Genomic DNA, 57671 nt, shown 5'->3' on the forward strand with positions numbered 1-57671 from the left:
GCTTACCTCGGCTCCTTGGAAAGTAGGGCCGCAGTCGCAACATCTGTTCGTCAGTTAGCCAGTAAAGATTACTCATCATACCCCCAAATCATTGGGGTCCGTGAATCATAACCGCAAATCAGCAGCAAGGCATTTTATGGGTCCTGAGCCTAAGTTCTCTCATGCGTTGAAGCCAAATTTTTACGAATGGGATGCGGTTATGAATGAACAAACGTCTTTGTCAGAATGGGAAAGAGACTTGCCAAAGGGCACGACCGTCCTATCCGCTGCTGATACAGTTAAATCCATCGATGAAATCGTCGCTTTGATGCAAGAGAACTTTTCCGGATGGAAATTTGAACGAATCAATAAGGGAGGTCACATGGCGATAATGACCAAACCAGAACAGCTCAATCCAATAGTGATAGATGCGTTGATCTGAACGCTCGTTTGGGCTCACAACCGACTTTCGCTGCAGCTGCACACGAAATCAACGTAAAATCCAAGATTGAGCGGCGGCAATGCGGACGAAGCAGTCCTTGGCTCCGGCTGTATCAATGTCTGTTTTAGGCAGAATGCGCATATCCAGCAAAAAACGTGGGGCGGTGGGCTGCCGTTTAAAACGCACACGAGCGAATTCAATTCAACGCCCTCATGTGCCGCTTGCGGGTTGAGACCAACACCGAACGTATGTCCCCTTCATACGACCAAATCTTTCGGTTCAACAATGCTCACGGCGAGGATTTCATACTGTCCTGCGAAGGTCACCAATTCGACAAACTTGGTGACCTCCGGATGAACTGTCAACTTAAGTCGCAGGTCATGACTTAAAAGATGACGCTCGGAAGCCAAGTTGCAAGAAATGGCAGACTCCAAACGAGCAGAACTCCAATGGCTTGCAGGCCAATGAAAGGAATGACGCCTTGGTAAATTTGTCCTGTCGTGACCTCCTTTGGCGCGGCCGCACGCAGGTAGAATAGCGAGAAGCCAAACGGCGGAGTGAGGAAGCTGGTTTGCAAATTAATCGCCAGCAGAATGCCGAGCCAGATTGGGTCGTGGCCCATCAGTATCAATGACGGCGCGACCAGTGGCAGCACAATGACCGAGATTTCCACGAAGTCTAAAAAGAACCCCAACACAAAGACGAAGATCATCACAAAAAGTAGCGCGCCGTTTGGCCCACCGGGCAAATTTTCTAGCAAATGCGCCACCCGCTCTTCGCCGCCCAGACCTATGAACACCAGCGAGAAGAAGCCCGCAGCAAGGATGGTCGCAAAGATCATCGCGGTCATGGTGAGAGTGGAATCCAGCGCCTCTTGAACGATCTTTCCGCGGATACCCGCACGCAAGGCAAGAAACACGGCATATGCGCCGATTAAGGACATCACGGCATAAGCCGCGCCAATCGCCCAATGCAGAACACTGGCATCTGCCCGTTGCAGACGCACAGGAAAGACGCCAGACAAGACGCCCAAGAGGACAAGCGCCCCGGCACCCAAAAGGATCATCTTCGGGTTAATCCCAATCTTGCGACCCGCCATCAAAAGCGCACCAATAGCACCCACACTCGCGGCTTCGGTCGGCGTCGCAATACCTCCCAAGATCGCGCCGAGGACAGAAAAAATCAGCAAAACAGGTGGTAAAATCGCCCCCAGCACTTCCGCGCGCGTCGGCTTTTCTAGGCCCAAATCAGCAGCAGGCATGTCCTGCGGGCGTAGGTAGCCACGGATCAGGATATACAGCAAATAAAGCACCACAAGCATCAGACCCGGGATGATCGCAGCCGCGAAAAACTGACCGACTGAAAGAGCCTCTACAGAGAACTTTCCCTGCTCGTATTGCGCTTGTTGGTAGGAGTTTGACATCACATCAGCCAAGATAATCAGCAAGGTCGAAGGCGGAATAATCTGCCCCAATGTACCCGCCGTGCAGACGATCCCAGCGGCGAGGCTTGGTTTATATCCAGCCTTCAACATTGTCGGCAGGGCGATCAGGCCCATGGCGACAACGGTCGCACCCACGATACCTGTAGAGGCCGCGAGCAGCGCGCCGACGAGCACCACTGAAATGCCCAAACCGCCGCGCAACTGACCAAAGGATCGGCCCATAGTATCGAGCAGTACTTCGGCGATGCGGCTTTTCTCAAGGATCGCTCCCATCAAAACAAACACTGGGATTGCGATGAGAACTTGGTTGCCGATCAGACCGTAAGCGCGCTGGCCCAACGCTCCTAAAAGGCTTACATCCATTACCCCGTTCATCCAGCCCAAGTAGGCAAAGGCAACCGCCACACCCGCAATACTGAACGAGACAGGGAAGCCTGAGAGAATAGCGACCATCAAGGCTCCAAACATGAGGATATCAAGATATTCGGTCATGATGTGGCCTTTCCATAAAGCAGGCGAATGAGAAGGGAAACTGACTGCAAGAGCACCAAAACGCAGAAAGCAGGAATGAGGGATTTCAACAGAAACACTGCCTCTATCCCGCCCACGGAAATCGGGCCTTCAAGAATTTTCCAGGAGTTGCGAACCGACGGCCACGACCAATAAAGCAGGGCGGTCATCGACGGTATGAGCAAGAAGATGTGTCCGAAAATATCGATTTGGCGTTGCCGCTTTGGCGTCGCCTTGGCGTAAAACACATCAACGCGAACGTGTTTATCGACGAGCAACGTAAACCCAGCGGCAAGCATAAAGAGGGTCGCGTGCATATAAAGTACGCTTTCTTGGGCTGCGATGGAGTTCACCCCGAACACATAGCGCCCAATCACAATCGAGAATTGCACCAACACCATAATCAACGCTAACCATTTGATAATGTGGGCTATATTGATGTTGAGGCTGTCTATTAAATCAGCAATTCGAAGCATCGTCCCCTCCCAAGGTTCATGTCGAAGCGGTGCGCAGATAATCCGCGCACCGCATTTGCTTTTAGTAGCCGAAGATGCCTGCACGTGCGTTCATCTGGCCGTTGTCGGCGTAGGTCATATAGCCGCCGACCAGATCGCGGTAGGCAATAAAGCTTGCCGTGATGCGTTGCACCAACTCGTCTTCGTCAGCCAGAAGTTCAGCGATGATTTCTTCTGCTGCAACGCCCATGGCCGCGATCACGTCGTCTGGCAGTTTGCGCACTTGCACGCCGTGCTCTTCGACCAAAGCCTTGAGAGACTGTGCGTGTTTGGTGGTGTATTCCGTCCAAACTGGGTTGTAGAGGCCCGCACAGGCTTGGCTCACAACTTCCTTGAGATCGTCAGGCAAAGCCGCGAACACTTCTGCGTTCACGCCGCACTCTTCTGCGGATGAAGGCTCACCAACGCCGGGCCAGTAGTAGTAAGGCGCCACTTGGTAATACCCGAGCGCGGAGTCAGTCCAAGGACCGATAAACTCGCCCGCATCCAATGCGCCAGTTTGTAGGGCTTGGAACATCGCAGGGCCGCTCATGGCTTCGGCCGCCATACCGAGCTTTGTCGCCATCTCGGACGCGAGGCCTGTGGTGCGGAATTTCAAACCCTTGAGGTCTTCGACCGAGTTGATTTCCTTTTTGAACCAACCTGCCCACTGCGGGCCAGAGTTGCCGCAAAGGAATGGCTTGATGCCAAAACGACCATACATTTCGTCGTACAGCTCTTGACCACCGCCGTGGATCATCCAGCCTGCTTGCTCGTCTGCACGCAGGCCAAAAGGTTGCGAACCAAACAGCAAAATACCCTTAGACTTGGAACCCCAATAGGCAGGAACCGCGTGGTAAAGCTCGGCTGTACCCTCGGATACCGCGTCAAACACGCCGTTACCCGGAACGATTTCACCAGCCGCATAAAGCGTCACTTTGATCCGGCCACCCGAAAGCGTGGTGATGCGATCTGCAAGCGTTTGGGCCGCCACACCTGGTCCAGGCAGGTTCTTTGGCCATGCAGAAACGAGTTTCCACTCGCGCACGTCTTGTGCAACCGCTGGGGCTGCAAGGGTCGTTGCTGCGGCGCCGACGGTGCCTACTGTTAGAAACTTACGTCTGTCCATTTGTCTTCTCCTTGTTGAATGATGTGAGTGGTGGTCAGGTGGGGCCATCTTGCGCGGCCTTCACCAGTTGTTTGTTTAGTTGCCCAAAATACGGGGCAGGCGCAGTTTGTTCGCCCGCGCACAGTCGAGTGCTTCTTCGTAGCCCGCGTCGGCATGACGCCAGACACCGCTGGCTGGGTCATTCCAAAGCACGCGCTCAATCCGCTTGGCAGCCTCTGGCGTTCCGTCCGCACAGATCACAACGCCAGAGTGCTGGCTAAAGCCCATGCCCACGCCGCCGCCGTGGTGGATCGAGACCCAAGTCGCACCCGACGCCGTGTTGACCAAGGCATTCAAAAGCGGCCAATCGCTGACAGCATCAGAGCCGTCTTTCATCGCTTCTGTCTCGCGGTTTGGCGAGGCAACGGACCCTGAATCGAGGTGGTCACGACCGATGACAATTGGGGCTTTCAACTCGCCATTTGCGACCATTTCGTTGAACGCAAGACCCGCACGGTGACGATCCCCAAGCCCGATCCACGCGATACGTGCAGGCAATCCTTGAAACGCAATGCGGTCTCGCGCCATATCTAGCCAGTTATGCAAGTGTTTGTTATCAGGGAACAATTCCTTCATCTTCTGGTCGGTTTTGTAGATATCCTCCGGATCACCCGACAGGGCCACCCAACGGAACGGGCCAATGCCGCGGCAGAACAGCGGACGGATATAAGCAGGCACAAAACCGGGGAAGGCGAAGGCATCTTCCAGCCCTTCTTCCAGCGCTATCTGACGAATGTTATTGCCGTAATCCACCGTCGGCACGCCAGCGTTATGGAAATCCACCATCGCGGCAACTTGCGTACGCATACTTGCACGGGCAGCTTTTTCGACGGCCTTTGGATCGCTCTCGCGCTTTTCCTTCCACTGGCCCATGGTCCAGCCCTGCGGCAGATAGCCGTTGACAGGGTCATGCGCAGACGTCTGGTCGGTCACGATGTCTGGACGCACGCCGCGCTTATAAAGCTCGGGGAAAATGTCGGCAGCGTTACCAAGCAAAGCCACCGATTTCGCTTCGCCCGCCGCCGTCCACTTCTCGATCAACGCCAAAGCTTCATCAAGGCTATCGGTCTTTTCATCCACGTAACGGGTGCGCAGACGGAAATCGATACTGTCAGGATTACACTCAACCGCGAGGCAGCAAGCACCGGCCATCACAGCCGCCAAAGGCTGCGCGCCGCCCATCCCGCCAAGGCCACCCGTCAGGATCCATTTACCCTTGAGGCTGCCGTCGTAATGCTGACGACCTGCCTCGACGAATGTCTCATAAGTCCCCTGCACAATGCCTTGGGAGCCGATGTAAATCCACGAACCCGCAGTCATCTGGCCGTACATCGCCAGACCCTTTTTATCGAGTTCGTTAAAGTGGTCCCATGTCGCCCAATGCGGCACGAGGTTGGAGTTCGCGATCAACACGCGCGGCGCATCTTTATGGGTCTTCACAATCGCAATCGGCTTGCCCGATTGCACCACCAGCGTCTCATCTTCCTCAAGGTCCTTGAGGCTGGAGACGATCACATCGAAATCCTCCCATGTCCGCGCAGCACGGCCAATGCCACCATAAACCACCAATTCATGCGGGTTCTCGGCCACGTCGGGGTGCAGGTTGTTCATCAGCATCCGCAGCGGTGCTTCTGTCATCCAGCTTTTCGCGTTTAATTTGGGTCCCGTCGGTGGGTAGATGTCGCGGGCATTTTTGCGCGGATCGCTCATGATGGCCTCCAGTTGGATAGGGTTTCTAGGATTGATTTCAGATGTTTGCGAAGTGCATCGGCCTTGTGGGGCACATAGTCCCAGGGCGGGCTTTCGATCATATAAGTCGACTGTGCGAGCTCCATTTGGATCGCGTGTAGCCCCTCATCGGGCCGCCCATAATGGCGCGTCGTCCAGCCGCCCTTAAAGCGCCCGTTAAGGATGGACGTATACCCTTCGGCCCCCAAACAAATCTCGCGGACAGCGCTCTCAAGCGCAGGCGCACAGGTCGTCCCTTCATTCGTGCCGATGTTAAAATCAGGCAGAACCCCATCAAAAAGGAACGGGATTTGGCCACGGATCGAATGGCAATCATACAAAATCGCGAAGCCATGGATCGCTTTCACCCGCGCCAGTTCCGCCTTAATCGCGGCATGGTAGGGCGCATGGTAAGTATCGCGGCGACGGACGATTTCGCGCTCATCAGGCTCTTGTCCCTCAAGGTAAATCGGCAACCCGTCAAAATCGGTCAGCGGGCAAAGCGTCGTGGTATTCTGCCCCGGATACAGGCTCAGACCTGAAGGATCACGATTGGCATCAATCACATAGCGATGGACCCGCGTGCGCACCGTCGAAACACCCGTAACCAGCCCCGCATAAAGCCCATCAATATGCCAATCCGTATCTGCCATCGCGCGCCCTGTTTCGTTCAATCGGGCCAAACAATCGACAGGAATATCCGTGCCCGTATGCGGCAGGCCCAGGACGAGCGGGTTATTACCTTGGGTGATCTCAACGTGGCTCATTTTGCGCCTCCAAAGATGCGGGCATGAAGCGGCGTGATCCCGATCCCGTAAGAAAGCTCGGCAGGCGTTCCGACATCCCAAATCGCCAAGTCGGCACGCAGACCTACCCGGATTTCACCACAATCGGCGAGGCCTAAGGCCTTGGCCGCGTTGCGTGTAGTACCCGCCAACGCCTCGGCGGGCGTCATCCGGAACAAGGTGCAAGCCATGTTCATCGCGAGCAGAATGGACCCCAATGGGGAAGACCCCGGGTTCCAATCTGTGGCGACGGCCATCGGCACGCCTTGATCGCGGAAGGCTTGCACGGGCGGGGCTTGAGTTTCGTGGATGGTGTAGAAAGCGCCCGGTAGGATCACAGCGATAGTGCCTGATTGGGCAAGCGCTTTTGCATCATCGGCGGTGGCATATTCAACGTGATCGGCAGAAATCGCCCCATATTTCGCAGCCAAAGCTGTGCCGCCAATATGGCTCAACTGCTCGGCATGCAGTTTAACGGGCAAGCCTAGCGCCTTGGCCTCATCAAACACACGGGCTATTTGGGCCGTATTAAATGCTATCCCCTCGCAGAAGCCGTCCACCGCATCCACCAGCCCTTCGGCATGGGCAGCATGCAGCGCGGGAATGCACACCCTATCGATATAGGTGTCGGCATCGGTGCCCGCAGGCACGGCATGAGCGGCAAGGAAGCTGGTCTTCACACGGATGGGGCGTTGGGTTTCAATTGCCCGAGCAACCCGCAGCATTTTCAATTCGGCCTCAAGGTTCAAGCCGTAGCCTGACTTGACCTCAATACAAGCGGCGCCTTGCGCGATGAGAGCGTCAACGCGGGGCAAAGCATCCGCAAGAAGTTGGGCCTCGCCCGCGGCGCGGGTAGCCGTCACAGTTGAAACAATACCACCACCAGCCCGTGCGATTTCCTCGTAGCTCTTACCATTCAGGCGCATCTCGAATTCATTTGCGCGATTGCCGCCGTGCACGATGTGGGTGTGGCAGTCAATCAATGCAGGGGTGACGAGGCGACCGTCATAGTCCTGCGTCGGAAGGTCTTGGTATGCGGCAGGCAAGTCGATGCTAGGTCCGACCCACGCAATCAAACCGCGCTCAATGACAATCGCGGCATCAGCGATCAGACCGTATCCATCAGGTGACGATACCATCGTGGCAGCTGTGACACCGGTTATGATCTGCGATGCGGTCATGATGCCTCCTCTTGCATTTTAACCTACTTAATATTAATATGTACATACATAATAAAGTCAATGGAGTTGTTGAATTGAAAATAATTCATGCAAAACAAGCGCTTATTGGTGGTAAGTGGATGTCAGACGTCCAAGTCAACATCTCTGATGACGGGCGAATCGCGCAAATCGGGAATCAGACCCAATCAGCAACCGATAAGGTCGCGGTGTTGTTGCCCGCCCCATTGAACCTGCACAGCCATACATTTCAACGCGCCATGGCGGGATTGACCGAAGCGCGAGGGTACGATCCGCATGATAGCTTTTGGAGTTGGCGGCGGTTGATGTATCGATTTCTTGACCAGCTCACACCTGACCACGTCGAGGCGATTGCATCACTTGCGTTTATGGAGATGGTCGAAGCGGGATATGGAGCGGTGGCTGAGTTTCACTACCTCCACCACGACGTTGGCGGCGTAGCTTACGGTAATCTCGCGGAGATGTCAGACCGGATTGTGGCGGCCGCGACCAATGTCGGCATTGGCCTGACACTTTTGCCGGTTCTATATCAATACGGTGGTTGTGACCTGCGTCCTCTTGCAGGTGGGCAGCGCCGCTTTGGCAATAACCCCGAGCAGTTCCTGCGCTTGCACGACGGGGCAACCAAATCCGTCAAAACAGCGGCAGCAGACTTCAATATTGGCACAGCGCCTCATTCTTTGCGGGCGGTCGATCCTCGCGGGTTAAAGACTGTTGTTGATGCCGCGACCAGTGGCCCCATTCATATGCACCTAGCCGAGCAAGTCGCGGAAGTCGAAGAAGTCCAAGCCCATTGGAGCGCTCGACCTACGGAATGGTTGCTTGCAAACCACGACGTTGATGCGCGTTGGTGCCTGATCCACGCAACACAGCTCAACGACCAAGAAGCCCACGACCTTGCAAAATCTGGTGCCGTGGCGGGGCTATGCCCGATTACGGAATCCAATTTGGGCGACGGGATATTCAGAGGCACTGACTATCTGGGCCATGGCGGTGTCATTGGTTTTGGATCCGACTCTGACGTGCATATTTCATTGTTTGAAGAGCTGAAAACGCTAGAGTATTCACAACGGCTCCGTGACAAATCGCGGGCTGCGCTGGCAACAAGTGCGAAGTCGACAGGGCGTGTTTTGCTGGACGCTGCCAACGCAGGTGGTGCACAAGCGGGCGGGCGCAATTCCGGTGAGATAGCAATTGGCAAATGGGCCGATCTCATTGGGTTGGATGATGACAACCAATGGCTCTGCAATCGTAGCGGCGACGCGCTGCTCGATAGCATGGTCTTTGGCGGCTGGGGGCAGGCCTGCATCACGGATGTTTGGAGCGCAGGACGACACTGCGTGAAAGAGGGTCGTCATTTTGCGCGCGAGGCGATAGTCAGGAACTACAAAACCACGATGCAACAACTGGAAACTTCAATTTGAACCGAGACCTTCGCCTTTCATGGACTGACGTTCGAGATCGGATACAGGCGCGCATTTTTGATCGCACCTATGCGCCCGGCGATAAGCTGCCCAAAGACGACGAGATTGCGGAGGACTTTGGCTGTGCGCGCAGCACCGTGCAACGCGCAATGCAGGATTTATCGCAAAGCGGCATCGTTGAGCGTAGGCGCAAGGGAGGCACCACCGTCCGCGCAGATCCAGTTACACGTGCCACCGTCGATATTCCGATTACGCGTCGTGAAGTTGAAGAGCGCGGCTGCAAATATGACTATCAATTAATCCGACGTGAAATGGAGATCGCTCCAAAATCTGTTTTGGCGCGCTTTGGGATGAAAGTTCCAATCAGTTTACTGCATATCGAGGCGCTTCATCTCGCAGACAATCGGCCTTACATTTTGGAAGATAGATGGGTGTGCACGACAACGGTGCCGGAAATCATGAACGTCGATCTTGCGCAAAAAAGTGCAAACGAGTGGCTTGTGAGGAATAAACCGTTTAGCCGCTGTGATATGAGTTTTTACGCGACTAAGGCATCTCATGATGTCGCGGCGCAGTTGGACACTGAGTTGGGAGACGCCCTCTTAGTAATTGAGCGCACCACATGGATTGGCAGCGAACCGATAACGACGGTACAAGCGGTGACATCCCCAGGATATCAGCTTTTCACCCAAGGTTAGCGATCTGCATGGCTCTTTTGAGTGACGGCAGTCCAAAGTCGTTGGGCTCCAACAGACTTTGAAGCTTAAGCTCTTTTGTAACTGAAACTAAGTCTTTCGTCTCGCGAGCATCTGCACAAAGCCTTGCGACTTTCGTCCGCTTTCAATCCGCCACTTTAGGATTTGGTTGTGTTGAATTTCGCGGGAATTTGACCCAGTTTTCCGCAACGCCGTGACCCACTGGTTTCAATATTACCGCCGACTTTTCATGAGATTAACAAATTCCAAACGGGTCAGCGCCAAATGGAAAAGTGGGCCAATCTAAGACGAAAATCAACAGTTGAGTACCGACATTGGTGCGAGCTGACAATTTTGCAGAATGTTTAAGTGTGGAAATAGGTTGAAGTGCTGAAATACCATCCCAACGTGACGCCGCACGGCATCCGCCGAACGCTCGCCACCATCCAACTCGATCTTATCGACGACAATTTGACCACTCTGATGTTTCTCGAGTCCGTTTAAGCAGCGGATTAGAGTGGACTTTCCCGATCCGGAAGGTCCACAGATCACGATGCGTTCGCCTTTTTGTACTGCGAGGTCAATATCAGTAAGAACTTGGAATGCGCCGTACCATTTATTGAGTTCGTGTATGTTGACAATAGGTTCGACCATCACGCGTTTATCTCCCCAAGTGGAACAATTGGCAGCGCATCTTGCAAAGCCATCCGTAGGGGATTGAGGATGTCCGCAATTTTTGTAGGATCAAGCCCATGCCGAACGGCAACTTCTGCCACAGAGCTGCCGCTAGTAAGCGCCTCTTTGGCTATGCGGGAAGCCTCTGCATAGCCGACGACCGGAACAAGAGCCGTAGCCAAAGCAATAGTTGAATGAGCCCCAGCCTCACAGCGCGCGTCGTCAGCAACAATACCAGACACGCACTTCTGAGCCAAAATTTTCATCGCATGGGTCAACAGCCTCATTGAGGTTAGGATATTGTAAATGATCACTGGCTCGAAAGCATTAAGTTGCAGCTGTCCATGCTCCGCTGCAAATGTGACAACAAGATCATTGCCTATAACTTGAAAACAAACTTGGTTCACAGCTTCAGGTATGACTGGGTTTACTTTGCCCGGCATAATGGAAGAACCAGGTTGAACAGCAGGCAAAGCAATTTCACCAATGCCACTGCGCGGACCGCTCGCTAACAGTCGAAGATCGTTGCATATCTTGGAAAGCTTCACAGCAATCCGCCGTAGGGTTCCCGAGAATGTAACGAAGCCACCTGTATCCCAGCTGGCTTCAAACAAATTAACAGACGATACGAAGGGCTCTCCAGAAATCTGCGCGAGCTCTTTTACCGCGTGCTGGATGTATTCCTGAGATGCGTTAATTCGCGTGCCAACAGCTGTGCCGCCAAGGTTAATCTCCCGAAATAATGCTGCCGACTCGTCTAGTCGGCTCATATCTTCCCGAAGAGTGGCGGCAAATGCGCCAAATTCCTGCCCCAGCGTCATCGGCACTGCATCCTGAAGCTGGGTGCGCCCAACCTTGACCACATGCGAAAATGCGCCAGACCGCTCCTCTAAGGCTGCTATCAAGCCGCGTAAACTGTCTTGCAGCGCAGCTCTGCTAATTAATGCCGAAAGCCGCACTGCCGTAGGATAAACATCATTCGTTGATTGAGAACGATTAACATCGTCGTTTGGATGGAGCTGTCCATATTCACCTCGCGCATAACCCATACTCTCCAACCCCCGATTGGCAATTACCTCATTTGCATTCATGTTGGTTGACGTCCCCGCGCCGCCCTGGAACACATCGACGACGAATTCAGCGTCAAGCTTGCCAGTTATGAGGTCAACGCAAGCCGCTTCGATAGCAATTAGCTTTTTCTCCGAGAGAAAGCCGGTGGCGTGATTGGCGCGGGCGCAGGCCAACTTAACCATTCCCAAAGCACGAACGAGTTCCGGAAAATGTCCAATTGGGATGCCCGAGATATTGAAATTATCAAGAGCACGGGCCGTCTGCCCACCGTAGAGCACATCTTGCGGCACTGCGAGGATACCAAGGGCATCCTCTTCGTTGCGCGTATGTGTTTGAATGTGAGGTGGACTTTGTGGCATAGGATTTGCCCCTTATTTTGCGATAACAGGCGCTGTCACGTTTTGAGTCGCATCAAAATAACCAGCTCGCACCGCCGCTCCGATTAAGTTAACAAAAAACCGTCCCGCGGCGATTGCGGTAAGTTGATTTACATCCTTTGACGGCGTAATTTCGACAATATCCATACCAACGACACGCCCCTTGCGTACCAGGCCGTGCAGAAGCTCGCGCGCTTGCATATAGGTTACACCACCAAATGCAGGACCCGCGACGCCTGGCATGACGGAAGGGTCAATCCCATCGGCATCAATCGTGATGTAATAGCGTCCACCGTCCGGGATCCGATCCAGAACTGCCTTCATGCCGACCTCGTGCAACTCATAGGCGGGAATAATATTTGCACCGTAGGCCACTGCGGCATCGTATTCCTCTGGGCGAGCGGTACCTTGGGCGCGGAGGCCGATCTGATAGATTTCATTTACATGATCCATCTCGGACGCACGGCGGATTGGGCTTGAAAGCCCATCATGGACCCCGTTGATATGATCGCGCCAATCGAGATGAGCATCGATCTGGATCAGCGTAATGGGACCTTGGTCATCGTAGGCTCGCAGCACCGGAATCGGAATCCCGTGATCGCCCCCGATGATCAGAGGCAGCGCCCCTGCAGCAAGAATTTTGCGAACCGCCTCTTCAGCGTTGCGCAAATGCGCTGTCATGTCCTTTGGGTCGCCCACGACATCCCCACAATCGACAGCGCGGATATTTCGGCCATCATAGAGCGTTCCGCCGATGTCAAAATCGTACCGATCAAGCAATCGCACCGCGCGATCAGTCGCTTGCCGAACGGCTGTTGGAGCTCGGCTCTGGTCATTGGCTATCTCATCAATCGTGTAGGCCGAGCCATAAGGAATTCCAAGAAAGGCGATATCCGCTTCAAGCGTGTCGAGATCGGTATGAACGGTAGAGTAGAGCATGCTCGTATGGCCATGTTTCGGAGGCGAGGTAAGTTTGCGTGTCATGGTGGTTCTCTTTCGCTTTGGAGCTTTTGGGTGGGTTAGGCGGAACAGCCCATAACTGGGCTATCAATCTGCGAGAGAAACTCGCGCAGACGGGGATTCTTGGGGTTGGTGAGAAGCTCTTCGGCTGGGCCTTCTTCGGCAACATACCCGCCATCAAGAAATATCACGCGGTCCGCGACATGGCGGGCGAAAGCTATTTCATGCGTAACAATCACCATTGTCACTCCGCTCTCCGCTAACTCACGCATGAAAAGCAGGACTTCTTTGACAATTTCTGGATCTAGCGCCGAAGTCGGCTCATCAAACAACATAAGCTGAGGTTCAAGTGCCAATGCACGCGCGATCGCTACGCGTTGTTTTTGACCACCTGACAGCGCGGCGGGAAATGCAGTCGCTTTATCGGCCAAACCAAAACGGGTGAGGAGTACCATCGCATCAGCCTCGACTTCAGGTCGGGGCCGCCGTTGTACCTTGATGGGCCCCCGCGTGATATTCTCCAGCACGCTGAGATGCGGCCAAAGGTTGAATTGCTGGAAAACAAAGCCCATGCGCGGGCGCAGTTTATCGATCTGGCTATGTGACTGCATGCGGACCTTGCCCCCTGCCATCGGTTCACGCCCGATATAAACATCCCCCAATTCGACGAAGCCGCCGTCGGGAAAGGTCAAATGATTTATGCAACGCAAAAGTGTACTCTTGCCGCAGCCAGACGGGCCTATAATGCAGATCACTTCGCCCGCCATGACCTCTAGACTGATGTCACGCAGGGCCGGAACAGCACCAAAGGATTTGGACAGATTGGTAACTTTGAGCAACGATTTCATTCCTGAACCCTCTTAGTTCCGATCTGGAGATATTTGTCGGCAAGGCTGTGGCGGTTTTGATTGCCACCTTGTGCGATACCCGCACGCCGCTCGATCCCATGCATAAACCGGGCAAAGATCGACGTTATCAGCCAATAAAGCACTGCCGTCGTCATGAAAACTTCGAACGGTGCGAAGGTCGCGCCTTGGACAACAAGTCCCTGATAGGTGATTTCTGCCACGGTTATAGTGCTGAGAATCGAAGTTTCCTTGATCATCGAGATCGAGGTATTGGTCGATGGAGGCAGTAGAAGGCGCAAAGTTTGGGGCGCCACAATCTCCCGCATCCCCATGAAATAGGACATGCCAACGGCCCTCGCAGCTTCCATTTGACCTTTTGGCACAGCCAGAACAGCACCTCGGATCACCTCGGAGAAATATGTGCTGGCGTAGATCGCAAGCGCCAGGGTACCTACGACTGCCTCTGGAAGCCGGACGCCGGCAAAAGGCAAGCCGTAGAAAAAGATGTAAACGACCACAATGAAAGGGACGTTGCGAAACCACTCAACATACGCTCCCGAAACCCAACGCAGCCACCAACGATGCGACAGCGCCATGAGCGCCACAGGGATCGACAACAGAAAACCAATGCCAATTGAAATAAATGCGATGACAAGCGTTAAAACAGCACCCTTGGCAAATAACTGCCAATTATCCACAATGATGGAAAAATCGAGTGTCATAGCTAGCCCCTCCGTGCTGCAAAGCGCGTTTCAAGGTGTTTTCCGGCTTGGCTTATCGCCAGGTTAAGCGCAAAAAGAATTACGGCCGCTGCCAATAGCGGTTCGAGGGGGCGAAATGTGGTGTTTGCGATCTGTTGCGCGGTGCGGAGCACTTCGATCACGGTAATCACTGATAGAAGTGCAGTGCCTTTAACGACGGTGGTTAACTCGTTGACCAGTGGTGGAAGGATGCGGATGTAGAGCTGCGGTAGGATGACTCGACCCCAGATTGCCCGTGGCCGTACGCCAAGCGCAATTGCCGCTTCAACCGGTCCAGTATCCATTCCCGACAGCCCTCCCCGCATGATCTCAGTAATGAAGACTGAACTGTTGACGGCAATTGCCAGGACCCCTGCCTGAATTGGTGTCAAGTCCAGTCCGATCGCCGGCAGCCCATAGTAGAATAGAAAGATTTGTACGAGGATTGGCGTTCCCCTGACAAAGCTGATCAAGGTAGATATTGCGCCATTTACTATAGAAATACCAAAACTGCGCAGGATCGTCAGGGTTGTTCCCCCGAGCATTGCCAACGACATTGCAACGATTGCGATTGTCAGGTTGGTGAAGGCCGCACGAGATAGACTGGGAAACGCCCCGATCATACCCCAAAAATCGAAATCCATTGGCTGTCTCCAGATATTCTACGACTTCAGGCTAACGACGCTGATGCATGATCAGCGCCGCTATTGAAATTAGAGCGCGCCTTCGGGCAAGTATCCCTGCTCAGGTAATTCGATGATCATCCCGAGCCATTTCTCTTGGATCTCTGCGAAACGCCCACTCTTCTTTAAGTCAAGAATGACAGCATTGATCGCATCACGCAGATCCTGATCTTCTGACCGCACAACCCAAGCGTTCAAGCTCTGTGTCTCTGCGGCTTTCCCAATAAGTTCAAAAACGCCGGGCCGTTCGGCCATCAAGGCTTGCAAAACCGGCAGACCTGCCATTGCGACATCTGCAGTGCCATTTGCCACGGCAAGGAAGGAATCATTGAACGTTGGAAACAACTTGAGATCCCCAAATCCCTCGCCGTCCGCTTTTAGCCGCCCGTCAAGGCTTTTCGCAACCGGGTCCACGGCCGAAGCCAACTGCGTCGCAACAACCTTGCCCCGCAGATCCTCGATTGTGGCTATGTCCGTATTTCCCGCGCGCTTGATGGCATAAGCGGTGCTATCGGCGATCGGCAGAGTATAGGCATAGCGAGCAGCACGCTCAGCATTGATGCCGACTGAAGTTGCAACGAAGTCGAACTTCCCCGCGATAAGGCCAGGCAAAATTCCCTGGAACGGAAGATCGAGTTGCTCGATTTGAACCCCCCACGCATTTGCGATCTCGTCCAAGAGATCGCGGCCAAATCCTACGATTTTGCCATCCTTGACGAATTCGAAGGGCGGATAGGCTGCCTCTGTACCTACCACCATCGTTTTTGTCCGTTGGATCTTCTCATAGGTAGTTTCGGCGCTCGCGGGTAGCAGCATAGCAAAGGTTGCGGCAATACCAAGCGACATTGTTACTAAAACTCTGCGGGTGATCATGTTGATTTCCTCCCATGTTTGATCAGCGCCGACAGTAACAACGCCGCAGATTCGCACAACAGAAAATGATAAATACTCATTTAGTTAGACTATCGCGAAAGATCAGCTCCCGAGCATTGAGTGCGCCGATAATCACAAAATTTACTATATAAAACACAAACTTGATTGCAAATTTAGATGTCGTACTTGCGAATTTACATTCTAGACATTTTCCTTTCCATGTGAAATATTCCTGATCATCATTCCTTAGATTCATGAAGGGAGGCCGCAAATTCCTCTTCCTCAACAACCTCTAGATGCTAGGCGCCCTGCAACAGATATCTATTCGTTGCAGATCTATCTGTCGGTCTACAACTCAGGCAGCATGACCGTAGCAGCTCAAGAATTCAGACAGACTCAGTCAGCAGTATCTCGGCACATTGCGCGAATTGAGGCCGATTTGGGCGTCAAGCTATTCGAGCGCCAAAGCCGTCCACTGGTTCCCACTTCCGCAGGGCGCCAACTTGCAAAATTAGCTGGGCAATTCATTGCTCAGGCAGCATTGTTCCGTTCAGAATTTGGCAATTTGGGGGTCAGGATACAGTCCCATTTGCGCTTAGGGGTGGTGGATTCTTTGGCAGACCCTTTGGTGCCAGAATTGATTAAATCAACCCGGCACCTCGTGGACACTGTGTCTGTAATGGCCGGCCATGTTGAGCCCTTGCGGACGAAATTTGTCAAGCGTGAGCTGGACGCCATAATTTCACCAGACCCGCTCGATGATCTAGACGGGTTCGACCGTCACGAAATTCTGTTCGAGAAGTTTGTCGTTTTAGCACCGCGAGGAACCATTCCATTCGTTGACGAAGAAACTTTCCGCCACTTTACTTCGACCATTCCAATGATACGCTCGACAGCATCCACAAGTATCGCCCAACGAATAGAACAGCATTTTCGCCGAATGAGACTGATTGTACCGCAAGGATCCTCCTGTGACACGATCGATTCTATTGTCAATTTCGTAGCGGCCGACTTAGGTTGGTCTATTCTTACCCCGACTTGCTTACGCAAGTGCATTAATCACATGCCATTCATACAGGTTCTTCCTTTGCCAGGGCCCGGATTCTCACGCCGAGTCTATTTGGTAACGCGAAGCGAAGAACTTAAACCCCTCAAACTGCGGCTGTCGGACGCGTGTCGAGATATTTTTTCCAGTAAATACTTACCTGCGCTCCATGCCATTGCCCCTTGGCTCGCCGAGGAAACCACTATTTCCGCCAATAGTACTAAATAGTTTTGGCTTGTATTTTCGAATATTTCGAAAAGCGGACGGGAGCTCCAACGGTGGATAAAAATGCTTTCAATAAATGAACCAGTTTGATCTACGCTGCACACAAATGACTGGAATGAGAGACGCTAGATCCGAGTTCCAGTCACGACGCCCCCCTCGGCATGGTTCTTCCCCGGCCCCTAACGTATACGGGGGGGCGCAGCGCGGCATTTCGCTAGCGACGGGATTCTTCACGGGGAAATCCAGGTGGAATCCACTTCGAAAAGTGCTCGCAATAAAATTGTTTAATAACAGTTTGTTGCGAGACACAATCTGCCCCTCGGGGTGGATTCTTGACAAAAACCCCAAAATCCACCTCGGGAATCCAGGAAGCCACTTTGGAATCCACCCAAGCCAGCAGCATCACCTGAAAATTATGCTTCGCGAGAAGGCCTTAAATCGGCTACGAAATTTCAGCTGGCAAGGCTGTCTGGCACGGCGCGCTGCATGCCATGACCGTCGCCGACAACCTTGTTGCTGCGGGCTCCGCCGTGCGGTCCCAAATCGTCTGGGCCAAGGACCGCCTCGTTCTCAGCCGGGGCGATTACCACTGGCAGCAGTTCACCGGCGCCAATACCGTGTTGACCGAGACGGGCGAAACCTTCGCCGACTTGAAGGCGAAAAGGCTGGCGATATGAATGCGCGCCGTTGCCACGGGTTGTTGACAAAACGGCTCCAAACCTTCGCTCAGTAAACGATGAGAGTGCTGGTTGTATCTTGACCCTCCCGATATCGAATGTGACTGTTTGTCGATCAATTCAATGACAACACCGATGGCAGAGGATGAAGGACATGATGATAGACCTCCAGGTGGTCCCTGCACGGCGCGGGCGGGCAGTCCGAGTTACCAAAGGAAAAGCCATTCAAATCATAAATACCCATGGCAAGCAGGTCGTGGACACCTGGTGTTTCAATGCCGACGACCTGTCCGAATTCATGTCGATGGAGCATCTGCACGCGACGCTTCAGGGCATTTTTCCCGCGAAAGGTGATGCCCTAACCACAAATCGGCGGCGACCTATTCTAATTCTGGAAGAGGACACTTCACCCGGGCGTCATGACACAGTCATCGCAGCGTGCGATGTGTACCGCTACGCCATGTTGGGGTGCCGAGAGTATCACGATAATTGTACTGATAATCTGCATGCCGCGTTGGCGCAGCTCGATCTGCGCGCGCAGGGCTGCCCGGCACCGCTGAACCTGTGGATGAATATTCCCGTAGAGCCTGACGGAAAAATCATATGGGGCGAGCCGCTTAGCAAGCCGGGAGACTATGTGACGCTGCGCGCTGCGATCGACTGCATCGTGGTTATGTCAACCTGCCCTCAAGATATGATCCCGATCAACGGGGCTGACTGCAAACCGACCGAGGTTCATTACCGACTGCTCGACTGACGGGACCGTAAATCATGCAATCTCGCGGATGATCCGGTAAACCCTGCCCCTGCCGTGTTCCTTCGCCGAGGTCACGACCAACCCCAGTTTCTTGCCCAAGGCACCCGACATCGCACCCCTCGCGCTGTGTGCCTGCCAGCCGGTTGCAGCGATGATCGCCTCCATCGTGGCGCCTTCTGGGGCTTGAAGCAACGCGATCAGCATCGCCTGCTTGGTCCCAGCGCGCCGGGTCGGTTGCTTCGCTTCTGGCGTCTCGGCAGTAGGATTGCGGATGGCCGCCACCGTCTTGACCACCACCAGCTCGATTCCGATGGCCAGCAGACACGCGTCGGTCACCACAAGCGTGGTGCCGTGACCATCACCGGTTTCGCGCCAAAGCGGTTCACCCTGCCGCAGGTTGGCGTTGACCTCTAGGAGCCAACCGTGTGCGATCATCCTGCCGACGGCCATCTTCGCCGCCACGCCATGCAGCCCTTTGGGCAGCGGCAGGGCGATGTTGTCAGGGCGCTGGGCCCCAGCGCTGAGGATGATGATCTGAGTCTCAGACAGTTTTGTCATGGTGGGGTCCATGGATCTAGACTCGGATAATTCGCGCACTCATACCGAGCCAAACCCCGCCATTGCGGGGCTGGTCCGGAGTGCGTTCGCCTATCTCAGCGTGCTCGCCTTCTTTGAAAGCGCTTTCAGTGATCTGGCGAAACAAGCTGGCGTAATGGGTCATGGTGCCGACATTGCCCCAGTTGATCTCGTCGGAGTTCGTCCCGAAGTGGCCGTTGCTGAGATTGGTCAGTCGCGCCAGCATGGCATCGATGTCGGCTTTCGCTGCGATAAATGCGTTCTAAGCTTTGTCATTCTGTACTCTGGCGCGGCGAGAAGTCATGGCTGTGGCTCCGTGGCTGAGTTGGATCAATCTGGCACAGTCAGATTCGCTCCATTGCAGAGTGTGATCAACTCAATACCAAGCAATTTCAATGCTTTAATTTGATTATACAGTGCCGTGAAAGGTATGTCTGAGCGTGAGTATTCAGCCCGTTCTGGATGTCGCGCGGAGCAATCCAGAAGCCCGCAAGGCCAGTTGGCTGGTGGTTGACAGCGATGGGCCGATCAATGCCGCCGCATCCGATGTGCGCCACGGTGAGATGACCGAACCGGATCAGCAACGCACAGCACCCGCTGTGATCGCGGGTTCTCCGGGCCAGCAAACAGCTCGTCGTACCTGAAGGCCCGCACTGCACTGACCGTCTACCAGGCGTCCTCGTTACCGAAGTCGGAAGCGAGCAGAAAAGCATCATTTATACCCACTCTGAAATGAAACTAGGGGCGAGTTCAGCCGACCGTATGCAACATTGCCTATACATAATGAATGCAGTTGAGCTATCTTCATTCGGTCATTTCCACCTAGCCCTTCTCCGCCGCCGTGATCTGCGACCATCTCTGTTGCTGACGGCAGTACAACGCTGGCAAGCCAATGTGTGATTTTAAGCATCGGAAACCAAATGCGTTTCGTTCGGTCGCCATGACACGTAAAGTGGTTGCCCCACATCAATAGGAAGCGCGGCGAGTGTGTCGTGGTCCTTTTGTACACGCAATTCAGAACCATCTTCTGCTTCAAGATAAATCGTCGCAGTAGCACCTGTAAATTCTTCGCCGATAATCTTTGCATGCACAAAATCAAACTCTGACCCAGGTTCTTCGACGCTCAAATGTGACCGCGTGTCCAAAACAACCATTGTTGTGCTGCGCCCTTTTTGCGGGCTTGTCCCATCCTGCGGTAAGCGAAATTTACCAACGGGTGTTGCTAGCATTCCATTGCCATCAGATTTGCCAGAAAAGATGTTAGACGAACCAAGGAACTCGGCAACAAACCGCGTTTTTGGGGCCCGATAAATTTCCTGTGCCGTTCCGACTTGCTCTACAATACCTTTGCTCATGATGACGACGCGGTCCGCCATCGAAAACGCCTCGGACTGGCTGTGCGTGACGTAGACAAACGTGATACCGAGTTCGCGTTGCAGGCCTTGAAGCACCGATTGCATACGCACCTTCAAATGGGCATCGAGTGCCGACAGAGGTTCGTCAAGCAAGAGGATTTCAGGCTCTACCACCAAAGACCGCGCAAGAGCGACGCGCTGCCGCTGACCGCCAGAAAGCTGTGCAATATTGCGGGTGGCAAATTCGGAAATTTGCATCCGCTCAAGCCAATTTTCCGCGCGTGTGCGGCGTTCTTTGGCACCGACACCGCGCATTTTAAGCGCGAATTCGACGTTCTCGATGACGTTCAGAAAAGGAAAAAGCGCAAGGCTTTGCCATACCATCGGCGTGTCACGCTGCCATGTTGGTAGATCGTTGATCGGCTTGCCGCTCAGCCTAATCTCACCTTCAGTCGGCGCGTCAAGGCCAGCAAGCATCCGCAGAGTCGTGGTCTTGCCGCAACCGCTTGACCCCATAATCGCAAGGAACTCACCCTTGTGGATTTCCAGATCCAGCTTCTGAACAGCGACAAAGGCACCAAACTTTTTGATAACCCCGTTGAACGTGACCAATGGTTCACTTTGCATTTAAAATAGCTCCTAGTCTTTGGCAGGGGTTTCGCGTGTCTGCCGAGTCAGCAAAATCTGCGCGATAATAACGAGGGTCATTGATGTGACGAATACGAACGTGCCGATGACGTTGATGCGGGGGCTGACCTGTCCCTGCAAAAAGCCCAAAACTTTTACGGGCAACGTTTCATTCAGCCCGGATACAAACCACGCGATGGCGAATTCATCGAAGGAAACCGCCATTGTGATGAACAACGCCCCAAAGATCGCGGGGAGGCAAAAAGGCACAATGACATAGCGCATCGCGGCCCATTCTGATGCCCCAAGATTCCACGCGGCGGCCTCAAGATCTGGATCCATTTGCGACAGGCGCAGTCGGCTGATGGCCATCGCAAAGGGAGAGCAGATCACGATATGCGCGATGATCACAGACACGCTTTGGCCTGACAGATTAATGCGGGACAGATAGGCCAGCATCGCCAAACCAAGGATAACAACCGGAATGGTCGGCGGTAACAAAGCGAGTGCCATATAAACGGGCTTGCCGAAAAACCTATAACGAAAATCGGTATAGGCTGCACCAAATCCCAACGCTGTGGACACGACGGAAACAATAATCCCGACGAAAAGCGTATTCCCCAATCCATCCCAGACAAGCGGGTCATTCGCCACCGCGCGGTACCATTCGGTTGAAAAAGCGCCGAGCGGAATGGAGGGGAAACGGTCTGAGTTGAACGAAAAGATAAAGCTGGCCGCGATCGGCGCAAAGACAAAGGCAAAGCTGAGGACAACATAAAACCGTAGTCCAATCTCGATGAACCTGCTGCGGTTGAAGTCATTCATTGTTCGCGCCCCTTATAGGCAAAGCGTATGGCTGCAAAAGCAACAGCGAGCAGCGTTCCAATCATCGTAAGGGCAATGACAGCCGCCCGCGGCCATTGTTGACCCGATTTCGTGGTATCTGTGATAAGGATTGAAAGCGTCGTTGGATCGCCTCCGCCCAGATAGATCGGGCTGACAAAATCACCAAAGCTGAGGATGAAACAGAACAGTGCTGCGATGACCAAACCCACCCGTGCCGACGGGATGACAACCTCAAACACTGTGCGCAACCGACCACAGCGCAGGTTATGGGCCGCTTCGATCAGGGTCCGGTCAATAAACATCAGGCTAAAGAGTTGCAACAGCACGACGAGCGGAAAGCACAGTGTCAGATAGCCAATCATCGTGGCAAAGACGGTGTTCAGCATCGCGATCTTTTCCAAGCCGACCAGCGCCAAAAAGCCGTTTATAATACCGTTGTCGGATAGGAAAATTTGCCAAGAATAGACCCTGACGAGATAACTCGTGAAAAACGGGATAACCATCATGAAAATCGCAAGCTGTCGGGCCTTTGGACCCAGCTTGAACGCTATGGCAAAGGAGCAGGGAAAAGCCAGAATGCTGGTGATCACCGACGCCGCAGCGGCCATCGCGAATGTCAGGCCGTAAGATTGCCAAAAGATCGACCGGCCATACATCGTGACCCAATTGATTGTGTCGAAGTCCGGCTGCATCCGAAAATTCTTGACGGTCCAAAAGCTTAGAGCAACGAGAAACGCCAGCGGGAACACAAAGAAGACGACCTGCCAGATGAAAAGCGGCAGCGAAAAAGTCAGACTATATAATGAGATACGCTTTCGCATTTTTGGACACTCTCCGAGCATTTTCCGAGTTGAAGTCTTTTTGAAATAAGGGTCGGCGGGCATTGCCGCCGACCCTCTTAAAATCACGAGCCTTTGTATTCCGACCAGAAGTCGTTCCACTCTTCAAGGCTTTGCTGCACAGGCCATTGCCGGTTCTTGATCCGACCCGCCCGGATCATTTCGATCACGTTGCCTGCGTCCTTGGTCATGCCCTGACGCTTGGCTTCGGCAGGATTTTCGACGTTCAGCACGTCCCAGCCCTTTTGGTTTGGGATAAGCGCAGGATAGGCCGCCATCTGGGCAGATTTAGCCTGACCTTTGGCCGAGGTGATATACTGAATCCACTTCTTTGCCAGTTCGGCCTTGGCCGAGCCTTTGCCGATCGAGAAGCATTCAGACCACTGCAGACCGCCTTCTTCTGGAATCGCCGAACGCACCTTGGCGCCGTTCTTTTCCAGCACGCCTGTAATCCAGTCGCCGATCCCCGCGAAGGCCAGCATCTGACCATCGTTTAGCGACGAGAAGGTGCCACCGTAATCGAAGAAACCGCCGATCTGCGGACGCAGTGACATGGTTTTGTCCTTGACGGCCTGCCATGCGGCCGCGTCGATATCATAGGGATTCGCGTTGCCATTCAACTGGCTGATCTGGCCGAGGTTCGGTAAATGCCAGTCAAAATGCCCGACTTTGCCCTTCAGCTTTTCATCCCAGAACACGTTGTATGTCGACGCTTCCGCCTCTGTCAGCGCATCAGTATTGTACGCGACGCCAAGAAAGCCGAACCGGGTAACGAGCGAGAACAGCTTGCCGTCGCTCCAGTTGCCGGGGAAGTTCTGGAATTCGGGGTAGTAATCGTCAATTTCATAGTCGCTTGCGGTAAGCTCTTCGACATAGCCCGCCTGTTGCAGCGCCTGAACATATTCGGCATCCGACAGAATCACATCAAAGGTGCCCACGGGAGATTGCGAAATCAGCCCCAACATGTTGTCACCGCCAGTATAGTATTTCGGTACAAACTTGACGTTGTTCTCAGCTTCAAACTCGGCAACGATATCAGGCTCTGCGTGACCATACCAAGCCAACATCGTCAGCTCGGTTGGCGCAGCAAAAGCCCGTCTGCTGAACATCGGCGTTGCCAATGTGGCCGCACCTGTTGCGAGGAGGGCTCGCCGTGTAAGGCCCGACTGAAGAATGTTTGATTTTGTCATTGTAAACTCCCTTTTGGTGCAGTTTTTCGACGAATTAGCTTTGAGCGTAGGCTAGGCACTATCATTTGCAAAATCGGAATATTAAATTTATAAATTTACGATACAAATGCAATACGCGAGTGCATTATGCGGATTGGACAGCATCACTTGCCCCAAAGGAATCCAGTCTTCCAACCAGATCACTCACCAAATTGATCCCAGCAGCCGAAAGTCTTGGGTGCTTGTAAAACAGGCCTACCCTAAGGTTTTCAAGCGGCGGCATTCCCTCATCCTCGCCGACGATCCGCATGCCTTTCAATAACGTAGGTCGCGTCAACGCGCTAACGCAGAGCCCGTTCAAAACAGCCGTCTGCAGGCCCGACACCCCTGACCCCGTATAGACGATACGCCAACGCCGCCCAATTGAATCAAGTGATTGGATCATTCTAGCGCGATAGTCACAGCCCTCTGGATGTGCGGCCAAAGGAACCGGCTTGTCCGCATCGAATTTGAATGTCTCTGCCGCCGCCCAAATCGGACGTTCCACCCAGGATCGTGATAGATATGGCATTTGGGTTGTTGGCATCGTTGCGACAATTATATCCAACTCATCCGCTCGCATTTGCCGATGTAGGCCACGGCTAAGGCCACAGTGAACTTCTAAATCCACATCCGGATGGTTACGCACAAACATCGCCAATGTGTCTTGCAAAAACGCCATCGCATAATCGGTTGGAAGTCCGATGCGCAGAACCCCTGACAAGTCGCCCCTGCGAAAATAATGTGCCGCTTCATCATTGATCCGCACGATTTCGCGCGCAAAGGTCAGCAACTTTTCACCTTCTTGCGTTGGAAGAATCGTCCGACCTTCCTTTGTAAGCAGGCTGGCCCCAACCAATTCCTCAAGGCGGCTGATCTGCAATGAGATCGCGGGCTGGCTGCGCCCCAGCGCAATTCCCGCCTTGGTGTGGCCTCCAAGTTCGACAACCGACACAAATGTGCGCAACAGATCGGTTTGAAAGTTGGTGATGCTCGTCATGTATTTACGTTTCCAATCCATACATCTGAATAATCTATTTTCCTTATGGGGCTTTGGCAAACTAAAATTGATAAATATCCATTGCATTACGGAGGCAAAATGCGCCCGACCTCACCCTTTGCAGCAGAATTAACCTGGCCGGTTTACGATGCCGCTGTTCGCGACGGCAAAACGCCGATTCTGATTCCCATTGGCTCAATGGAACAGCATGGCCACCACATGCCGCTTCACGTGGACGTACTGCTGCCAACTGAGTTCGCGCGGCGCGCCGCACTAGAGACCGGCGGCCTTGTGGCGCCCCCGTTCACATACGGTTATAAGTCACATCAAAAATCCGGCGGCGGCAACCATCTGCCGGGAACGACCAGCCTTGACGGGGCGACACTTGTGGCGGCGCTACGCGATGTCATTAAGGAATTCGCGCGCCATGGCGTGCGCAAGATTTGCCTTGTGAACGGGCATTTCGAAAATTCCTGGTTTATCATCGAAGCCATTGATCTTGCCTTGCGTGAATTGCGCTGGGGGGGGGTCGACGATGTAAAGATCGTCGTGCTGTCGTATTGGGATTTCGTCGACAAGGACACAATCACCCGGCTTTACGATGACAATTTTCCAGGGTGGGATCTGGAGCATGGGGGCGTGCTGGAAACATCGCTGATGCTGGCGCTTTATCCCGATCTGGTCACCTTAAGCGCCGCCATTGATGTTGAGCCCGCAAAGTTCCCGCCCTATGACGTTTATCCAGTCAAGCCGGAATGGACACCACCCAGCGGCACGCTATCCTCTCCCAAAGAGGCATCGGCTGAAAAGGGCCAAATCCTTTTGGAGGTCTGTTCGGCGGGTATCGCCGGGGCTCTACGCGCAGAATTCGGATAGGCGCGATCCTCAAAGTTGCTTAGCCGCTTGCAAAACCTCTGGCATCGCAACAAAAAAAATGGGACGGATCGAGCAACCGATCCGTCCTTAATTATAGAGTGCTTGGTATAGCCTGAAACACGGCTCAACATTCTGGTAGATTCACCGCCAACCCGCCTGTCGAGGTTTCCTTGTATTTCACATTCATGTCGATACCGGTCTGGCGCATCGTCTCAATGCAATTGTCCAGCGGCATGAAATGCGTGCCATCGCCGCGCAGAGCAAGGCTGGCGGCAGACACCGCCTTGATCGCACCCAAGCCATTACGCTCGATGCAAGGCACCTGAACAAGGCCCGCTGCGGGGTCGCAGGTCATGCCCAGATGATGCTCAAGCGCGATTTCGGCGGCGTTTTCCACCTGTTCGTTGGTGCCGCCAAGGGCCGCACACAACCCCGCGGCGGCCATGGCCGCTGCACTGCCCACTTCACCCTGACAGCCCACTTCGGCCCCCGATATACTAGCGTTGTGCTTTATCAGCCCGCCAATCGCAGCTGCGGTCAGTAAGAACGTGTGAATGCCGACATGCGTCGCCCCGATGCAATGGTCGCGATAATAACGGATCACCGCAGGCACCACCCCTGCCGCCCCATTGGTCGGCGAGGTGACGACCCGACCACCAGCAGCATTTTCCTCATTCACCGCCATGGCATAGACGGACAACCAGTCATTGGCGACATGTGGTTGGCTTTGGTTCCGCCCGCGTTCGACCATAAGCTGCTCGTGAATTGCCTTAGCGCGACGCTTGACCTTCAACCCGCCGGGCAAAATCCCGTCTTGGCGCAAACCACGGGCAATACAGGCGTCCATCGCCTGCCACAGTGTATCAAGCCGATCCTCCAGACCGGGGCCGGAATGCGCCAACTCATTCGCGCGTTTCATTTCAGCGATGCTTTTGCCGGTGGCTTGGCCCATTGACAGCATTTCCAATGCCGTACCGAATGGATGCGGATAACCGCGCGCCGCCTTTTCCGCATGCAGAGTGCCGGATTTCGACGCCTCCAACTCATCGGCCGTTACGACAAACCCGCCGCCAACCGAGTAATAGGTTTGCGTCAAATAGGGATTGCCGCGTTCGTCATAGGCCCGCAGGATCAACCCATTGGCATGGCCTGGCAGCGGTGGGCCATAGTCGAACACCAGATCACGGTCGGGATCAAAGGCCAAATCGCCGAGACCCGGCGGCGATATGCGACCGCTGCGGCGCACCGCAGCTTCCAGTGTCTCGGCGGCGTCGGGGTTCAGCGTGTCGGGGCGAAACCCAAGCAGGCCTAGCACCACGGCGCGGTCTGTAGCATGGCCTTTGCCGGTAAAGGCAAGGCTGCCGTGCAAGCTGGCACCCAAACCGGACAACCGCCCCGCGCCTGGGATCTTTTCTGCCCCGCCGCGCAAATCATCAAGAAACAGCGCGGCAGCGGTCATCGGCCCCATCGTATGCGACGATGACGGGCCGACGCCAATTTTGAAGATATCAAATACCGACAGGAACATCAGATCAGTCGCCCATGCCATAGATCGGGTGCGCCGCGCATAGCGCACGCACCTTGGCCAGCACCACCGCCTCGACGCGCGCATCGCCTTCAGCGTTTGCTGACAGCGCGTTGATGACCTGCAAAACCAGTTCACCCACCTTGCGGAATTCGGCCACGCCAAAGCCGCGCGTGGTTCCCGCGGAAGTGCCAAGCCGGACACCCGAAGTAACAAACGGCTTCTCCGGATCAAACGGGATCGAGTTCTTGTTGCAGGTCAGCCCGGCTCGTTCCAGCGCCGCTTCGGCGGCCTTGCCCGTCACGCCCTTGGGGCGAAGATCGACCAGAACCATATGGCAATCGGTGCCGCCCGAGACGATGCCAAGGCCACCTTCTACCAGCACTCCAGACAGCGCCTGCGCATTGGCGATCACGGCCTTTGCATAGTCCTTGAACGACGGGTCCAGCGCCTCGCCAAAGGCCACGGCTTTGGCGGCGATCACATGCATCAGGGGGCCGCCCTGATTGCCGGGGAACACGGCCGAGTTGAATTTTTTGCCCAAAGCCTCATCATTGGTCAGGATCATGCCACCGCGCGGGCCGCGCAAGGTTTTGTGGGTAGTCGTCGTCACAACATGGGCATGGGGCATCGGATCGGGGTATTGCCCTGCTGCGATCAGGCCGGCGTAATGCGCCATATCCACCATCAGATAAGCGCCCACCTCATCCGCAATTGCACGGAAGGCGGCAAAGTCGATGTGGCGTGGATAGGCCGAGGCCCCGGCAATAATCAACTTTGGTTTTGTCTCCAACGCGACTTTGCGCACATTGTCCATGTCGATCAACTGATCCTCGACGCGTACCTCATAGCTGACCACGTCGAACCACTTGCCAGACATCGTGACGGGCGAGCCGTGGGTCAGGTGCCCGCCATGCGCAAGATTCAACCCCATGATGCGGTCACCGGGCTGGAGGAGCGCCAAAAATACCGCCTGATTGGCCTGCGCGCCCGAATGCGGTTGCACATTGACAAAGCCCGCACCGAACAACTGCTTGGCGCGGTCGATGGCGATCTGTTCGACCACATCGACATGCTCGCACCCGCCGTAATAGCGTTTGCCCGGATAGCCTTCGGCGTATTTGTTGGTCAGCACCGAGCCTTGGGCGCGCAGCACATCAAGACTGACGATGTTTTCTGAAGCGATCAGTTCGATCTGGTTCATCTGGCGGTCCAGCTCAAGGCCGATTGCCTCGGCGATGGCCGTATCGGTGATCTGGTTTGCGGTCAGGGTTTTTGGCATGACAAGGGGCCTTTCAGGCAAAGGTGGTCGGAGCGCGCCGGAAAGACGCACTATGATTGGCAAGTTGTCGTCAAAGGGTCAAAGACCGCAGGCAAACTCACGCAGGGCGATATCCAACAGATCGGACACATGCGGAAAGAACGACCGCCAGACTTCAATGCGAAAGGCATCGTCAGCATCGCGGATCAACACAACCTGTGCCGTGTCAAACAGCGTGCGCTTGGCGGTGCCGGGGGCCATGCGCGACAGGTCCAGCGGGCAGGCGACCGACAGAAACTCCTGCGCGCGGGGGCCTGTGATGGCAATCGTGAACTCGCGATCCGAGATCACTGTCAGGCTGTGGGGCGCTTTTACACGCGCTGCGGTGAAATCGGCAACAATGGCCGCTTGGTCCGCCTCAGGCGCGTGCAGCAACCATTCGTCGGGGCCAAGGCACCACGCCGCATGGCCTTTCTTGGCCACGCCCTGCCCGATCTTGGTGGGAAGGGTCAAGCCAAAAGCCGCCGAGGCCACCGCCAGATTGGCAGGGGCAATGCGCAGGTTAAGCCGCGCCACGGGGGGCAGGACGGCAACAGATACGGCGTCAAACGATTTTACTGGGGCGTTCATTCTGGCATCCTCCTCATTCAACTTTCAACCGGTCCCCGGCGGGGTCGTAGAACACACACCCCGTGACCTTTGCCGCCTGCGAGCCGCCATCTGCGGTGGGAATGTGCAGCGTGTCGCCCATACGGTCAAACCCACCTTCGACCACCGCCATGGCAATCGACCGCCCCAGCGCTTCGGACCAATAGGAACTGGTCACATGTCCGATCATCTTCATCGGTTTGGGCTGCTTTGGATCCAACACTATCTGCGCACCCTCAATCAGCACGTCTTTGGGATTATCGGTCAAAAGGCCAATGAGTTGCTTGCGCCCCTTGGCCACAATATCAGGCCGCGACAGTGACCGTTTGCCGACGAAATCGGGTTTCGCCTTGCCGATTGCCCAGCCGATGCCTGCATCTTCGGGCGTCACCGTGCCGTCGGTATCCTGACCAATAATAATATAGCCCTTTTCCGCACGCAAAACGTGCATGGTTTCGGTGCCATAAGGGCAGATGTCATAGGGTTTACCCGCCTCCATCAGCTTTTCCCACAGCGCGCGGCCATGGCGGGCGGGCACGTTCACCTCATACCCCAACTCGCCGGTAAAGCTGATGCGGAACAGACGCGACGAAAAGCCTGCGACCTTGCATTCCGCCACCGACATGTGCGGGAAGGCCTCGTCAGACATATCCTGCCCTTCAACCAGTGGTGCCAGCAGCTTGCGCGCATTGGGACCGTTGATCGCAATGGTTGCCCATTCCTCGGTGGTAGAGGTCAGCCAGACTTGCAGGTCAGGCCATTCGGTTTGCAGATAATCTTCCATCATGTTCAGCACGCGGGCCGCACCACCCGTGGTCGTGGTGACATGGAACAGATCATCTCGCATCCGGCCAATCACGCCATCGTCGCGGATAAACCCATCCTCACCAAGCAGAAGGCCATAGCGGCAGCGTCCCACCCCGAGTTTGGTCCACGGGTTGGTGTACATGCGATTCATGAATTCCACCGCATCTGGGCCGGACACTTCGATCTTGCCAAGTGTGGACGCATCAAACATGCCCAGCGACTGGCGTGTGGCCTTGCATTCGCGGTTGACCGCCGCGTGCATATCCTCACCCGCCTTGGGGAAATACCAGGCGCGCCGCCACAGGGCGACAGGTTCAAAGGCCGCGTCATGCTCAGTGGCCCAACTGTCAATTGGCGTCTTGCGGGTCACCTCGAAATGGCTGCCCTTGTGATAACCTGCCAAAGCGCCAAAAGTCGTGGGCGTATAAGGAGGGCGGAAGGTGGTCAAACCAACCTGCGGGATATCTTTGCCAAGCGCATCCGATGCAATCGTCAACCCGTTCATGTTGCTAAGCTTGCCCTGATCCGTGGCCATGCCGTTGGTGGTATAGCGTTTAACGTGCTCGATAGACCGCATGCCTTCGCGCACAGCCAACCGGATATCCTTGGCAGTCACGTCGTTCTGGAAATCGACAAACGCCTTGGCGCTGCCGGGGCTGCGGTCGGTCGGCAACTCCTTTTGCGTAATGCCGGCGCCGGTACGGTCGCCGGTCACGGCATAGGTGGCGGCCCCCGCCTTGCGGCCCAGATCGCGCAGTGCATCCGCGCCTGCTTTGGCCCCATCCTCCAACACGGCGGCGATGCCCCAAAGGCCGCGGCCCGCGCCGGCTATATGCACGGCCTCGGTTTTATGGCCGGGCAGATAGGCCTTGGCCTTTGCATCCCAATCGAGCGAGCCTTTGGTGTGGCTGAACAAATGCAAGGACGGCGTCCAGCCGCCGCACATCAGCACAGCGTCGCAAGGGATTGTGCGCGCTGCCCCCACGGCTCCACCACGCACCGGATTGACGCGAATGGATTTCACCCGCAACCGTCCACTCGTCGCGGTAGCGGTGTGGCCAGTCAGGGTTTCGATGTTCCGAGCCATGGCTGCATGCATCAGCGCAGGCGGAATATCGGTGCGTGTATCAACGATGGCCGCTACCTTGCAGCCTGCATCGGCTAGGTCAAAAGCGGTGTGCCAAGCACTATCATGGCTGGTCAGGATCAGCGGGCGGTCGCCCACTTTAACGCCAAAACGATGCAGGAAGGTCTGCGCCGCCCCCGCCATCATCACGCCGGGGCGATCGTTGCCGTCAAACACCATCGGCCGCTCGATCGCACCTTGCGCCAAAATGACCTGTCCCGCACGGACGCGCCAAAGGCGTTCGCGGGGCGCATCGACGGGAACATCTGACAGATGATCGGTCAGCTTTTGGCACAGGCCCACCATGTTTTGGTGATAATATCCAATCGCCGTGGTGCGGGACATCAGCCGAACATTGGGCAAGCTCGCCAGTTCGTCCAGCGTTGTCGCCAACCACCCCCAAGCATTGTCGCCGTCGATATCAACCGAAGGTTCAGACAGCAACGCACCGCCCATCTCTGATTGCTCATCCACCACAACCACCGACGCACCGCTGCGCGCAGCTGTCAGGGCGGCGGCAAGGCCTGAAGGACCAGAGCCCACGATCAGCACATCACAATGCAGATAGCGGCTTGCGTAGTGATCAGGGTCAAGCTCGGTCGGTGCGCGGCCAAGGCCTGCGGCGCGGCGAATAAAGGGTTCGTACACCTTGTCCCAGAAAGACTTGGGCCACATGAAGGTTTTGTAGTAAAAACCCGCCGAAAACAGCATGTAGAGCCGGTCATTGATCGCGCCCACATCGAACTTCAGAGTCGGCCATTTGTTTTGGCTTTCGGTGCTCAGTTCGTCGTAAATCTCTTGCATTGTCGCGCGAGTGTTCGGTTCAAACCTCCCCGGCCCGCGGGTAGTGCCGATTAGCGCGTTGGGTTCTTCGGACCCGGCAGTCACAACACCACGCGGCCGGTGGTATTTGAAACCACGGCCCATCAAATGCTCGCCATTGGCTAACAACGCCGAGGCGACGGTGTCACCCTCGAAGCCGACAAAGGTCTTACCGTCAAAGGTGAAGCGGACCGGCCGGTCCTGATTGACACGGCCACGGCCCTTGATGCGAAACGGGTTCATTCTGCGGCCTCCAACTTGGTAACGTCAGGGCGTGGGTGCCCGGCGGGATAGGTGGTCAGGAAACGATCCGACACGGTGTCGCGCAGCGCGTTAAAGAACCGCCCGCAACCGTTGATATGGCGCCAGCGCTCGGCATGCAGACCGCGCGGGTTTGACCGGATGAACAGAAAATCACGCCATTCCTCATCGCTCAGTTTGGACGGATCCGCAGGGCGGGCGATATGCGCCTCACCGGCATAGGCGAATTCCAATTCGGGCAGGGTGTCATCGCAATAGGGGCAGTGGATCAAAAGCATGTCAAATTCCTCAATGCGCAACAGCGGCGGCGGCGGCTTCGTCAATCAAGCGCCCGGTGGTGAAGCGTTCCAAAGTAAAGGGCGCGTTGATTTTATGCGGCTCATCCTTTGCCACTGTCCAAGCCAGCAAATGCGCGGCCCCCGGTGTCGCCTTGAACCCACCCGTGCCCCAACCGCAGTTTACATAGAGCCCCTTGACCGGGGTCTTACCCAGAATAGCCGAACGGTCTGGCGTTACATCCACGATGCCGCCCCATTTGCGCAGCATCCGCATCCGGTTGAAGATCGGAAACACCTCGCAGATCGCAGCGACAGTATGTTCAATCAGCGGCAAACCGCCGCGCTGAGAATAGCTGACATATTGGTCAGTACCTGACCCGATCACCAACTCACCCTTATCAGACTGGCTGATATAGGCGTGGACAGTGTTCGACATCACGACACAAGGGAAGATCGGCTTGATCGGTTCGGAAACCAGCGCCTGTAACGGATAGCTTTCGAGCGGCATCTTCACACCCGCCGTTTGCATGATCACAGAGGTGTGGCCCGCAGCCGACACCGCGACCTTTTTGGCGCGGATAAATCCCTTTGCGGTTTCCACCCCTTCAACCGACCCATCTGCCCCACGGCGGATCGAAATCACGGGGCAGTTCTGGATGATATCGACGCCTCGCTTGGCCGCAGCGCGTGCATAACCCCAGGCCACCGCATCGTGCCTCGCGGTGCCTGCACGCATCTGCAAGGCCGCCCCCATCACCGGATACCGTGCATCAGGCGATACATTCAGCGGGGGGCAAAACGCCTTTGCCTCGGCAGTGTTCAGCCAGCGATTATCAACGCCGTTCAACCGATTGGAATGGATATGTCGCTGAAACGACTGCACGTCATGCACATTATGCGCCAGCATCATCACGCCACGCTTTGAAAACATGACGTTATAGTTCAGCTCGGTCGACAGGTTGTCCCATAGATCGAGCGCATGATCATAAAGCTTAGCGCTTTCGTCATAAAGGTAGTTGCTGCGGATAATCGTGGTGTTCCGTCCCGTGTTGCCACCGCCCAGCCAGCCCTTTTCAATTACCGCAACATTGGTAATTCCGTGTTCCTTAGCCAGATAATAGGCCGCCCCCAACCCATGCCCGCCCGCGCCGACGATGATGACATCATATTCTTTCTTGGGCTGGGCATCGGGCCATTGCTCGGTCCAGTTCTTGTTGCCCGTCAGGGCATTCTTCAGCAAGGATAGGGCAGAAAAATGGGTCATCACGGAGCCTTTCGGGGGCTGATTTCGGAAAGATGAAGCATCATTACATGAATGGCGATTTTTCACTGTATGAATGCGTCATATTGACGTTATAATTGCGCCACCCGTGAAAGGATACACCATGACCAAACCCACCCTCTCTCCTTCTGTACCGCGCCTGAGGGTTGGCTTTATCCTGACGCGGCGCTTCACGCTCTGCGCCTTTGCAAATTTTGTAGATGTACTGCGATTAGCGGCGGATGAGGGTGACGGTTCACGCCCGATTCTGTGCGGCTGGCGTGTGCTATCAACCACCACAGACCCACTATTCTCCAGCAGCGGCATCGCGGTTCAACCCGAAGAACGACTGGGCGATCCGGCGCGATTTGACTACATCGTCGTCATTGGCGGCCTGATGCAAGAACTTGAGTATCTCGATCCAGCCCATGCAGATTTTCTTCGGCGAGCCGCGGTGGCAGGGGTGCCTTTAATCGGCGTCTGCACAGGCGCATTTGTTCTGCACCGCGCAGGGCTGTTACAAGGCTATCGCTGTTGCGTCAGCTGGTTTCACCATAATGATTTTTTAGAACAGTTCGACGGCATTTCCCCGGTGTCAGATCAAATCTTTGTCGTGGATCGCGATCGGTTGACCTGTTCTGGCGGCACCAGCTCGGCGCATTTGGCGGCGTTCTTGGTTGATCGGCATATTGGCCGCGCCGCAGCAAAGAAAAGCCTGGCCATCATGATGATAGATGAAGCTATGGCCGCCGAGCGCCCGCAACCCGGACTGCCGCTAGAACTTTCCACTGCTGACCCCTTGGTCAAACGCGCGCTTTTGGCGATGCAACAGATGCTGGACACCCCACCGACGGTGACTGCGCTGGCCGAACGGCTAAAGGTCAGCCGCCGCAAACTGGAACGGCATTTTGCTGATGCGCTACGGCTTACCCCTTCCGAGGCGAGTAAAAAAATCCGCCTTGCCCATGTACAACTCTTGCTCGACCGCAGCGACAGATCTATCACGCATATCGCGCAAGAAACCGGCTTTGCCGATGTTTCGCATTTGATACGGGTTTTTCGGGCGTCACATGGTACGACGCCCGATGCGTGGCGTAGGTCGCGCCTGCCGATGGCTGTGCCTTGATGGAAAGTGTGAACAGCGCAGCAAAAAGCCCCGACCGAAGATCGGCCGAGGCTGGCTTATTGGCGGCGTGCTATCAGTTCTTGACGATCAGATGATCGGGACCGTAGGCGAAACCGGTAATGTTGGTGTTGCCCTTGTTGTTTTCCTTGGTAATGACAAGGATGTCGTGCTCGCGGTAGCCACCCGCGCCCGGCAGATGATTTGGCACGGTGATCATTGGCTCCATTGAAACAACCATGCCCTCTTCCAGAACGGTATCGCAATCTTCGCGCAGCTCCAAACCGGCTTCGCGGCCATAGTAATGGCACAGAACGCCGAACGAATGGCCATAACCAAAGCTGCGATATTGCAGCAAGTTTTCCGCCGCATACATATCGTTCAATTCTTTGGCGATGTCGCTGCACTTGGCACCTGGAACCAGAAGTTCCTTACCGCGATCATGTACGGCGCAGTTGATGTTCCACAGGCGGGTATGCTCGTCCGATGCCTCTTCCGAAAACAGCGTGCGCTCCAAAGCCACATAGTACCCTGCAACCATAGGGAAGCAGTTCAGTGATAGGATATCGCCCTTTTCGATCTTGCGGCTGGTCACAGGGTTATGCGCGCCATCGGTGTTGATGCCCGACTGGAACCATGTCCAAGTGTCCAAAAGCTCGCCATGTGGCCAAACCTTAGCAATCTCACGAACCATCGTCGCGGTCGAATGGAGGGCCACTTCATGCTCTGGAACACCCACTCCAATTGCCTCGACGCAAGCCGCGCCACCGATGTCGGCAATGCGGGTCATCTTGGTGATGTGGGCAATTTCTTCGGCCGATTTGATCATCCGCAACCGCATAGAGGCCGCACCAATATCAACAAACTCCATCGTCGGGAATTCGGATTTCAACAGGTTCAGCGTGTCGATGTTGATGTGATCGAATTCGATCCCCAACCGTTTGACGCCGCCGGTCAACCCGCGAATGGCATGAAAATAATTATCTTTCTGCCAGTCAGTGTAGGTGACGTTCTTGCCGCCAAAGGTCCGGCGCCACGGCTGGCCACCGTCAATCCCTGCGCTAATCGACGTAGCAATATTGTGATCGACCAAAAAGCCATAGCGGCGGCCAAAATAACAGAACATGAAATCAGAATAGTAGTTGATGCAGTGATAGCTGGTGAACAGAGCTGCATCGATTCCGGCCTGTGCCATATAGCCTCGAATTGCGGTCATGCGGCGGGTCATTTCAGCGTCGGAAAACGTTGGGACTGCTTTTTCGCCATTGTCTACATAGTTTTGTAACCGTTCGCGTTCCATCTTGACCTCCAAAGATTCGGTGGGTCGACATTGACCCGATTACGGACAATCAGGCCTTTATTCAACGACCTTGTCAAAAGACCATTTTTCACGATAGGATCAATTTTTCTCATGCTAAGGCCATCCATGACGACTCCTCCACTCAATGCTTTACGCACCTTTGAGGCGGTCGCCCGTCTGGGCTCATTTCGTGCGGCGGCGGATGTGCTTTGCGTCACGCAATCAGCCGTCAGCCACCAAATTCGTAATCTTGAGGGCTGGCTGGGCAAACCGCTGTTTGAGCGCGAGGGCAACCGGACCCAATTGCTGCCACATGGGGCCGAGCTGGCCCGCAACTTGGCCACATCTCTGGCCGAGATTGAGGCCGCCTGTGCCCGGACACGCAATACCAGCCAGGCCCTTGTAATCGCCGCGATACCGTCGATTGCCATGTGCTGGCTAATCCCAAGGCTAAGCCGGTTTAGGGCCGCGAACCCGATGATTGAAACGCGCATTGTCTATGCGATTCATGGCCAAGACATCAATTTTCATGATGTACATCTTGCTTTTGTCTTTTCACGTGGAACGCCGACAGTGCCAAATGTCAAAAGTCAGTTTTTTCTGGGCGGGCAAAGTGCTCCCGTCTGTAGCCCTACCCTATTGCAGGCACTGGGGCGCAAGCCGGAAACGGATGCTGACATCTTGCAGCTTGGATTGCTCCACGATGGTGATCCATCTGGCTGGAGGCGCTGGTTGGAAGGTGGGGATGCCCGTGATCAGACCGCAGACATCGGCCCAACCTTTGAGGATTTTAACTTGCTACGGGCAGCAGCGTTGTCTGGTCAAGGCGTGGCACTTTGCCCACTCGCGATGGTGCGGTCTGATTTGGAAGCAGGCAGCCTAGTCCAAATCTCTGACCGAATAATGACCCATGGCTCAGACTATTTCCTACTGTCTGCCGCCTCCGCAAATCCACAGATTGTGCGCCAAGCGCAAGTGTTTCAAGATTGGGCTATGGCAGAGCGCGGAATTGAACTTGCTGTTCAAGAGAGGAGTCACCCCGCCCACAAAAGCCAGACTGCTAAGAGCGGCGAGTCACCGGAACGCATTGCATGCACAATGCCCGGCGAGTTGTAGAACGTGCCACCGATGCCGGGCGTGAACCATGCGCCATTCTTTTGGCGAAAGCTTCCGTCACTGAGTACCAGATAGGTTTCTTCCGGCGGGTGGGAATGGTCAGGATACCTGACATTAGAAGCGAGCAATGAGACGCCGATCAAAAGGTCATCCCGCCTTTCAATTCCGCTTGGACCCACGATCACCGTATTGGCATGGCTGTGCTCAAAGTTGGTGCTCGCGTGCAGTCGGCTACCGTCAGGAACACGCCAGCTCAATGCAGGTTCCAGCGCAACAAATGCATCAATAAGCCGACATAGTTCCGGGTCTTGAAAAAGAGATGGCTTTGTTGCGTCCCCCAACTGGCTGCAAACGGGCAAACCTGTCCCTGCACCTTCGGATATCTCGGAGTGTGTTTGCAGTGCGGCCCAAATCCTCGAGACTGACAATTTTGAATGATGGTCGGTCACAAACCTATCTGCAACGACAAAAGTCGCATCAAGGAAGTTCTGCAAAAGCTTGGGACGCATCATCATTATTGGTCCTCGGTTGTTCATACTTGCACGAAACACCGTTTGTTTGGCAAGACCATAGAATAAAAGCGCACCCGCCGCCGGGCGCCCGATCAACGCGCCATGCAGGGCGTTTGGCTGCCGTTTCAGATGAACCATTAGTGCTTTAGCGGACGGGCTGAGTGGTACATTTCCTCGGGTGAAAATCAATAAATTCAGCTCTGGTATTGGATCCAAAAAAGGCTCTATTGCCAAGTCACATCTGCTTTCAGGATGGTAAAACAGTTCGTCCGACAGAAAGGCAGCCCGGTGACCGTGTGACCGTCCAGTTTAAGAAATCTGTATTGGCGATTGCCCTATATCGAGGTACGCTGCTGTGCGGGGCAATCCATCTGCCCCTGAATCCCGTCTATACGCCTGCTGAGGTGTCGTATTTTTTGATCGATGCCACCCCGCGCGTATTTGTCTGTGGCCCTTCAAAACAGAATGGGCTTGCTGCAATTGCCAACGCCGCTGACGTAAAGACAGTTTTGATGATGAATGCGACCGGCGCAGGTACCCTCGCTGATGCGGCTAAAACCGCCACGTGAACCGCCCCCTGTTTGCCGGAGGCTGATTACTTCATGTCATGCGACCATATCCAATGTGTCGAACTGCGCATAGTACCTGTCTTCTGCCTCTGCTGGTGGGATGTAGTCGTTGAACAAATCACACTCCAGTAAAACCGGGGCAATTCAATGAGAAATGGGCGCGATTGCCGGAGCCGGGCTTTCACATCCTGACCCGCGCCATGGTGGATCGTTCGATCAGGGAGGGGGGCGGAAAGCTCTCCTCGGCACCGTTGCAAATGGCGGGCACCGCCTTGATAGCGTTGCGCGCACGCCCTGGCCGTCCGGCCCGCAACGCCAGGCTCGTGGCTCGCTTTGGCCACGTCACGCTCAAGCGCCCCGCCATTCTGGCCAGGCAGGAAGGGTTGGCCGAGACGGTGAAAGTCAGCCTTGTCGAAGTCTGCGAGGTGAATGCGCCGCCAGGCGCCAAGCCCATTGCGTGGCGGCTTCTGACCACACATGGGGTCAAAGATGCGGCGATGGCCTGGCGCGTGGTTGGCCCCTTCTCGGGCATTTTCAATGCCCTGCCAGGCAACGGGTATCGGCAGCGCTGGCATATCGAACAATTCTTCCGCACCCTGAAACAACAGGGATTGCAACTGGAGGACAGCCAGTTGGAAAATGCCGTGCGGTTGATCAAGCTGACTGCGATTGCCGCCCGAGCTGCCTGCACCATCATGCAACTCGTCCAGGCGCGCGACGGTCGGTCCGGGCAAGACGCCAAGATCGCCTTCTTGCCCTCCGAAATCGAGACCCTCCACGCACTACTGCCCGAGATCGAAGGAAAGACCGCGCTCCAGAAGAACCCTCGCCCGCCGGAAACACTTGCTTGGGCCGCGTGGATCATTGCCAAGCTCGGTGGATGGGATGGCTACCCAAAATCCAAACCGCCCGGCCCAATCACCTTCCGCCACGGGCTCCAATACTTCAAATCCCTCGCCCACGGATGGAGGCTCCGAAATGTGTGAATCGCCTAGCTGTTTTCAGGGGGACTCTTTAAACGTTGACAAGGCGTTGACACAAAATGCGCAAGCCAAAACCTGACTGTTTAGGTCTGGTTCTATCTATTTGATATCGTTTATGAATTTGGTTGCGGGAGCTCGATTTGGATACAAATTCACAGAACTCTGCAACATTAGGATTGGACGTTGACCACAGATCACAAGCCGCCACGACGTGTTTTCTTTCGCGACTCAAGATAACGCATCGAATGACGAATGCTGATCCTCAGCTCACGCCATACCAATGGGATGAACAGCACCGACACGGCACTGGAGTGCCCCTGTAATGGTTCCGGAGTTTCCCGGCATTGCAACAAGATCAGTGAGTATGAGACCAGGCGGGGAGGGGCAAAGCGGGTTCGGAACATGGCGATGCTCCGTGCGTTCATCCTATAGGTCGGTCCAGCCATCTCGGCCACATTTCTTTGCAACAAGCCCCATGGAAGGCCAACGCTAGCCTCGCAACAAAACCTCACGCCCGCAGATCGAATACGCGCTGTCGTTTAGTAAGCGGGCTACGACACGCGACAAAGTTTCGGGCCGTATCCCCAACAAATCGGCAAGGTCGATCCGGGATAGGGGCAGATACATGCGCTTGCCATCTGCGCAATCTCGACCATGTATTTGTAAAAGCCTTCCTAACAGATCTGACAATCTCTCTGTGTTCGAGCGCGTTGCCGCGGCGATTATATGGGCGTGGCTGCGGTCAATTTCCTGAATACACCTGTCCGCTAAACGGCCAAGCACCTCGGGTGAGCGGTTCAAGATCTGACGGACACTATGGCGCGGAACCTTACACACCCGAGAAGGGATAAGTGCTTGCGCTTCGGTGTGATGGGGTTGACCTGCCATAAAAGAACGGAACCCAATAATCTCGCCCGGATAGGCAAGCCGCAAAAGTGTCGATTTGCCATCGTCCTGACAGCTGCGAATCCCGATCAAACCTCTGGAGACGCAATAGACGCCGGAATTTTCCTCACCTTGTTCAAACAGGATTTGACTGGTCTCAAGCGGCAAACGATCAAAGCCGCGATTGAGGATCGGCAAAGCGGCACCGCTGACAGGTTGCCAGATGCTTTGATCGTGGAAATCGCAGTTACCACAGGGATGTTGAACGTCGCTATAGTCGCGCATAAACCGCCTTTTTACCTGAGTGTATACTTCGGCACACGGCACGCCGCCACGCGTTGGGCCTGCGACCCTTCGTATCATGTCAGCGCTGCGCAGCTGAAATTGACGCCCGTCAAAGACTTCAAGCGTAGACCGTTCTACCTTGATATCACCGATTGGAGCTTATTAAAACGCTACAAGTCCTACACCAAAGGTGCGGGCTAAGGTGTCCATTTCCCTTTGTCCCGAAACTGGAGCAAAGGGGACTTAAATTCAGATTGAAGCAGCTCCCGACCAATCGGCCCCGCGCGCGCCGCGTATAAACCCGTCAGAAAGACGCAGGACTTCGTTTTCGGCTTGCAACTTGGTGATCAGTTCAGCGCCAGAAAGCCGCCCATCGAGCAGATTGCGGAACGCTGTGCAGATCTGTCCGAAATCCCCAGTTTGTGGTGACAGGCGCAGGGAGGAAACCCCGGCCTGTGCCAGGGCGTCGACCTGCAACGCCATACAGGCATGGGACTCCGACAGCGTCTGTACCCCGTTCATCGCCAAAAACGGCTTCCCCTCACGGGTCAATACGGGAAGACCGTCGGGATCATCTTCGCAGGCAAATCGGCAATGGTCCTTGGGCCGCGCATGCAGGCGGGCATGGTAGCAGCGCCCCGAAATCGCAAGCGGCACGCGGCCATAGCCCCAAACCTCGATTTCCACCCCGACTTCGCGTGCCACCACCGCCAATATAGCAATCGAGTCCAGCGGCAATTCGGGCGGCAGACAAATCCGCACGGCACCGCGACCGGCAAGCCAGCGCAATGTGCTTTCATTATAGACATTCACCAAGGGTCCAACGCTGAACGGCGTGCCGTGTGGCAAATGCGACAGCGCGGTCAGATCGTTGACCTCTACCTCCACACCCATCTCGGCCAGTTCTGCCGTCATTTTTCGTTCCCGCTTTAGCGTGACAAGCGCGAGGCTGCTCAGCGCGACCGTTTTACCCGCTGTTTGCAACTCTGAAATCGCATCGGGAATACGGTCTTGAAAAAATGGCAAGCGTTTGGAACACACTACCTCGCCCAGGCTAACGTGATCTACGGGGGCTTTTGCGAGATCTGCATAAAACGCAGCCCATGCATCGGCTTTCCAAAAGAACTGGTTGGGGCCAACGGTCAATTTCATCGGCTTATCTCCATGTTTTCTTATATGCGCCGGTCGTGCTGGCCTGCCCTTCGGACAGCCGCGCCAACATTCCGGCAGGCATCGAATGCCCTTGCGCCAAAGCATCGACCGCAGCGCGGAAATTCTGCACTACTTGTGCGACGTATGAGGCCGAACGCTGTCGCCCCTCGATCTTGAGTGCGGTGACGCCAGCCGCCTGCAATTGCGGAATTAATTGCTCGGCATTCAAACTAACAGGGTCCTCAAACAAATAGCCGCTCTTCTCGGCTGCAGTGAAACAGCCCTTGCAAAGAGTTGGATAGGGCGCAGGCTCTCCCTTGGCCGCGCTATGGATCAGATAACCACCCAAGCGCGCCTTTAGTACGCCGTCCTCCTCGCGGTAGTCCACATGGCTTGGAGGCGAACAAACGCCATTCATATTGGGCGATTTTCCGGTGGCATATGAGGATAACGAGCAACGCCCCTCGGCCATGACACACAGCCCACCAAACACGAACACTTCCGTCTCCACTTGCGTTTCCGCATTAATTGCGGCGATTTCGGGCACCGATAAAACCCGCGGCAAGACAACTCGCTTCACGTCAAAAGAGGTCGCATAAAAGTTGATCATATCGGCATTGGCTGCCGCCGCCTGCACCGACAAATGCCGTCGCAAATCGGGGTGGTTTTGCGCCGCATAATGCAGCAAACCCAAATCAGCCAAAATCACCGCATCAGCCCCCAATGCGGCGGCGTTTGAGATTGCGCTATGCCAAATACCCTCGGCACCCGCGCGAGGAAAGGTATTAATTGCGATCAATACCTTCGCGCCGTGGCCATGAGCAAAAGCAATACCCTCACCCATTTCAGTGCGATCGAAATTCAGGCCCGGAAAATTGCGCGCATTGGTTTCATCGGCAAAACCGCAATATACCGTATGCGCCCCCGCATTCACAGCGGCCCGCAGAGATGCGGGCGTTCCCGCAGGGCAGACGATTTCCATCAGCAGTAGCCTCCATTTTCCGGTCGCTTAAGGCAAAGCCCTGTGAGCGCCTGTGCCAAAATAATCGCGCGCCGTAGCGGGCCCGCAAAGGGGCCAGACATCGCCTGTAACTCTGCCCCAATATCCAGTTCCGCATCATCGATCGCATTGCGTAGCGCCAAGGCCGCCTCGGTATTGCCCTCAATCACCAGATCACGCGAGAAGAACAGCGCATCGCCATCGAAGGCACCATGCACCAACCCAAGCAAGGCGGCCAATGGCCCGGCAATTTTGGCATCCCCATGTTGTGGGCTCCGGTGCAGGATCACATGTGGATTAGTGGCATCTGGCGACAAGCAGATCACGAAGGGCAGATCGGTTGGATCCAGCACAAATCGCGCGCTGGCAAAGGGGCCAAGCCTGCGAAACATCGACGGGTGGCGCCCCGCGACGCTGCGGGTTAACGCCGTAAGAGCTTTTGATAGCAGCGGCAAAGGTAATGGGCGCAGGGCGAACGCCACAAGCGGTGGCGCCTTTTCAATTTCAAAAGGGGCGGATTGCATCAGATATCCTTTGCTGAGTCCTTTGCCTCGTCTACCAAGCACAGCCCAAAAAGGAATTGACGCCAGTCAAGTTTGGGCGCGTACAGCGCTTAAAACCGGGTGGGGCGATGGCCTTGCCAGACTGCGTAATACGGGCAACATGAACAGGCCCCAGCCTAAGCTCCATACCAGAATGGACCATTGTAACCCTACAAGGCCCATCACTACGGCGTCGGGGATAACCAGCCGCAGAACCGCCGCAGTACTAATCATGGCAAATGCTGTAACATGGGTGGGGCTGGCCCGCAGCCGCCCCGGCGCGCGCGCCATAAAGGCCCGTCCTGCCACAGCCATAATCATTGATCCCATCGCGCCAATGGTCAACGCATGCAGCATCGTCGCCAGCGTGAACACAGCCGGCATCAGCAGAGTTGTCCCCAACAGCATCAACCCAATCCCTAGCCAAGCCCAGGCAAGGTAAAGCATCATCAAATCCAGATGCGCAAACAACGCCCGCCTGCCCCAGACAATTAGGCGAATGGATTGCATCACCCCCGACGCCATCATCGCGGCCCCGGCCAAATGCGGCCGTTGCGCGATCAGCAAGACGATTGACAGCATAATGAGCCCGCTGGCTTGCGCCCCAAGTGTACGCAGTGGCAAAACAATGGCGCCTGTCGCCTGAAATCGGCTGTTAAGAAAGGCAGGCACGGCCCGCCCGCCAACCACCGACAGCAACACAGCAAAGCCTAAAACAACCGCAGGCCCGAACGGCGCGTCCGATAGGCCCCTCCACCGAATAGCGAGCCACGTAACATCTGCCACGGCCAAAACCACTGGCACCACAGCAAAGGGCAGTTTTTGCCACCTGCGGACGCGCCAGAGGGGCAGCAGCACTAGCCCGGCAAGCCCCAATGGATAAAGGCTGGCACAAATAAGCAAAGCAACTCCCTGTGCCTCAATGAGCATCGAACCGCGACCCAAACCCCAGGCCAGTACCAACAGAAAAAGCGGCAAACGCCCGATCCTGTGAGCCCTATTCGGTCCCGTCCAACTTGGCAAAGCAATCAGCAGGTAGCCACCAAGTGCCGCCCCTGCCATGCCAAAAATAAGCTCATGCGCGTGCCAAAAAGCAGGATCCTTTATCAATCCCGGCCACAACCAAACCCAAGGCACCAGCGTCGCCCATACCCCCATAAGCAAAAACATCGGCTTATGGGGTGACGAAGGGTGGTTATGCGGTTTGGGTTTCAAAGCGCGGGAACAGCACGGTTTCCTCTAAATGAATATGAGCGACAAGGTCATCACCCAGCTTGCGCAGGCCTGTATAGAGCGCAGTCCACGACCCGCACGCACCTTCGGGCAGTACCAGGCCGTGGCTCGCATGTTCAATCCCACGCAAAAGGTCAGTGGCCGTATGATGATCGTCACGCATAACCGCCAGAGGTGCGGCCAGTGCAGTGGTATTGCCTGCCCGCATCAACGGGAACAATACCCGCTCTTCTTTCATCATGTGACTATCCAGCTCGTCATGCAAAGCGATCAGCGCGGCCGTTAGACCCAGCGGGGCATCCTCATGGTCGCCGTGTACGGTTTCAACGCGTTGCGCCAAGGGGATCAGGCTTTCCAATTCGCGGCGATGGGTTTCGTGATAGCGCTCTAAAACATGATCGATCAGCGCCATGGTCTCGCTTGGAGCATCGCGGTTAGCAGCCTCTTGCAGCTCGAAAAGCTGAGCGAGCAGGGTTTCAGGCTCCAGGCCTTGGGCCTTAGCCGCCTCGGCCAGGGGCAACTTGCCGCCACAGCAAAAGCTGATACCCGCCTGACGGAACAGCTCGGCCGCGCCCGGCATTTCGGCGGCAACATCGCGGACCTGTGTGTCTAGGGTAATATTCATCATGGTCATTCTCCGTTTGGTGGTGCCCAGGGTTTTGCTTGGGGCGGGGCAAGGCGCAACAGATCCACCGCGCGGGCGGCAATCTGCGTGGTGATATCTTCGATGGTTTTTGGGAGCAGATAGAACGCGGGAACCGGGGGCATGATGATGCCGCCCATTTCGGTCACCGCTGTCATATTGCGCAAATGTGCCAAGGTCAGCGGCGCCTCACGCGCCAGCAAAACCAAGGGGCGGCGCTCCTTTAGCTGCACACTTGCGGCGCGGGTTAGCAGGTTGTCGTCAAGCCCTTGGGCAATTGCGGCAAGGCTGCGCATGGAGCAGGGTGCCACGATCATCCCCGCCACGGGATAGGAGCCTGAGCCGAGCGTTGCCCCGAGGTCACTGATCGGGTGCAAACAATCTACTAAAGATACCAGCTCTCCATGCGCCTCTGGCCCAATTTCAAGCACTAACGTGCGTTCGGCCATCGACGACAGCACCAAGTCAACCGCAACACTTGTGCGGCGCAAAACCTTTGCTACTTCCAGCGCCAATTCTGCCCCCGAGGCGCCCGAGACAGCCAATATCACTCGCCCCATCATCGCTTGTCCCTCAGATGCCGTGCAATCAGGTCGGCGGCCCGCGCCTCATGCGCCGGATCAAGCGCCATCACCCGGCCCCATTCGCGCATAGTTTCCGACCCGATCTTGTTCGTGGCATCGATGCCAAGCTTGCCTGCCAAACCATCACGCGGGCTGGAGAAGTCTAGATAATCCATCGGCGTGTTTTCAAGAACCATGACATCACGGGCCGGGTCCATGCGGGTTGCCATAGCCCAGACAACATCATCCCAATCGCGCGGATTAATATCCTCATCCACGACGACAATCGTTTTGGTATAGGAAAACTGTGCCAACATCCCCCAAAGTGCCATCATCACCCGCCGCGCCTGCCCTGGATAGCATTTGGAGATTTGCACCACAGCCATCCGGTACGAACAAGCCGCAGGCGGCAGCCAAAGGTCACGGATTTCGGGAATTTGTGCCCGGATCACTGGCAGCGCTAGCGTGTTGAACACTTCACCAATCACCGAGGGTTCATCGGGCGGACGGCCTGTGACCGTACTCAAGTACAAAGGATCACGGCGATGGGTGATTGCAATAATGCGCATCACGGGGAAATTCTCGACCGAGTTATAATAGCCCGTGTGATCGCCAAACGGCCCTTCGGGGGCGGTCTCCTTGGGGTGAATCCAACCTTCAATCATAATCTCGGCATGGGCCGGCACCAAAAGCGGCACGCTGCGCGCCGCAACAAGTTGGGTACGCGCCCCGCGCAAAACGCCAGAGAACGCCAGTTCCGACACTGTTTCGGGTAAAGGCAGCGCTGCCGAAAGCAGCGTTGCAGGGTCTGCGCCCAGGGCTATAGCAACGGGCATCGGCTTGCTTGCCCGCGCCCAACTGCGGGCATGGGCCGCACCGCCACGATGTGCCAACCACCGCAGGATAAGGCGATCTGGCCCGATCACCTGCGCACGGTAAACGCCTAGGTTATATTGCGCCACGCTGTCAGGCGCAGAGCCGTGTGGCCGCGTTATAACTACGGGCCATGTAATCAGTGGCCCAGCATCCTCAGGCCAAGGGGTTTGCACAGGGATCTTGCCCATATCAACGGCGGCGTCCACCTCTTGCACCGGTGCATGGCGCAACTGCTTTGACCGTGTCGCCAACGCCGCCTTTAGCATCGGCCAACGTGACAAGGCATCGCGCATTCCATCCACTGGTTGCGGGCTACGCAATGCAGCAAGGAACGTCCCAAAGGCGGGAATCTGATCCAAGGTCAACCCAAGCCCTGCGGCAACCCGTTCAGGCGTACCGAAAAGATTACCAATAACCGGCATAAATGGCGCGTTGCCTTCCTGTCCAATAGCCATATCAAAGCGCAAAATGGGGCCTTTGGCCCGCAACGCTGCCAATTGTACCGCGGTCATTTCATGCTTAAGGTTTATCTTGTCTGAAAGGCATAGCAAATTATCCCGTTCCTTGGCCCAAGCAAGAAAGGCGCGAAGATCAATGAAGGGGGGCAGACTGCGAATAACAGGCCTCATAACTTTCTTAGGCTTTGCTACCAGACCCGGGCCTTTCTTGATTTGACGATCATCAAGCGGGCTCAGGTTTTGTGAAAAAAGCATGATGCTCATTTCAATGCAGCAAACGTGTTTCCAGCTATGTTGGGCGAAGCTCAGATCCTGATCGAACGTTGGAGACACCACTACAACACAGTCAGGCCGCACAGCGCCCTGCGCTTCTGTCCGCCCGCGCCAGAAAGCATGATGCCGATAGACCAGAGGCCGACCATGCACTAGCATTCAAACCGGATCACCCGATGGGGGCACTCCACTGTCAGCCACTGTCAGCCTTCAACCCCTGTTGGGCAAGGCGGCTGACAGCGCATTAGAGGTGATCCATACTTTCATCACCGATGATGGGATTTCGGATGCCGATGCAAAAGCCTTTAAAAGCCGCGGGATTGATCTGCTTATTGCGGAGTAGAGGGCAGGGTTTGATTCAAAAGGTCTGGTTTGACTAAGCGATGACCCTAAATTCACCTGACAAGTCGATTGAATTGGACAGTATAATCTTATTTTCCGCGCCCCAGCGGCTTTGCTATGTGGCGTGCAGCTATCACCGAAATGACCGCCCAGACTGCGGTGCGCAGGATTATCGCGCCAACGGTGCGCAACTCGAACGCGCCGCCTTGCAGCACATGGACACCGAAAGCGATCCCGACCAGCGCGGTGCTTGCCAAAATGCCAAGGGAAATCCACACGGCGGGACGGTGCTGCAAAAACAGCCCGACTCCGGCCAATATATAGGCAAACCCGGCCAAAAAGTTGAACCACAGCACAAAACCCACGGCATTGCCGACGGCTGCTTGGGCTTCGGTGCCGCCAAACAGGGCGCGACCACCTGAAAATACAGTTAGGGCACCAAAGACCAGCGCCACGATGGCGGCGGCCTTAAGGCTATTGCTCTGAGTGTGTGCCATTTTCTACCTTTCCTTTCGCGTTAACTGTATTGGCGCCTCTACTTTTGCATCACATAGGTGCCGGGGGCGTCGCCAAGCGGGGCGTAGCCCGCAACCGCATTTCCCATATCCGGCGGGGCAGTCATAGCACCCGAATGGGAGCCAAGCCATGTGGCCCACGCCTCCCACCAAGATCCGTCATGAGCATCGGTTTCATCCGCCCAGGTTTCTGGGCTGGTATAGCGATCCATCGCGCCCTTGGTTTTGATTCGATAAGTGCGGCGCGCGTGGCCCGGCTCTGAGACGATACCGGCATTATGGCCCCCGCTGGTCAAAACGAAGGTCACTTCGGTATCGGTCAACGCCTGTATCTTGAACACCGAAGGCCAGGGCGCGACGTGATCCTTTTGCGTCCCGACGGTAAAGATCGGGATACGGATATCGGAAAGTGCGATGGGTTGCCCGTCAACGGTGAACCGCCCTTCGGCCAGATCATTGTTGAGGTAAAGTTTGCGCAAGTATTCCGAATGCATCGCATAGGGCATCCGCGTCGCATCGGCATTCCATGCCATCAAATCGTTCATTGGCCGGCTTTCGCCCATCAGATAATTTCGAACACCGCGCGACCAAATCAGATCATTCGAGCTGAGCATCTGGAACGCACCGGCCATCTGTGTGGTGTCCAGATAGCCCTGCTTCCACATGACGCTATCAAGGAAGGCAAGCTGGCTTTCGTTGATAAAAAGCTGCAATTCGCCCGGCTCGGTAAAATCAACCTGACTGGCAAGCAGTGTCATTGATGCCAAACGGTTATCCCCATCTCGGGCCATCGCAGCCGCTGCAATAGACAGCAATGTGCCACCCAAACAATACCCGGCTGCGTTGATTTTTTGGTCCGGCACGATTTTTCCAATCGCTGCCAACGCCTCCATCACGCCAAGGTGGCGGTAATCATCCAGCGTAAGGTCGCGATCACCCTCATCCGGGTTTTTCCAGGAAATCATAAACACTGTGTGGCCCTGTTCGACCAGATAACGCACCAGCGAGTTTTGCTGCGACAGATCAAGGATGTAATATTTCATGATCCAGGCAGGAACGATCAAGATAGGCTCGGGCCGCACTTTGCCCGTCAACGGGGCGTATTGGATCAGTTCGATCAACCGATTGCGATAGACGACCTTGCCTTTCGTCACCGCAACATCCTTGCCCGGCAAGAACGCCTCCACGCCCTTGGGGGCCGCGCCGACCACGGCATCTTGTGCGTCCTTCAGGGCGTTTTGCATCCCTTGGACAAGATTCATCCCAAAACTCTCTCGCGTCCGCGCCAGCACTTCGGGGTTGGTCCACAAGAAGTTGGACGGCGAGGCCATGTCGAGCAATTGACGCGTCAGAAACTGCAATTCCTGTTCATGTTGCTTGGTGACGCCAGGAACCCCTGTCACCACATTGTGCCACCACTGCTGTTGCAGCAAAAAGCCCTGATAAATGATGTTGTATGGCTTTGTCTGCCAAGCATCGCCGCTGAACCGATTGTCCTGCGGCAGGGGCGCGATACAGGGTTCAGCTTTGTTGGACGTCCCCGCGCAATGGAGCGCGAACCGGGTTTGGCGGCTCAGCTTGTCAGCGGCTTTTTCGACCAGTTGCAACTGCTTGCCGGGGGCGGCTGTAATATGGGTCGCCCAGTCGAACCAAGCCCCCATCAGCGCAGCAGGCGATAGGCCTTGTGTGAAACGGGATACGGCGCTTTGCATATTGTGGTCCAGCGCGTCATAGATTGACGTGCCCTGCCCCGCCCCTTGTGCAATTTGCACAGCTTGCTTGGCTGTTTCAGCGACCGGATTTGGAACCGCGGTCGCATTTATTGTGCTGTCGTCGTTTGCAACTGTGCGGGCAATCTTTGCAGCCTGCTTGGGTGATGCTTTGCCAGATCCCGACTTTTTCCGGCGATCATGCAGCGTCACGATTGAGGGGTTTTCTATATGAGTCATTGGTCATGTTCCCTTCGTTTATTGTCGGCCAGCGCCGGCGTGCTGAATTCGATGAATGCCATGATTGATCACTTCTGAACGGTCATGGTCACACCTTCGGAATTAAGAAATTTGTTGCTGCCAAGAGCTGTGAAAGTAACGCAATTTCTGCCTTTGCGTGGGCCTCCGGCCATGGTCATGCATAGGCTGTTCCCCTCAAAATTCCATATCCCTGAAAACGAAAGCACCAGCATCTTCACTGTTACCTTTCCATCCTGAAGGTATTTCAGGCGCAGATTTACCCCGTTGCGTTTGGCGGTAAGGTCCTTGCCGATAATCTGTTGGGATATCTGCTTCTGCGTCAAAACTTCGCCTGCCATGGCAGGCAACGGCATCGTGGCGATCAAGATTGCCGCGAGAACATGAACACTTTGCAACTCTTGTTTCTCCTTCCTTTTCTCTGCACCCAACTTCTGCGATCCAGATCAATCCGAGGGGCGCCACAGCGTTTGCGCCCCCCTGCTCTCGGCAGCACCAGAATCCAATGCTTGCAGTAAATGCGCGACTCGCATATGATAGTAATCAGTTACTATCTTTTTTCAAGTCCAACGTCTGTCATAAGCGGAGTTTCGTCTGCAACCATCCCTGCGAGGGTCATCATGCTAACTGGCAAACTCAACATCGCATCGGGGTTCTTGTTCCTGACGCTTTTCATGCTCTACGGTTTTCTGCTGATCTACCTACGGGATTTCGCGCCCGGCAAAGAGCAATGGATCGCCGACTATTCCGTGGGAAAGCATTTTGAATCCCGCTTGGCCCATGCGCATGGTAATCTTTTTGCGCTTCTCAACATCGCGGTCGGGCTGGTGCTGTTGCGCCTGCCAATGTCGGCAAGTCGGGCTTGGATTTCAGGTCTGGCGCTTGCGGGCATGTTGATGCCCGTAGGGATACTTGCGGAGCTGGTGTTGGGGGCGCCGCCCATCTTTGTGCTGACCGGTGGGGCCTCGATGGTCGTCGCCATGGGCTGGCTTGCCGTTGCAAGCTGGCGGATGGATACGTCCGTATGACTGAGGTCCGCGCAAAAAACCTACCTGCCGAGGAACGGCGCAACGTCACCGTTGAGGCGGTGATTGATCTGGCCGGCATGATGAACCCCGGCGACATCACCACAGCAGCCATTGCCAAACACATGCATCTGACCCAAGGCGCGCTGTTTCGGCACTTTCCCAATAAAGAGGCAATTTGGCAGGCCGTTATGCAATGGGTGGCGACACATCTGATGGCCCGGATCGACAAGTCTGCTGCGGGGATCAAGGAACCGTTGGCCGCGATGCAGGCCATGTTTCAGGCCCATGTTGCCTTTGTGGCCGACCATCCCGGCGCCCCACGCATGCTGTTCGGAGAGCTTCAGGGGGCCGCTATGACCCCGGCAAAGCGGCTGGCGCAGGCGTTGATGGCGCAATATGCGGCGCGTTTGACTGATCTAATCCTTTCCGCCAAAATCCGGGGCGAATTGCCCGCCGATCTGGATGTCGAGGCCGCAACCGTGCTGTTCATCGGCACTATTCAGGGGCTGGTGATGCAGGCGCTGATTTCGGGTGATATGGGGCGGATGCTAACTGTCGCCCCCCGTGTATTTCATATTTATCGCCGTGGCCTTGAAACCGCTGCGCCAAACAAACCAAAGGGCTAGACATGTCTCGCAAAATATCCATCGCTCTTGTTTTGGTCGTTTTGGCTGCCTTTGTCGGTTTCGCCGCATGGAAGGTTTTACTGGCCCCCAGCGACCTGCCGCCCGATGGGTTTGCCCGTGGCAATGGCCGGATCGAGGCGGATCTGGTTGATATTTCCACCCGGTTGGCCGGGCGTGTCGCCGAAATTGCGGTGCGCGAAGGCGATCTGGTGCAGGCCGGCGACGTTTTGGCAGTGATGGACACCGCTGAACTCGCGGCACAACGGTTGAAAGCGCAGGCGGCGGTGGCCAGTGCCGAGGCGGCGGTGGCCGTGGCCCAGGCCAGTGTCGCGCAGGCCAAGGCAAAGCTCGCCTTGTCACAAAGTGAACTAAGCCGCGCGGAATCGCTCAGCGCGCGCGATGTGGTGTCGCAAGCCAATCTCGACATCAGCCGCACGCAGGTGCAAGTTGACGATGCGGGTCTTGAGGCGGCTATGGCGGGTGTCATAGCCAAGCAACGTGGCGTCGATGCCGAAAACGCGAACTTGCGCGGCATCGAATCCAGCATTGCCGACAGCACGCTTTACGCCCCCCAATCGGGGCGCGTCCTCTATCGTCTTGCGCAGCCCGGCGAAGTTCTGGGTGGTGGTGGCAAGGTGCTAACACTGGTCAGCCTTGGCGATATCTATATGGAGTTTTTCCTGCCTGCGAGCGCGGCACCGCGGGTTCTTTTGGGCGATGAGGCGCGGATCATTGTCGATGTGATGCCCGATATCGCCGTGCCTGCCGTTGTCAGTTTCATCGCCCCACAGGCGCAATTCACCCCCAAACAAGTGGAAACTGTCGCGGAACGCGAAAGTTTGATGTTTCGTATCCGCGTGCGTATCCCGCAAGATCTGGTTGCCGGGCATCTTGCGCAGGTCAAAACAGGGGTGCGGGGCATGGCTTGGGTGCGATTAGCCGGGCCGGACGGAACTGTGCTTGATTGGCCCACAGGCCTGACGCCGCCACTTGTGTCCGTTTTGCCTGCGCCAATCGACGGGGCGGCACCCGGCACCAAACCATGATCACGGCAAATGCCCCGATGCCATCCGTCGCAAAGCTGGAGGGGCTCAGCCACAGCTACGGCAAGGTGCTGGCGTTGCAGGATGTGACGCTGGATCTGCCGACAGGGCAGATGATCGGTTTGATTGGGCCGGACGGCGTAGGGAAATCCACGCTGATGGGGTTGATCGCCGGCGCCAAGAAGCTGCAGGCGGGCCATATACAAACATTGGGCGGCGACATGGCCAGTGCCCGACACCGCGCCGATGCAGGGCGACGCATTGCCTTCATGCCGCAGGGGCTGGGCAAGAACCTCTACCATGACCTCAGCCTGCGCGAGAATCTGGATTTCTTTGGTAAGCTTTACGGATTGGGCAAGGCAGAGCGTGACGCCCGGATTTCCCGGCTGACCCGCGCCACCGGCCTTGCCACGTTTATGGATCGGCCCGCAGGTAAGTTGTCGGGCGGAATGAAGCAGAAGCTGGGGCTGTGCGCGGCCTTGATCCATGATCCTGATTTTCTACTACTGGACGAGCCGACCACGGGGGTGGACCCGTTATCGCGCCGCCAGTTCTGGGATTTGATTGATGCAATCCGTGCCGACCGCCCGGACATGAGCGTGCTGGTCTCAACCGCCTATATGGAAGAGGCCGCACGCTTTGGCTTTTTGGTGGCGATGGATGCCGGAAATGTTCTGGCAACCGGCAGCCCCGCCGACCTTATGGCCCGCACCAAAACCGGATCGGTCGAGGCCGCCTATGTGGCACTGTTGGGCGGCGATGTGGCACAGGCAGCCGCCCCCACCCCTGCCCCCGCCGTTTTTGAACCCGGCCCACCCGCCATCCGCGCGCAAAACCTGACCAAGCGGTTCGGCGATTTCACCGCCGTCGATAATGTCAGTTTCGAGATCGCACGCGGTGAAATCTTTGGCTTTCTCGGGTCCAACGGCTGCGGTAAAACCACCACAATGAAAATGCTGACAGGGCTCACCCCCGCAACCGAGGGCGAGGCTTGGATATTCGGTCAGCCGGTCGATGCGCAAAACCTTGATGCGCGGCGGCGGGTCGGCTTTATGTCGCAATCCTTCTCGCTGTATGGCGAGTTGACGGTGCGCGAAAATCTGCTTTTGCATGCCCGACTGTTTCACCTTGGGGGCACACTGACGGCCAAACGGATGGCCGAACTTGTTCCCCGTTTCGGGCTTGAACCCTACCTCGATCAAGGTGCTGCGTCCCTGCCGCTTGGGGTGCGTCAACGCTTGTCGCTGGCTGTTGCGGTGATCCATGAACCGGACATCCTGATCCTCGACGAGCCGACATCCGGCGTCGATCCGCAGGCGCGGGATGCCTTTTGGGTCATGCTTTTGGAACTGGCCCGGCGGGATGGGGTGACAATTTTTATCTCCACCCATTTCATGGACGAAGGCATGCGCTGTGACCGCATCTCGCTGATGCATGCGGGCAAGGTGCTGGTGTCGGATGCGCCAAAGGCGCTGATCGCGGCGCGCGGCGTGGCAACGCTGGAAGACGCGTTCATCGCCTATATGCTTGACGCCGCCCCCCCCGAGGCCTCGGCAGATGAGGGTTTGTTGGCCAGTGCCACCACGCCAGACCACAGCAAGCCCGCGCCGGGTTTCAGCCTCGGGCGGCTGCTGGCCTACACCACGCGTGAGGCGATGCAGGTGCGGCGCGATCCGGTGCGACTGGTGTTTTCCTTTGTCGGCTCGGCGCTTTTGCTGCTGATCATGTCTTTTGGCATCTCGCAAGAGGTGCGCGACATTCCCTTTGCCGTCTTCGATCTGGACCGCAGTCCCGAAAGTCGCGCTTACCTCTCGGGGTTTGAGAATACACCGTGGTTCTCCGAACGGCCGCCGATTTCCGACGCAGACGCATTGCAACACCGGATGGAAAGCGGCGAACTGTCGCTGGCGCTGCAAATCCCGCCGGGATTTGGCCGCGCCGTTCGGCGGGGTGAGACGGCCGAGATTGCCGGCTTGATCGACGGCTCCGACACCAACCGCGCTGGCACCGTGGAAAGCTATGTCAAGTCCGCCCATGCCGATGTGTTGGCCAATGGCGCGCCATCAACACTAGCGCTGATCGATCTTGCAACGCCGCGCAGCGCCGATGCGGCCCCGCCAGCCCTGTTGATTCCGCGCTTTCAGTATAATCCTGCGATGGAAAGCCTGCCCGCAATCGGCCCCTCTATCCCGCCGTTGTTGCTGCTACTGTTTCCGGCAATTTTGATGGCCGTCAGTGTGGCGCGCGAAAAGGAAATCGGCACGATCACCAATTTCTACGTTACCCCTACAAGCCGCGCCGAATTTCTGATTGGCAAGCAATTGGTCTATATCGGCATCACCCTGCTCAACTTTGTGATCCTGACGGCGCTCGTGGTGACGGTGCTGGGGGTTCCACTCAAGGGCGACCCTGCCGCATTGGTGCTGGGTGCGTTGCTTTATGCGGTGGCGGCCACAGGGTACGGGTTGCTGGTGTCGATGATGACATCCACGCAGGTCACAGCCGTTTTCGCCGCCGCTATTCTTTCGGTCATGCCAACCTTGCAGTTTTCGGGCATGATCACGCCGGTATCCTCGCTGGAAGGGGCGGCACGGATCATGGGCACGTTTTGGCCCACCACTTGGTACATGGGCATCAGTGTCGGCACGTTCACCAAGGGGCTGGGCCTGTCCGAATTGTTGGGCCACCTGCTGCGGCTCGCCGCCTTTGGGCCGGTTCTGACCGGCTTGGCGATCCTTGCGCTGCGCAAGCAGGAGAAGTAACCCATGCGGCAACTGGCAAACATTTTCTGGCTTGCGGGCAAAGAGCTGAAAAGCGTCCTGGGCGATCCGGTAATGGTGATCCTGATCCTGTGGTCCTTTGTCATAGCCGTCATGCTAGAGGCAAGCGGTGCCGGCGATACCGTGCGCAACGCCGCCATTGCGATACTGGACGAGGACCAATCCACCCTGACCCATGCGCTGACCGATGCGCTTGGGCCGCCATGGTTCCAAACGCCGGTGATGATTACACCCGATCAGGTCAGGGCCGAGATGGACGCCGGACAGATCATGTTCGTCCTGTCGTTTCCGCCAAGGTTCGAGGCCGATGTGATCGCCGGCCTGATGCCCACCGCCCAGTTAGAGGTTGACGCCACCGCCGTATCGCAGGCCCAGCTTGGCACCGATTATATCGCCAACATCCTGTTGTCGGAAACCCGTGCCTTCCTGTCCGGCAGCCCCGACGCGCCCGAGCCTGCCCTGCAACTGGAACTGCGCCGCGCCTTCAACCCCAACGGCAACCCGGTCTGGTTCAAGGCAATGTCGTCGCTGCTGAACCAACTCTCTTTGTTAACTATCGCGCTGACAGGCGCGGCTATGCTGCGCGAGCGCGAGCAAGGCACGATCGAGCATCTGATGGTGATGCCATTGACCCCGCTGGAGATTGCACTGTCCAAGGTGCTGGCGAATGTAGTTGTGGTGCTGGCGGCCTTTACCTTGTCGCTATTCTTGGTGGTGCAGCAACTGTTGCAGGTGCCGATTGCCGGATCGGTGCCGCTTTTGCTGGCGGGTACGGCGGTTTATCTGGCCGCCGCTGCCGCTATCGGCATGTTTCTGGGCACGGTCGCGCGCAGCATGGCGCAATTTGCCCTGCTGGTGATCATGGTGGTGATCCCGATCATCATGCTGTCGGGCGGGATGGGCGCGGTCGAAAGCCAGCCTGATATCGTGCAACGCCTGACCATGGCGCTGCCGTCGCGGCATTTTCTGGCCTTCGCCAAGGCCGTTGCGTTCCGGGGGGCGGGTGTAGATGCGGTCTGGTTCGAACTGTCGCTTATGGCCGGGCTGGGAATTGCCTTTTTTACCGCCAGCCTCTTGCTGTTTCGTCGCTCCATGAGCGTGTCGGGATGACCCGTCGCTGTGGCACCCCGGCCACCCCCTTGGTTTGGGCGTTTATGCTTTTGGTAATACTAGCGGCGACGGGCTGTGCGCCACGACCCGGCGCGCAAGCATTGTCTATGGTACCCACGGGTGAAACCTCGCTTCGGCAGGTGACGATTAAGGTTGCGTCAACGCGCGTAAAGGATGCCACCACAGGCAATTACACCGATGCCCGCGCGCCTGCACTCAGTTATGAATCCTTCACGCTCTCTATCCCGCCAACGCATCAAGCCACCCAGATCGAATGGCCCGGATCCAAGCCGAACCCGCAGACCAGCTTTGTGGTGACAGATCGAAAGACACTTCCCAATTTGGCGATGTCCGACAGCCGGACAAGTTCGAGCCATCGTGTCACGGGCAAACGCGATATCCTGATCTTTGTTCACGGCTACAACTATACATTCGCGGAATCGCTGTTCAGATTGGCGCAGGTTGCCGCCGATGGGCAACTGGAGGAAGTGCCTATCCTTTTTGCCTGGCCATCCGCTGCATCCGCTGTGGGCTATGTCGCCGACAAGGATGCGGTCACCTATTCGCGCGATGATCTGGTTGACCTGCTGGTTGATGTAGCGGCCGATCCGGCGGTTGGAAACATCACCCTT

56 protein-coding genes and 3 pseudogenes (1 of these 59 running past the window's edge) are annotated in these 57671 nt (G+C 55.9%); 21 read left to right on the forward strand and 38 right to left on the reverse strand.

All coding sequences use genetic code 11. The features are described 5' to 3' along the window. The first annotated feature begins 100 nt into the window (after positions 1-100). Positions 101-421, forward strand: coding sequence for an alpha/beta fold hydrolase (locus tag G560_RS0114675; protein WP_155947312.1), 321 nt, complete (start codon positions 101-103; stop codon positions 419-421). 385 nt (positions 422-806) lie between these two features. Here the strand turns inward: G560_RS0114675 and G560_RS0114685 are convergent, their stop codons facing one another. The 6 genes from G560_RS0114685 to hutI all read right to left on the reverse strand — a co-directional run bounded on the left by G560_RS0114685 (position 807) and on the right by hutI (position 7689). Then, complete coding sequence (locus G560_RS0114685) at positions 807-2357, reverse strand: TRAP transporter large permease (protein ID WP_022705059.1); 1551 nt, start codon at positions 2355-2357, stop codon at positions 807-809. Beyond that, complete coding sequence (locus tag G560_RS0114690; protein ID WP_022705060.1) at positions 2354-2851, reverse strand: TRAP transporter small permease subunit; 498 nt, start codon at positions 2849-2851, stop codon at positions 2354-2356. Before G560_RS0114690 ends, G560_RS0114685 begins: the two co-directional genes overlap by 4 nt. Before the next feature lie 61 nt (positions 2852-2912). Further along, positions 2913-3998, reverse strand: a complete 1086-nt coding sequence (locus G560_RS0114695) for a TRAP transporter substrate-binding protein (RefSeq protein WP_022705061.1) — start codon at positions 3996-3998, stop codon at positions 2913-2915. A gap of 75 nt (positions 3999-4073) precedes the next feature. Continuing rightward, positions 4074-5747 carry a urocanate hydratase gene (gene hutU / locus G560_RS0114700; RefSeq protein WP_022705062.1) on the reverse strand — a complete coding sequence of 558 codons (1674 nt, stop codon included), beginning with the start codon at positions 5745-5747 and terminating at the stop codon, positions 4074-4076. Next, complete coding sequence (gene hutG / locus G560_RS0114705) at positions 5744-6532, reverse strand: N-formylglutamate deformylase (protein WP_022705063.1); 789 nt, start codon at positions 6530-6532, stop codon at positions 5744-5746. Before hutG ends, hutU begins: the two co-directional genes overlap by 4 nt. Then, positions 6529-7689: an imidazolonepropionase gene (hutI, locus tag G560_RS0114710; RefSeq protein ID WP_231575878.1), complete on the reverse strand. Its 1161-nt coding sequence runs from the start codon at positions 7687-7689 to the stop codon at positions 6529-6531. Before hutI ends, hutG begins: the two co-directional genes overlap by 4 nt. A gap of 116 nt (positions 7690-7805) precedes the next feature. On the opposite strand from hutI, the gene G560_RS0114715 reads away from it, so the two are divergent. Next, positions 7806-9173 carry a formimidoylglutamate deiminase gene (locus G560_RS0114715; RefSeq protein ID WP_022705065.1) on the forward strand — a complete coding sequence of 456 codons (1368 nt, stop codon included), beginning with the start codon at positions 7806-7808 and terminating at the stop codon, positions 9171-9173. Next, entirely contained in the window at positions 9170-9871 is a 702-nt protein-coding gene (locus tag G560_RS0114720) for a histidine utilization transcriptional repressor HutC (protein ID WP_022705066.1), read from the forward strand. Before G560_RS0114715 ends, G560_RS0114720 begins: the two co-directional genes overlap by 4 nt. A 324-nt stretch (positions 9872-10195) precedes the next feature. Here the strand turns inward: G560_RS0114720 and G560_RS19405 are convergent. From G560_RS19405 to G560_RS0114755, 7 genes and pseudogenes are all read right to left on the reverse strand, one after another. Beyond that, positions 10196-10522: pseudogene (locus G560_RS19405) on the reverse strand (ATP-binding cassette domain-containing protein); the annotation flags it as partial. Further along, positions 10522-11973 (reverse strand): aspartate ammonia-lyase, encoded by a 1452-nt coding sequence (locus G560_RS19410; protein ID WP_022705068.1) that lies wholly within the window; start codon positions 11971-11973, stop codon positions 10522-10524. The pseudogene G560_RS19405 and the gene G560_RS19410, both read right to left, overlap by 1 nt. A 12-nt stretch (positions 11974-11985) precedes the next feature. Continuing rightward, complete coding sequence (locus tag G560_RS0114735; RefSeq protein ID WP_022705069.1) at positions 11986-12975, reverse strand: agmatinase; 990 nt, start codon at positions 12973-12975, stop codon at positions 11986-11988. A 35-nt stretch (positions 12976-13010) separates the two neighbouring features. After that, positions 13011-13799, reverse strand: a complete 789-nt coding sequence (locus tag G560_RS0114740; protein WP_022705070.1) for an amino acid ABC transporter ATP-binding protein — start codon at positions 13797-13799, stop codon at positions 13011-13013. Continuing rightward, positions 13796-14521 carry an amino acid ABC transporter permease gene (locus tag G560_RS0114745; protein ID WP_022705071.1) on the reverse strand — a complete coding sequence of 242 codons (726 nt, stop codon included), beginning with the start codon at positions 14519-14521 and terminating at the stop codon, positions 13796-13798. Before G560_RS0114745 ends, G560_RS0114740 begins: the two co-directional genes overlap by 4 nt. 2 nt (positions 14522-14523) lie before the next feature. Continuing rightward, positions 14524-15183, reverse strand: coding sequence for an amino acid ABC transporter permease (locus G560_RS0114750; RefSeq protein WP_022705072.1), 660 nt, complete (start codon positions 15181-15183; stop codon positions 14524-14526). 69 nt (positions 15184-15252) lie between these two features. Further along, on the reverse strand, positions 15253-16095 hold the full coding sequence (locus G560_RS0114755; protein ID WP_028914134.1) for a transporter substrate-binding domain-containing protein: 843 nt from the start codon (positions 16093-16095) through the stop codon (positions 15253-15255). A 328-nt stretch (positions 16096-16423) separates the two neighbouring features. Here G560_RS0114755 and G560_RS0114760 point away from each other — a divergent pair, with 328 nt between their 5' ends. From G560_RS0114760 to G560_RS0114770, 3 genes and pseudogenes are all read left to right on the forward strand, one after another. After that, entirely contained in the window at positions 16424-17368 is a 945-nt protein-coding gene (locus G560_RS0114760) for a LysR family transcriptional regulator (protein WP_022705074.1), read from the forward strand. Positions 17369-17832: 464 nt separating this feature from the next. After that, positions 17833-18042: pseudogene (locus G560_RS0114765) on the forward strand (hypothetical protein); the annotation flags it as partial. A gap of 145 nt (positions 18043-18187) precedes the next feature. Then, the gene (locus G560_RS0114770) at positions 18188-18799 is read left to right on the forward strand and encodes a DUF1989 domain-containing protein (protein ID WP_022705076.1); all 612 of its coding nucleotides are present in this window, start codon (positions 18188-18190) and stop codon (positions 18797-18799) included. A 12-nt stretch (positions 18800-18811) separates the two neighbouring features. On the opposite strand, the gene G560_RS0114775 is transcribed toward G560_RS0114770, so the two are convergent. Further along, positions 18812-19357 carry a DUF3489 domain-containing protein gene (locus tag G560_RS0114775; protein WP_028914137.1) on the reverse strand — a complete coding sequence of 182 codons (546 nt, stop codon included), beginning with the start codon at positions 19355-19357 and terminating at the stop codon, positions 18812-18814. 10 nt (positions 19358-19367) lie between these two features. On the opposite strand from G560_RS0114775, the gene G560_RS21075 reads away from it, so the two are divergent. Both G560_RS21075 and G560_RS20040 read left to right on the forward strand, forming a co-directional pair. Continuing rightward, the gene (locus G560_RS21075; protein ID WP_155947313.1) at positions 19368-19784 is read left to right on the forward strand and encodes a hypothetical protein; all 417 of its coding nucleotides are present in this window, start codon (positions 19368-19370) and stop codon (positions 19782-19784) included. Positions 19785-19815: 31 nt separating this feature from the next. Next, positions 19816-20019 (forward strand): hypothetical protein, encoded by a 204-nt coding sequence (locus G560_RS20040; protein ID WP_022705077.1) that lies wholly within the window; start codon positions 19816-19818, stop codon positions 20017-20019. A gap of 258 nt (positions 20020-20277) precedes the next feature. Here the strand turns inward: G560_RS20040 and G560_RS0114790 are convergent, their stop codons facing one another. The 5 genes from G560_RS0114790 to G560_RS0114810 form a co-directional block, all read right to left on the reverse strand. Continuing rightward, positions 20278-21357 (reverse strand): ABC transporter ATP-binding protein, encoded by a 1080-nt coding sequence (locus tag G560_RS0114790; RefSeq protein ID WP_022705078.1) that lies wholly within the window; start codon positions 21355-21357, stop codon positions 20278-20280. Positions 21358-21369: 12 nt separating this feature from the next. Beyond that, positions 21370-22182 carry an ABC transporter permease gene (locus G560_RS0114795; protein WP_022705079.1) on the reverse strand — a complete coding sequence of 271 codons (813 nt, stop codon included), beginning with the start codon at positions 22180-22182 and terminating at the stop codon, positions 21370-21372. Then, positions 22179-23024, reverse strand: a complete 846-nt coding sequence (locus G560_RS0114800; protein WP_022705080.1) for an ABC transporter permease — start codon at positions 23022-23024, stop codon at positions 22179-22181. The genes G560_RS0114795 and G560_RS0114800 overlap by 4 nt, the downstream gene beginning before the upstream one ends. Positions 23025-23107: 83 nt before the next feature. Continuing rightward, positions 23108-24232 carry a polyamine ABC transporter substrate-binding protein gene (locus tag G560_RS0114805; RefSeq protein ID WP_022705081.1) on the reverse strand — a complete coding sequence of 375 codons (1125 nt, stop codon included), beginning with the start codon at positions 24230-24232 and terminating at the stop codon, positions 23108-23110. A 124-nt stretch (positions 24233-24356) separates the two neighbouring features. After that, positions 24357-25250 carry a LysR substrate-binding domain-containing protein gene (locus G560_RS0114810; protein ID WP_028914139.1) on the reverse strand — a complete coding sequence of 298 codons (894 nt, stop codon included), beginning with the start codon at positions 25248-25250 and terminating at the stop codon, positions 24357-24359. Between the two features lie 45 nt (positions 25251-25295). On the opposite strand from G560_RS0114810, the gene G560_RS0114815 reads away from it, so the two are divergent. Beyond that, on the forward strand, positions 25296-26126 hold the full coding sequence (locus G560_RS0114815; RefSeq protein ID WP_022705083.1) for a creatininase: 831 nt from the start codon (positions 25296-25298) through the stop codon (positions 26124-26126). A 124-nt stretch (positions 26127-26250) separates the two neighbouring features. Here the strand turns inward: G560_RS0114815 and G560_RS0114820 are convergent, their stop codons facing one another. From G560_RS0114820 to G560_RS0114845, 6 genes are all read right to left on the reverse strand, one after another. Next, on the reverse strand, positions 26251-27654 hold the full coding sequence (locus tag G560_RS0114820) for an L-serine ammonia-lyase (RefSeq protein ID WP_028914141.1): 1404 nt from the start codon (positions 27652-27654) through the stop codon (positions 26251-26253). 4 nt (positions 27655-27658) lie between these two features. Beyond that, positions 27659-28933: a serine hydroxymethyltransferase gene (glyA, locus tag G560_RS0114825; RefSeq protein ID WP_022705085.1), complete on the reverse strand. Its 1275-nt coding sequence runs from the start codon at positions 28931-28933 to the stop codon at positions 27659-27661. 78 nt (positions 28934-29011) lie between these two features. Then, complete coding sequence (locus tag G560_RS0114830; protein WP_022705086.1) at positions 29012-29542, reverse strand: sarcosine oxidase subunit gamma; 531 nt, start codon at positions 29540-29542, stop codon at positions 29012-29014. Positions 29543-29555: 13 nt separating this feature from the next. Beyond that, a complete protein-coding gene (locus G560_RS0114835; RefSeq protein WP_022705087.1) occupies positions 29556-32558 on the reverse strand; it encodes a sarcosine oxidase subunit alpha in 3003 nt (1000 codons plus the stop codon). Continuing rightward, on the reverse strand, positions 32555-32854 hold the full coding sequence (locus G560_RS0114840; RefSeq protein WP_028914142.1) for a sarcosine oxidase subunit delta: 300 nt from the start codon (positions 32852-32854) through the stop codon (positions 32555-32557). Before G560_RS0114840 ends, G560_RS0114835 begins: the two co-directional genes overlap by 4 nt. A 10-nt stretch (positions 32855-32864) precedes the next feature. Continuing rightward, complete coding sequence (locus G560_RS0114845) at positions 32865-34118, reverse strand: sarcosine oxidase subunit beta family protein (RefSeq protein ID WP_022705089.1); 1254 nt, start codon at positions 34116-34118, stop codon at positions 32865-32867. A gap of 121 nt (positions 34119-34239) precedes the next feature. Here G560_RS0114845 and G560_RS0114850 point away from each other — a divergent pair, with 121 nt between their 5' ends. Continuing rightward, the gene (locus G560_RS0114850; RefSeq protein ID WP_022705090.1) at positions 34240-35241 is read left to right on the forward strand and encodes a GlxA family transcriptional regulator; all 1002 of its coding nucleotides are present in this window, start codon (positions 34240-34242) and stop codon (positions 35239-35241) included. 73 nt (positions 35242-35314) lie between these two features. Here the strand turns inward: G560_RS0114850 and G560_RS0114855 are convergent, their stop codons facing one another. Next, entirely contained in the window at positions 35315-36538 is a 1224-nt protein-coding gene (locus G560_RS0114855) for an aminopeptidase P family protein (protein ID WP_022705091.1), read from the reverse strand. Between the two features lie 30 nt (positions 36539-36568). Here G560_RS0114855 and G560_RS19425 point away from each other — a divergent pair, with 30 nt between their 5' ends. After that, positions 36569-37654: a LysR family transcriptional regulator gene (locus tag G560_RS19425; RefSeq protein ID WP_231575877.1), complete on the forward strand. Its 1086-nt coding sequence runs from the start codon at positions 36569-36571 to the stop codon at positions 37652-37654. Here G560_RS19425 and G560_RS20755 read toward each other — a convergent pair. Further along, the gene (locus tag G560_RS20755; protein ID WP_211215449.1) at positions 37573-38382 is read right to left on the reverse strand and encodes a dimethylsulfonioproprionate lyase family protein; all 810 of its coding nucleotides are present in this window, start codon (positions 38380-38382) and stop codon (positions 37573-37575) included. The genes G560_RS19425 and G560_RS20755 overlap by 82 nt on opposite strands. An 80-nt stretch (positions 38383-38462) precedes the next feature. On the opposite strand from G560_RS20755, the gene G560_RS0114870 reads away from it, so the two are divergent. Both G560_RS0114870 and G560_RS19430 read left to right on the forward strand, forming a co-directional pair. Beyond that, complete coding sequence (locus tag G560_RS0114870) at positions 38463-38735, forward strand: AMP-binding protein (protein WP_022705094.1); 273 nt, start codon at positions 38463-38465, stop codon at positions 38733-38735. A 164-nt stretch (positions 38736-38899) separates the two neighbouring features. Next, positions 38900-39721: an IS4 family transposase gene (locus tag G560_RS19430; RefSeq protein WP_033419453.1), complete on the forward strand. Its 822-nt coding sequence runs from the start codon at positions 38900-38902 to the stop codon at positions 39719-39721. 486 nt (positions 39722-40207) lie between these two features. Here G560_RS19430 and G560_RS20760 read toward each other — a convergent pair whose 3' ends face one another. The 8 genes from G560_RS20760 to G560_RS0114915 all read right to left on the reverse strand — a co-directional run bounded on the left by G560_RS20760 (position 40208) and on the right by G560_RS0114915 (position 47514). Further along, positions 40208-40966 carry a Crp/Fnr family transcriptional regulator gene (locus G560_RS20760; RefSeq protein WP_338053576.1) on the reverse strand — a complete coding sequence of 253 codons (759 nt, stop codon included), beginning with the start codon at positions 40964-40966 and terminating at the stop codon, positions 40208-40210. A 171-nt stretch (positions 40967-41137) separates the two neighbouring features. Continuing rightward, positions 41138-42040: a ubiquinone anaerobic biosynthesis protein UbiV gene (ubiV, locus tag G560_RS0114885; protein WP_022705096.1), complete on the reverse strand. Its 903-nt coding sequence runs from the start codon at positions 42038-42040 to the stop codon at positions 41138-41140. Positions 42041-42044: 4 nt separating this feature from the next. Further along, positions 42045-43022, reverse strand: coding sequence for a ubiquinone anaerobic biosynthesis protein UbiU (ubiU, locus tag G560_RS0114890; RefSeq protein WP_022705097.1), 978 nt, complete (start codon positions 43020-43022; stop codon positions 42045-42047). Then, complete coding sequence (gene ubiT, locus G560_RS0114895) at positions 43022-43564, reverse strand: ubiquinone anaerobic biosynthesis accessory factor UbiT (RefSeq protein WP_022705098.1); 543 nt, start codon at positions 43562-43564, stop codon at positions 43022-43024. Before ubiT ends, ubiU begins: the two co-directional genes overlap by 1 nt. Positions 43565-43630: 66 nt before the next feature. Continuing rightward, positions 43631-44797 carry an NnrS family protein gene (locus tag G560_RS0114900; protein WP_269430467.1) on the reverse strand — a complete coding sequence of 389 codons (1167 nt, stop codon included), beginning with the start codon at positions 44795-44797 and terminating at the stop codon, positions 43631-43633. Further along, complete coding sequence (ric, locus tag G560_RS0114905) at positions 44778-45443, reverse strand: iron-sulfur cluster repair di-iron protein (protein WP_028914143.1); 666 nt, start codon at positions 45441-45443, stop codon at positions 44778-44780. Before ric ends, G560_RS0114900 begins: the two co-directional genes overlap by 20 nt. A gap of 2 nt (positions 45444-45445) precedes the next feature. Then, the gene (locus tag G560_RS0114910; RefSeq protein WP_022705101.1) at positions 45446-46021 is read right to left on the reverse strand and encodes a UbiX family flavin prenyltransferase; all 576 of its coding nucleotides are present in this window, start codon (positions 46019-46021) and stop codon (positions 45446-45448) included. After that, the gene (locus G560_RS0114915; protein ID WP_028914144.1) at positions 46018-47514 is read right to left on the reverse strand and encodes a UbiD family decarboxylase; all 1497 of its coding nucleotides are present in this window, start codon (positions 47512-47514) and stop codon (positions 46018-46020) included. The genes G560_RS0114910 and G560_RS0114915 overlap by 4 nt, the downstream gene beginning before the upstream one ends. A gap of 135 nt (positions 47515-47649) precedes the next feature. Between G560_RS0114915 and G560_RS20765 the strand changes: the two are divergent. Both G560_RS20765 and G560_RS21670 read left to right on the forward strand, forming a co-directional pair. Beyond that, positions 47650-47784, forward strand: a pseudogene (locus G560_RS20765) (integrase core domain-containing protein); the annotation flags it as partial. Between the two features lie 64 nt (positions 47785-47848). Beyond that, positions 47849-47971: a hypothetical protein gene (locus G560_RS21670; protein WP_280513723.1), complete on the forward strand. Its 123-nt coding sequence runs from the start codon at positions 47849-47851 to the stop codon at positions 47969-47971. An 88-nt stretch (positions 47972-48059) separates the two neighbouring features. Here the strand turns inward: G560_RS21670 and G560_RS0114930 are convergent, their stop codons facing one another. The 3 genes from G560_RS0114930 to G560_RS0114940 all read right to left on the reverse strand — a co-directional run bounded on the left by G560_RS0114930 (position 48060) and on the right by G560_RS0114940 (position 50820). Continuing rightward, complete coding sequence (locus G560_RS0114930; RefSeq protein ID WP_022705105.1) at positions 48060-48467, reverse strand: hypothetical protein; 408 nt, start codon at positions 48465-48467, stop codon at positions 48060-48062. 38 nt (positions 48468-48505) lie between these two features. Beyond that, entirely contained in the window at positions 48506-50434 is a 1929-nt protein-coding gene (locus G560_RS19435; protein ID WP_081647677.1) for a PHA/PHB synthase family protein, read from the reverse strand. 68 nt (positions 50435-50502) lie between these two features. After that, a complete protein-coding gene (locus G560_RS0114940; RefSeq protein ID WP_162140874.1) occupies positions 50503-50820 on the reverse strand; it encodes a hypothetical protein in 318 nt (105 codons plus the stop codon). Positions 50821-51072: 252 nt separating this feature from the next. Here G560_RS0114940 and G560_RS0114945 point away from each other — a divergent pair, with 252 nt between their 5' ends. The 6 genes from G560_RS0114945 to G560_RS0114970 all read left to right on the forward strand — a co-directional run. Continuing rightward, on the forward strand, positions 51073-51480 hold the full coding sequence (locus tag G560_RS0114945) for a hypothetical protein (RefSeq protein WP_022705108.1): 408 nt from the start codon (positions 51073-51075) through the stop codon (positions 51478-51480). After that, positions 51477-52106 carry a TetR/AcrR family transcriptional regulator gene (locus G560_RS0114950; protein WP_022705109.1) on the forward strand — a complete coding sequence of 210 codons (630 nt, stop codon included), beginning with the start codon at positions 51477-51479 and terminating at the stop codon, positions 52104-52106. Before G560_RS0114945 ends, G560_RS0114950 begins: the two co-directional genes overlap by 4 nt. Before the next feature lie 2 nt (positions 52107-52108). Continuing rightward, complete coding sequence (locus G560_RS19440; protein WP_022705110.1) at positions 52109-53152, forward strand: HlyD family secretion protein; 1044 nt, start codon at positions 52109-52111, stop codon at positions 53150-53152. Beyond that, a complete protein-coding gene (gene rbbA / locus G560_RS0114960) occupies positions 53149-55911 on the forward strand; it encodes a ribosome-associated ATPase/putative transporter RbbA (protein ID WP_022705111.1) in 2763 nt (920 codons plus the stop codon). The genes G560_RS19440 and rbbA overlap by 4 nt, the downstream gene beginning before the upstream one ends. A gap of 3 nt (positions 55912-55914) precedes the next feature. After that, on the forward strand, positions 55915-57039 hold the full coding sequence (locus G560_RS0114965) for an ABC transporter permease (RefSeq protein ID WP_022705112.1): 1125 nt from the start codon (positions 55915-55917) through the stop codon (positions 57037-57039). 107 nt (positions 57040-57146) lie between these two features. Further along, positions 57147-57671: the 5' portion of an alpha/beta hydrolase gene (locus G560_RS0114970; RefSeq protein WP_050525219.1), read on the forward strand. It continues 477 nt past the right edge of the window; the window shows 525 of its 1002 coding nt (coding positions 1-525); its start codon is at positions 57147-57149; the stop codon falls past the right edge of the window.

Source organism: Pseudorhodobacter ferrugineus DSM 5888 (assembly GCF_000420745.1).
GTDB classification, from domain to species: Bacteria; Pseudomonadota; Alphaproteobacteria; order Rhodobacterales; family Rhodobacteraceae; genus Pseudorhodobacter; species Pseudorhodobacter ferrugineus.

Coding starts and splice junctions, on each gene's coding strand:
- G560_RS0114845 (WP_022705089.1), bottom strand. CDS start 34,118: ATGACCCATTTTTCTGCCCTATCCTTGCTGAAGAATGCCCTGACGGGC.
- G560_RS0114815 (WP_022705083.1), top strand. CDS start 25,296: ATGGGGCTTTGGCAAACTAAAATTGATAAATATCCATTGCATTACGGA.
- G560_RS0114770 (WP_022705076.1), top strand. CDS start 18,188: ATGAAGGACATGATGATAGACCTCCAGGTGGTCCCTGCACGGCGCGGG.
- hutU (WP_022705062.1), bottom strand. CDS start 5,747: ATGAGCGATCCGCGCAAAAATGCCCGCGACATCTACCCACCGACGGGA.
- G560_RS0114930 (WP_022705105.1), bottom strand. CDS start 48,467: ATGGCACACACTCAGAGCAATAGCCTTAAGGCCGCCGCCATCGTGGCG.
- G560_RS0114805 (WP_022705081.1), bottom strand. CDS start 24,232: ATGACAAAATCAAACATTCTTCAGTCGGGCCTTACACGGCGAGCCCTC.
- ubiT (WP_022705098.1), bottom strand. CDS start 43,564: ATGCAATCCGCCCCTTTTGAAATTGAAAAGGCGCCACCGCTTGTGGCG.
- G560_RS0114735 (WP_022705069.1), bottom strand. CDS start 12,975: ATGACACGCAAACTTACCTCGCCTCCGAAACATGGCCATACGAGCATG.
- G560_RS0114750 (WP_022705072.1), bottom strand. CDS start 15,183: ATGGATTTCGATTTTTGGGGTATGATCGGGGCGTTTCCCAGTCTATCT.
- ric (WP_028914143.1), bottom strand. CDS start 45,443: ATGATGAATATTACCCTAGACACACAGGTCCGCGATGTTGCCGCCGAA.
- G560_RS0114820 (WP_028914141.1), bottom strand. CDS start 27,654: ATGTTCCTGTCGGTATTTGATATCTTCAAAATTGGCGTCGGCCCGTCA.
- G560_RS0114830 (WP_022705086.1), bottom strand. CDS start 29,542: ATGAACGCCCCAGTAAAATCGTTTGACGCCGTATCTGTTGCCGTCCTG.
- G560_RS19440 (WP_022705110.1), top strand. CDS start 52,109: ATGTCTCGCAAAATATCCATCGCTCTTGTTTTGGTCGTTTTGGCTGCC.
- G560_RS0114950 (WP_022705109.1), top strand. CDS start 51,477: ATGACTGAGGTCCGCGCAAAAAACCTACCTGCCGAGGAACGGCGCAAC.
- G560_RS0114745 (WP_022705071.1), bottom strand. CDS start 14,521: ATGACACTCGATTTTTCCATCATTGTGGATAATTGGCAGTTATTTGCC.
- G560_RS0114685 (WP_022705059.1), bottom strand. CDS start 2,357: ATGACCGAATATCTTGATATCCTCATGTTTGGAGCCTTGATGGTCGCT.
- hutG (WP_022705063.1), bottom strand. CDS start 6,532: ATGAGCCACGTTGAGATCACCCAAGGTAATAACCCGCTCGTCCTGGGC.
- glyA (WP_022705085.1), bottom strand. CDS start 28,933: ATGCCAAAAACCCTGACCGCAAACCAGATCACCGATACGGCCATCGCC.
- G560_RS0114835 (WP_022705087.1), bottom strand. CDS start 32,558: ATGAACCCGTTTCGCATCAAGGGCCGTGGCCGTGTCAATCAGGACCGG.
- G560_RS0114795 (WP_022705079.1), bottom strand. CDS start 22,182: ATGAATGACTTCAACCGCAGCAGGTTCATCGAGATTGGACTACGGTTT.
- G560_RS0114755 (WP_028914134.1), bottom strand. CDS start 16,095: ATGATCACCCGCAGAGTTTTAGTAACAATGTCGCTTGGTATTGCCGCA.
- G560_RS20760 (WP_338053576.1), bottom strand. CDS start 40,966: ATGATACGAAGGGTCGCAGGCCCAACGCGTGGCGGCGTGCCGTGTGCC.
- G560_RS0114945 (WP_022705108.1), top strand. CDS start 51,073: ATGCTAACTGGCAAACTCAACATCGCATCGGGGTTCTTGTTCCTGACG.
- G560_RS0114740 (WP_022705070.1), bottom strand. CDS start 13,799: ATGAAATCGTTGCTCAAAGTTACCAATCTGTCCAAATCCTTTGGTGCT.
- G560_RS0114810 (WP_028914139.1), bottom strand. CDS start 25,250: ATGACGAGCATCACCAACTTTCAAACCGATCTGTTGCGCACATTTGTG.
- G560_RS0114840 (WP_028914142.1), bottom strand. CDS start 32,854: ATGCTTTTGATCCACTGCCCCTATTGCGATGACACCCTGCCCGAATTG.
- rbbA (WP_022705111.1), top strand. CDS start 53,149: ATGATCACGGCAAATGCCCCGATGCCATCCGTCGCAAAGCTGGAGGGG.
- G560_RS0114965 (WP_022705112.1), top strand. CDS start 55,915: ATGCGGCAACTGGCAAACATTTTCTGGCTTGCGGGCAAAGAGCTGAAA.
- G560_RS19410 (WP_022705068.1), bottom strand. CDS start 11,973: ATGCCACAAAGTCCACCTCACATTCAAACACATACGCGCAACGAAGAG.
- G560_RS0114695 (WP_022705061.1), bottom strand. CDS start 3,998: ATGGACAGACGTAAGTTTCTAACAGTAGGCACCGTCGGCGCCGCAGCA.
- G560_RS0114790 (WP_022705078.1), bottom strand. CDS start 21,357: ATGCAAAGTGAACCATTGGTCACGTTCAACGGGGTTATCAAAAAGTTT.
- G560_RS0114690 (WP_022705060.1), bottom strand. CDS start 2,851: ATGCTTCGAATTGCTGATTTAATAGACAGCCTCAACATCAATATAGCC.
- G560_RS0114775 (WP_028914137.1), bottom strand. CDS start 19,357: ATGACAAAACTGTCTGAGACTCAGATCATCATCCTCAGCGCTGGGGCC.
- hutI (WP_231575878.1), bottom strand. CDS start 7,689: ATGGTATCGTCACCTGATGGATACGGTCTGATCGCTGATGCCGCGATT.
- G560_RS0114910 (WP_022705101.1), bottom strand. CDS start 46,021: ATGATGGGGCGAGTGATATTGGCTGTCTCGGGCGCCTCGGGGGCAGAA.
- G560_RS0114850 (WP_022705090.1), top strand. CDS start 34,240: ATGACCAAACCCACCCTCTCTCCTTCTGTACCGCGCCTGAGGGTTGGC.
- ubiV (WP_022705096.1), bottom strand. CDS start 42,040: ATGAAATTGACCGTTGGCCCCAACCAGTTCTTTTGGAAAGCCGATGCA.
- G560_RS0114800 (WP_022705080.1), bottom strand. CDS start 23,024: ATGCGAAAGCGTATCTCATTATATAGTCTGACTTTTTCGCTGCCGCTT.
- G560_RS0114855 (WP_022705091.1), bottom strand. CDS start 36,538: ATGGAACGCGAACGGTTACAAAACTATGTAGACAATGGCGAAAAAGCA.
- G560_RS19435 (WP_081647677.1), bottom strand. CDS start 50,434: ATGACTCATATAGAAAACCCCTCAATCGTGACGCTGCATGATCGCCGG.
- G560_RS21075 (WP_155947313.1), top strand. CDS start 19,368: ATGGATCTAGACTCGGATAATTCGCGCACTCATACCGAGCCAAACCCC.
- ubiU (WP_022705097.1), bottom strand. CDS start 43,022: ATGGAAATCGTCTGCCCTGCGGGAACGCCCGCATCTCTGCGGGCCGCT.